The 53,122-nt window shown below is 66.7% G+C and carries 67 protein-coding genes, 4 pseudogenes and 1 other annotated feature (1 of these 72 cut by a window edge); of the genes and pseudogenes, 24 read left to right on the top strand and 47 right to left on the bottom strand.

The window, feature by feature from the left end; translation table 11 throughout:
• From MA875_RS16305 to istB, 3 genes and pseudogenes are all read left to right on the top strand, one after another.
• A protein-coding gene (locus tag MA875_RS16305; protein WP_248243308.1) for a DEAD/DEAH box helicase crosses the window boundary here: on the top strand, positions 1 to 829 show its 3' end. 1,754 nt of this gene lie to the left of the window's left edge; 829 of the gene's 2,583 nt are visible here — the last part of the coding sequence; its start codon lies beyond the left edge, outside the window; the stop codon is at positions 827 to 829.
• 170 nt (positions 830 to 999) lie between these two features.
• A pseudogene (gene istA / locus MA875_RS16300) lies at positions 1,000 to 2,206 on the top strand (IS21 family transposase).
• On the top strand, positions 2,206 to 2,997 hold the full coding sequence (gene istB, locus MA875_RS16295) for an IS21-like element helper ATPase IstB (RefSeq protein ID WP_248243306.1): 792 nt from the start codon (positions 2,206 to 2,208) through the stop codon (positions 2,995 to 2,997). The pseudogene istA and the gene istB overlap by 1 nt, the downstream one beginning before the upstream one ends.
• A gap of 83 nt (positions 2,998 to 3,080) precedes the next feature.
• On the opposite strand, the gene MA875_RS17950 is transcribed toward istB, so the two are convergent.
• The 4 genes from MA875_RS17950 to mobC all read right to left on the bottom strand — a co-directional run bounded on the left by MA875_RS17950 (position 3,081) and on the right by mobC (position 6,311).
• Positions 3,081 to 3,266 carry a DUF1016 N-terminal domain-containing protein gene (locus MA875_RS17950; protein WP_372492606.1) on the bottom strand — a complete coding sequence of 62 codons (186 nt, stop codon included), beginning with the start codon at positions 3,264 to 3,266 and terminating at the stop codon, positions 3,081 to 3,083.
• Positions 3,267 to 3,357: 91 nt separating this feature from the next.
• On the bottom strand, positions 3,358 to 4,200 hold the full coding sequence (locus MA875_RS16290) for a hypothetical protein (protein WP_248243305.1): 843 nt from the start codon (positions 4,198 to 4,200) through the stop codon (positions 3,358 to 3,360).
• Between the two features lie 15 nt (positions 4,201 to 4,215).
• On the bottom strand, positions 4,216 to 6,003 hold the full coding sequence (locus MA875_RS16285) for a relaxase/mobilization nuclease domain-containing protein (protein WP_248243304.1): 1,788 nt from the start codon (positions 6,001 to 6,003) through the stop codon (positions 4,216 to 4,218).
• Complete coding sequence (gene mobC / locus MA875_RS16280; protein ID WP_248243303.1) at positions 6,003 to 6,311, bottom strand: plasmid mobilization relaxosome protein MobC; 309 nt, start codon at positions 6,309 to 6,311, stop codon at positions 6,003 to 6,005. The genes MA875_RS16285 and mobC overlap by 1 nt, the downstream gene beginning before the upstream one ends.
• 344 nt (positions 6,312 to 6,655) lie before the next feature.
• On the opposite strand from mobC, the gene MA875_RS16275 reads away from it, so the two are divergent.
• Both MA875_RS16275 and MA875_RS16270 read left to right on the top strand, forming a co-directional pair.
• On the top strand, positions 6,656 to 7,027 hold the full coding sequence (locus tag MA875_RS16275; protein ID WP_248243302.1) for a hypothetical protein: 372 nt from the start codon (positions 6,656 to 6,658) through the stop codon (positions 7,025 to 7,027).
• A 477-nt stretch (positions 7,028 to 7,504) separates the two neighbouring features.
• A complete protein-coding gene (locus MA875_RS16270) occupies positions 7,505 to 7,753 on the top strand; it encodes a helix-turn-helix domain-containing protein (RefSeq protein ID WP_248243301.1) in 249 nt (82 codons plus the stop codon).
• Here MA875_RS16270 and MA875_RS16265 read toward each other — a convergent pair.
• The 6 genes and pseudogenes from MA875_RS16265 to MA875_RS16240 all read right to left on the bottom strand — a co-directional run bounded on the left by MA875_RS16265 (position 7,734) and on the right by MA875_RS16240 (position 12,162).
• Complete coding sequence (locus MA875_RS16265) at positions 7,734 to 8,321, bottom strand: recombinase family protein (RefSeq protein WP_248243300.1); 588 nt, start codon at positions 8,319 to 8,321, stop codon at positions 7,734 to 7,736. The two genes, MA875_RS16270 and MA875_RS16265, sit on opposite strands and share 20 nt — an antisense overlap.
• On the bottom strand, positions 8,318 to 8,455 hold the full coding sequence (locus MA875_RS16260) for a hypothetical protein (RefSeq protein WP_248243299.1): 138 nt from the start codon (positions 8,453 to 8,455) through the stop codon (positions 8,318 to 8,320). Before MA875_RS16260 ends, MA875_RS16265 begins: the two co-directional genes overlap by 4 nt.
• 2 nt (positions 8,456 to 8,457) lie before the next feature.
• On the bottom strand, positions 8,458 to 9,321 hold the full coding sequence (locus MA875_RS16255) for a Fic/DOC family protein (RefSeq protein ID WP_248243298.1): 864 nt from the start codon (positions 9,319 to 9,321) through the stop codon (positions 8,458 to 8,460).
• Entirely contained in the window at positions 9,269 to 9,511 is a 243-nt protein-coding gene (locus MA875_RS16250) for an antitoxin VbhA family protein (RefSeq protein ID WP_248243297.1), read from the bottom strand. Before MA875_RS16250 ends, MA875_RS16255 begins: the two co-directional genes overlap by 53 nt.
• A 406-nt stretch (positions 9,512 to 9,917) precedes the next feature.
• Positions 9,918 to 11,105, bottom strand: coding sequence for a GmrSD restriction endonuclease domain-containing protein (locus tag MA875_RS16245; RefSeq protein ID WP_248243296.1), 1,188 nt, complete (start codon positions 11,103 to 11,105; stop codon positions 9,918 to 9,920).
• Positions 11,102 to 12,162: pseudogene (locus MA875_RS16240) on the bottom strand (adenine-specific methyltransferase EcoRI family protein). The gene MA875_RS16245 and the pseudogene MA875_RS16240 overlap by 4 nt, the downstream one beginning before the upstream one ends.
• Positions 12,163 to 12,286: 124 nt before the next feature.
• Here MA875_RS16240 and MA875_RS16235 point away from each other — a divergent pair.
• Positions 12,287 to 12,586 (top strand): hypothetical protein, encoded by a 300-nt coding sequence (locus MA875_RS16235; protein WP_248243295.1) that lies wholly within the window; start codon positions 12,287 to 12,289, stop codon positions 12,584 to 12,586.
• Between the two features lie 481 nt (positions 12,587 to 13,067).
• Complete coding sequence (locus tag MA875_RS16230) at positions 13,068 to 13,463, top strand: YsnF/AvaK domain-containing protein (protein WP_248243294.1); 396 nt, start codon at positions 13,068 to 13,070, stop codon at positions 13,461 to 13,463.
• A 54-nt stretch (positions 13,464 to 13,517) separates the two neighbouring features.
• Here MA875_RS16230 and MA875_RS16225 read toward each other — a convergent pair whose 3' ends face one another.
• From MA875_RS16225 to MA875_RS16165, 13 genes are all read right to left on the bottom strand, one after another.
• Positions 13,518 to 14,459, bottom strand: a complete 942-nt coding sequence (locus MA875_RS16225; RefSeq protein WP_248243293.1) for a diacylglycerol/lipid kinase family protein — start codon at positions 14,457 to 14,459, stop codon at positions 13,518 to 13,520.
• Positions 14,460 to 14,536: 77 nt separating this feature from the next.
• Entirely contained in the window at positions 14,537 to 14,743 is a 207-nt protein-coding gene (locus MA875_RS16220; RefSeq protein ID WP_248243292.1) for a hypothetical protein, read from the bottom strand.
• 64 nt (positions 14,744 to 14,807) lie between these two features.
• Complete coding sequence (locus MA875_RS16215; protein ID WP_248243291.1) at positions 14,808 to 14,978, bottom strand: CsbD family protein; 171 nt, start codon at positions 14,976 to 14,978, stop codon at positions 14,808 to 14,810.
• Between the two features lie 53 nt (positions 14,979 to 15,031).
• The gene (locus tag MA875_RS16210; protein ID WP_248243290.1) at positions 15,032 to 15,193 is read right to left on the bottom strand and encodes a hypothetical protein; all 162 of its coding nucleotides are present in this window, start codon (positions 15,191 to 15,193) and stop codon (positions 15,032 to 15,034) included.
• A 51-nt stretch (positions 15,194 to 15,244) separates the two neighbouring features.
• A complete protein-coding gene (locus MA875_RS16205; RefSeq protein ID WP_248243289.1) occupies positions 15,245 to 15,790 on the bottom strand; it encodes a hypothetical protein in 546 nt (181 codons plus the stop codon).
• 42 nt (positions 15,791 to 15,832) lie between these two features.
• On the bottom strand, positions 15,833 to 16,099 hold the full coding sequence (locus tag MA875_RS16200) for a GlsB/YeaQ/YmgE family stress response membrane protein (RefSeq protein WP_248243288.1): 267 nt from the start codon (positions 16,097 to 16,099) through the stop codon (positions 15,833 to 15,835).
• A 24-nt stretch (positions 16,100 to 16,123) separates the two neighbouring features.
• Positions 16,124 to 16,294 (bottom strand): hypothetical protein, encoded by a 171-nt coding sequence (locus MA875_RS16195; RefSeq protein ID WP_248243287.1) that lies wholly within the window; start codon positions 16,292 to 16,294, stop codon positions 16,124 to 16,126.
• Positions 16,295 to 16,385: 91 nt separating this feature from the next.
• Positions 16,386 to 16,592 (bottom strand): hypothetical protein, encoded by a 207-nt coding sequence (locus tag MA875_RS16190; protein WP_248243286.1) that lies wholly within the window; start codon positions 16,590 to 16,592, stop codon positions 16,386 to 16,388.
• A gap of 25 nt (positions 16,593 to 16,617) precedes the next feature.
• Positions 16,618 to 17,232, bottom strand: coding sequence for a hypothetical protein (locus tag MA875_RS16185; protein WP_248243285.1), 615 nt, complete (start codon positions 17,230 to 17,232; stop codon positions 16,618 to 16,620).
• The gene (locus tag MA875_RS16180; RefSeq protein WP_248243284.1) at positions 17,229 to 17,813 is read right to left on the bottom strand and encodes a DUF2189 domain-containing protein; all 585 of its coding nucleotides are present in this window, start codon (positions 17,811 to 17,813) and stop codon (positions 17,229 to 17,231) included. Before MA875_RS16180 ends, MA875_RS16185 begins: the two co-directional genes overlap by 4 nt.
• Entirely contained in the window at positions 17,810 to 18,217 is a 408-nt protein-coding gene (locus MA875_RS16175; protein ID WP_248243283.1) for a hypothetical protein, read from the bottom strand. The genes MA875_RS16180 and MA875_RS16175 overlap by 4 nt, the downstream gene beginning before the upstream one ends.
• On the bottom strand, positions 18,217 to 18,405 hold the full coding sequence (locus MA875_RS16170; RefSeq protein ID WP_248243282.1) for a DUF2273 domain-containing protein: 189 nt from the start codon (positions 18,403 to 18,405) through the stop codon (positions 18,217 to 18,219). Before MA875_RS16170 ends, MA875_RS16175 begins: the two co-directional genes overlap by 1 nt.
• Entirely contained in the window at positions 18,402 to 18,890 is a 489-nt protein-coding gene (locus tag MA875_RS16165) for an Asp23/Gls24 family envelope stress response protein (protein ID WP_248243281.1), read from the bottom strand. The genes MA875_RS16170 and MA875_RS16165 overlap by 4 nt, the downstream gene beginning before the upstream one ends.
• 137 nt (positions 18,891 to 19,027) lie before the next feature.
• Between MA875_RS16165 and MA875_RS16160 the strand changes: the two genes are divergently transcribed.
• From MA875_RS16160 to MA875_RS16145, 4 genes are all read left to right on the top strand, one after another.
• Positions 19,028 to 19,600, top strand: coding sequence for an RNA polymerase sigma factor (locus MA875_RS16160; RefSeq protein ID WP_248243280.1), 573 nt, complete (start codon positions 19,028 to 19,030; stop codon positions 19,598 to 19,600).
• On the top strand, positions 19,591 to 20,193 hold the full coding sequence (locus MA875_RS16155) for an Asp23/Gls24 family envelope stress response protein (protein ID WP_248243279.1): 603 nt from the start codon (positions 19,591 to 19,593) through the stop codon (positions 20,191 to 20,193). The genes MA875_RS16160 and MA875_RS16155 overlap by 10 nt, the downstream gene beginning before the upstream one ends.
• Positions 20,190 to 20,540, top strand: coding sequence for a hypothetical protein (locus MA875_RS16150; protein ID WP_248243278.1), 351 nt, complete (start codon positions 20,190 to 20,192; stop codon positions 20,538 to 20,540). Before MA875_RS16155 ends, MA875_RS16150 begins: the two co-directional genes overlap by 4 nt.
• Before the next feature lie 256 nt (positions 20,541 to 20,796).
• Positions 20,797 to 21,243 (top strand): Rho termination factor N-terminal domain-containing protein, encoded by a 447-nt coding sequence (locus MA875_RS16145; RefSeq protein WP_248243277.1) that lies wholly within the window; start codon positions 20,797 to 20,799, stop codon positions 21,241 to 21,243.
• 33 nt (positions 21,244 to 21,276) lie between these two features.
• Here the strand turns inward: MA875_RS16145 and MA875_RS16140 are convergent, their stop codons facing one another.
• The gene (locus MA875_RS16140) at positions 21,277 to 22,446 is read right to left on the bottom strand and encodes an ATP-binding protein (RefSeq protein WP_248243335.1); all 1,170 of its coding nucleotides are present in this window, start codon (positions 22,444 to 22,446) and stop codon (positions 21,277 to 21,279) included.
• Positions 22,447 to 22,660: 214 nt separating this feature from the next.
• Between MA875_RS16140 and MA875_RS16135 the strand changes: the two are divergent.
• A pseudogene (locus MA875_RS16135) lies at positions 22,661 to 23,246 on the top strand (transketolase-like TK C-terminal-containing protein); the annotation flags it as partial.
• Positions 23,215 to 24,451: pseudogene (locus MA875_RS16130) on the top strand (IS3 family transposase). The pseudogenes MA875_RS16135 and MA875_RS16130, both read left to right, overlap by 32 nt.
• Positions 23,486 to 23,601: a sequence feature (AL1L pseudoknot), on the top strand. It overlaps the preceding pseudogene by 116 nt.
• Before the next feature lie 824 nt (positions 24,452 to 25,275).
• Here the strand turns inward: MA875_RS16130 and MA875_RS16125 are convergent.
• The 17 genes from MA875_RS16125 to MA875_RS16045 all read right to left on the bottom strand — a co-directional run bounded on the left by MA875_RS16125 (position 25,276) and on the right by MA875_RS16045 (position 36,489).
• On the bottom strand, positions 25,276 to 25,521 hold the full coding sequence (locus MA875_RS16125) for a hypothetical protein (protein ID WP_248243275.1): 246 nt from the start codon (positions 25,519 to 25,521) through the stop codon (positions 25,276 to 25,278).
• Positions 25,502 to 25,810, bottom strand: coding sequence for a hypothetical protein (locus MA875_RS16120; RefSeq protein WP_248243274.1), 309 nt, complete (start codon positions 25,808 to 25,810; stop codon positions 25,502 to 25,504). Before MA875_RS16120 ends, MA875_RS16125 begins: the two co-directional genes overlap by 20 nt.
• A gap of 2 nt (positions 25,811 to 25,812) precedes the next feature.
• Positions 25,813 to 26,211 (bottom strand): ParB family protein, encoded by a 399-nt coding sequence (locus MA875_RS16115; RefSeq protein WP_248243273.1) that lies wholly within the window; start codon positions 26,209 to 26,211, stop codon positions 25,813 to 25,815.
• Positions 26,208 to 27,005 carry a ParA family protein gene (locus tag MA875_RS16110; protein ID WP_248243272.1) on the bottom strand — a complete coding sequence of 266 codons (798 nt, stop codon included), beginning with the start codon at positions 27,003 to 27,005 and terminating at the stop codon, positions 26,208 to 26,210. The genes MA875_RS16115 and MA875_RS16110 overlap by 4 nt, the downstream gene beginning before the upstream one ends.
• 79 nt (positions 27,006 to 27,084) lie before the next feature.
• Complete coding sequence (locus MA875_RS16105; RefSeq protein WP_248243271.1) at positions 27,085 to 27,471, bottom strand: single stranded DNA-binding domain-containing protein; 387 nt, start codon at positions 27,469 to 27,471, stop codon at positions 27,085 to 27,087.
• Between the two features lie 72 nt (positions 27,472 to 27,543).
• Positions 27,544 to 27,777 carry a hypothetical protein gene (locus MA875_RS16100; RefSeq protein WP_248243270.1) on the bottom strand — a complete coding sequence of 78 codons (234 nt, stop codon included), beginning with the start codon at positions 27,775 to 27,777 and terminating at the stop codon, positions 27,544 to 27,546.
• Between the two features lie 69 nt (positions 27,778 to 27,846).
• Positions 27,847 to 28,263: a hypothetical protein gene (locus tag MA875_RS16095; RefSeq protein ID WP_248243269.1), complete on the bottom strand. Its 417-nt coding sequence runs from the start codon at positions 28,261 to 28,263 to the stop codon at positions 27,847 to 27,849.
• Positions 28,264 to 28,307: 44 nt separating this feature from the next.
• Positions 28,308 to 28,556, bottom strand: a complete 249-nt coding sequence (locus MA875_RS16090) for a glutaredoxin domain-containing protein (protein WP_248243268.1) — start codon at positions 28,554 to 28,556, stop codon at positions 28,308 to 28,310.
• Between the two features lie 348 nt (positions 28,557 to 28,904).
• The gene (locus MA875_RS16085; RefSeq protein ID WP_248243267.1) at positions 28,905 to 29,210 is read right to left on the bottom strand and encodes a hypothetical protein; all 306 of its coding nucleotides are present in this window, start codon (positions 29,208 to 29,210) and stop codon (positions 28,905 to 28,907) included.
• A gap of 33 nt (positions 29,211 to 29,243) precedes the next feature.
• Positions 29,244 to 29,873 (bottom strand): DUF6349 family protein, encoded by a 630-nt coding sequence (locus tag MA875_RS16080; protein WP_248243266.1) that lies wholly within the window; start codon positions 29,871 to 29,873, stop codon positions 29,244 to 29,246.
• A gap of 33 nt (positions 29,874 to 29,906) precedes the next feature.
• The gene (locus tag MA875_RS16075) at positions 29,907 to 30,794 is read right to left on the bottom strand and encodes an ArdC-like ssDNA-binding domain-containing protein (RefSeq protein ID WP_248243265.1); all 888 of its coding nucleotides are present in this window, start codon (positions 30,792 to 30,794) and stop codon (positions 29,907 to 29,909) included.
• 336 nt (positions 30,795 to 31,130) lie between these two features.
• Positions 31,131 to 32,957: a hypothetical protein gene (locus tag MA875_RS16070; RefSeq protein ID WP_248243264.1), complete on the bottom strand. Its 1,827-nt coding sequence runs from the start codon at positions 32,955 to 32,957 to the stop codon at positions 31,131 to 31,133.
• Positions 32,958 to 33,380: 423 nt separating this feature from the next.
• Positions 33,381 to 33,707: a hypothetical protein gene (locus MA875_RS16065; protein WP_248243263.1), complete on the bottom strand. Its 327-nt coding sequence runs from the start codon at positions 33,705 to 33,707 to the stop codon at positions 33,381 to 33,383.
• Positions 33,704 to 34,579, bottom strand: coding sequence for an FHA domain-containing protein (locus MA875_RS16060; protein WP_248243262.1), 876 nt, complete (start codon positions 34,577 to 34,579; stop codon positions 33,704 to 33,706). Before MA875_RS16060 ends, MA875_RS16065 begins: the two co-directional genes overlap by 4 nt.
• A 16-nt stretch (positions 34,580 to 34,595) precedes the next feature.
• A complete protein-coding gene (locus MA875_RS16055) occupies positions 34,596 to 35,678 on the bottom strand; it encodes a M23 family metallopeptidase (protein WP_248243261.1) in 1,083 nt (360 codons plus the stop codon).
• On the bottom strand, positions 35,679 to 35,963 hold the full coding sequence (locus tag MA875_RS16050) for a hypothetical protein (protein ID WP_248243260.1): 285 nt from the start codon (positions 35,961 to 35,963) through the stop codon (positions 35,679 to 35,681). It abuts the gene before it with no gap.
• Positions 35,964 to 36,237: 274 nt separating this feature from the next.
• Positions 36,238 to 36,489, bottom strand: a complete 252-nt coding sequence (locus MA875_RS16045) for a helix-turn-helix domain-containing protein (protein WP_248243259.1) — start codon at positions 36,487 to 36,489, stop codon at positions 36,238 to 36,240.
• A 152-nt stretch (positions 36,490 to 36,641) separates the two neighbouring features.
• On the opposite strand from MA875_RS16045, the gene MA875_RS17945 reads away from it, so the two are divergent.
• From MA875_RS17945 to MA875_RS17875, 8 genes are all read left to right on the top strand, one after another.
• Entirely contained in the window at positions 36,642 to 37,253 is a 612-nt protein-coding gene (locus tag MA875_RS17945; RefSeq protein WP_372492600.1) for a DUF6668 family protein, read from the top strand.
• Between the two features lie 11 nt (positions 37,254 to 37,264).
• The gene (locus tag MA875_RS16040; protein WP_248243258.1) at positions 37,265 to 37,567 is read left to right on the top strand and encodes a hypothetical protein; all 303 of its coding nucleotides are present in this window, start codon (positions 37,265 to 37,267) and stop codon (positions 37,565 to 37,567) included.
• A 13-nt stretch (positions 37,568 to 37,580) separates the two neighbouring features.
• Positions 37,581 to 38,333 (top strand): DUF8175 domain-containg protein, encoded by a 753-nt coding sequence (locus tag MA875_RS16035; RefSeq protein WP_248243257.1) that lies wholly within the window; start codon positions 37,581 to 37,583, stop codon positions 38,331 to 38,333.
• Between the two features lie 58 nt (positions 38,334 to 38,391).
• A complete protein-coding gene (locus MA875_RS16030) occupies positions 38,392 to 39,954 on the top strand; it encodes a TrbL/VirB6 family protein (RefSeq protein WP_248243256.1) in 1,563 nt (520 codons plus the stop codon).
• Positions 39,954 to 41,465: an SCO6880 family protein gene (locus MA875_RS16025; RefSeq protein WP_248243255.1), complete on the top strand. Its 1,512-nt coding sequence runs from the start codon at positions 39,954 to 39,956 to the stop codon at positions 41,463 to 41,465. Before MA875_RS16030 ends, MA875_RS16025 begins: the two co-directional genes overlap by 1 nt.
• A 142-nt stretch (positions 41,466 to 41,607) precedes the next feature.
• Positions 41,608 to 43,236, top strand: coding sequence for a putative type IV secretion/conjugal transfer ATPase (locus MA875_RS16020; protein ID WP_248243254.1), 1,629 nt, complete (start codon positions 41,608 to 41,610; stop codon positions 43,234 to 43,236).
• A complete protein-coding gene (locus tag MA875_RS16015) occupies positions 43,233 to 45,020 on the top strand; it encodes a type IV secretory system conjugative DNA transfer family protein (RefSeq protein ID WP_248243253.1) in 1,788 nt (595 codons plus the stop codon). The genes MA875_RS16020 and MA875_RS16015 overlap by 4 nt, the downstream gene beginning before the upstream one ends.
• Positions 45,020 to 45,709 carry a DUF4913 domain-containing protein gene (locus MA875_RS17875; RefSeq protein ID WP_308221545.1) on the top strand — a complete coding sequence of 230 codons (690 nt, stop codon included), beginning with the start codon at positions 45,020 to 45,022 and terminating at the stop codon, positions 45,707 to 45,709. Before MA875_RS16015 ends, MA875_RS17875 begins: the two co-directional genes overlap by 1 nt.
• A gap of 429 nt (positions 45,710 to 46,138) precedes the next feature.
• Here the strand turns inward: MA875_RS17875 and MA875_RS16005 are convergent, their stop codons facing one another.
• The 3 genes from MA875_RS16005 to MA875_RS15995 all read right to left on the bottom strand — a co-directional run bounded on the left by MA875_RS16005 (position 46,139) and on the right by MA875_RS15995 (position 48,491).
• The gene (locus MA875_RS16005) at positions 46,139 to 46,942 is read right to left on the bottom strand and encodes a DUF2382 domain-containing protein (RefSeq protein WP_248243252.1); all 804 of its coding nucleotides are present in this window, start codon (positions 46,940 to 46,942) and stop codon (positions 46,139 to 46,141) included.
• Positions 46,943 to 46,996: 54 nt separating this feature from the next.
• Positions 46,997 to 47,659 carry a hypothetical protein gene (locus MA875_RS16000; protein WP_248243251.1) on the bottom strand — a complete coding sequence of 221 codons (663 nt, stop codon included), beginning with the start codon at positions 47,657 to 47,659 and terminating at the stop codon, positions 46,997 to 46,999.
• 115 nt (positions 47,660 to 47,774) lie between these two features.
• On the bottom strand, positions 47,775 to 48,491 hold the full coding sequence (locus MA875_RS15995) for a TetR/AcrR family transcriptional regulator (protein ID WP_248243250.1): 717 nt from the start codon (positions 48,489 to 48,491) through the stop codon (positions 47,775 to 47,777).
• Between the two features lie 236 nt (positions 48,492 to 48,727).
• On the opposite strand from MA875_RS15995, the gene MA875_RS15990 reads away from it, so the two are divergent.
• Entirely contained in the window at positions 48,728 to 49,504 is a 777-nt protein-coding gene (locus MA875_RS15990; protein WP_248243249.1) for a mechanosensitive ion channel family protein, read from the top strand.
• A gap of 220 nt (positions 49,505 to 49,724) precedes the next feature.
• Complete coding sequence (locus MA875_RS15985) at positions 49,725 to 50,627, top strand: phosphotransferase (protein WP_248243248.1); 903 nt, start codon at positions 49,725 to 49,727, stop codon at positions 50,625 to 50,627.
• Between the two features lie 27 nt (positions 50,628 to 50,654).
• Here MA875_RS15985 and MA875_RS15980 read toward each other — a convergent pair whose 3' ends face one another.
• The 3 genes from MA875_RS15980 to MA875_RS15970 all read right to left on the bottom strand — a co-directional run bounded on the left by MA875_RS15980 (position 50,655) and on the right by MA875_RS15970 (position 52,415).
• A complete protein-coding gene (locus tag MA875_RS15980; protein WP_248243247.1) occupies positions 50,655 to 51,032 on the bottom strand; it encodes a DUF7882 family protein in 378 nt (125 codons plus the stop codon).
• 188 nt (positions 51,033 to 51,220) lie between these two features.
• Complete coding sequence (locus tag MA875_RS15975; RefSeq protein ID WP_248243246.1) at positions 51,221 to 51,757, bottom strand: hypothetical protein; 537 nt, start codon at positions 51,755 to 51,757, stop codon at positions 51,221 to 51,223.
• Positions 51,758 to 51,959: 202 nt separating this feature from the next.
• Complete coding sequence (locus tag MA875_RS15970; RefSeq protein WP_248243245.1) at positions 51,960 to 52,415, bottom strand: hypothetical protein; 456 nt, start codon at positions 52,413 to 52,415, stop codon at positions 51,960 to 51,962.
• Between the two features lie 277 nt (positions 52,416 to 52,692).
• On the opposite strand from MA875_RS15970, the gene MA875_RS15965 reads away from it, so the two are divergent.
• A partial coding sequence (locus MA875_RS15965; RefSeq protein ID WP_443677188.1) for a TerC family protein occupies positions 52,693 to 53,122 on the top strand: 430 nt, incomplete at its 3' end.

Raw genomic sequence — 53,122 nt, 5'->3', positions numbered from 1 at the left:
AGGAAACGTCACGGACGGCTACAGATCGTTCTGGACCTACCTGCAAGCCACCTGGACCGATCAGGCAGGGCAGGACGCGGGTGATGCGACTGCACGAGCGGCCGCGCAGGCGCTGATCCGCGAGGCGGAAGCCATCATGGGAATGGGGTCGTGGGTTCGCGAGATGGCGCCGTTGCCCGCCGTGCCGCGTCTCCCACTCACACCGGCTGACTCCGTCGCCGTCCAAGCTCTGACCGCTCGCCTCCTCTCAGGCGTCAGGGACGCGACCATTAATCGGCAGTTCGGCGAGATTCATGCAGGCCTCGCCCAGACCTCGGCCGGACCATACGAGGCGGCGTTGACTGAGCTTGGAAAGCTTCTTGGGGCAGACGCCTACAAGCCGACCGCACACGGCAACTGCGACTCGGCGTGGTGCTTCGATAACAACCAGTGGCTCGCGCTCGAAGCAAAGAGTGAGCATCAACCCCACGGCGTCGTCGGACTCGACGACGTTCGCCAAGCTAACGCGCAACTGGGGCTGCTCGCCGGAGACCGTTCGGTTCCTCAACCGGCAATCAGCGCCAGTGTCATCATCTCGCCACGTGACGACGTCCACGACGACGGCATCTCCATCGCACACGCAGACGTGCATCTTGCTCATCCGGACTTGCTGCGTCAGATCGCGCACGATGCTGCATCCGCATGGTCCACCATGCTGGCCCGACAAGCCGGACTCAACCGGGACCAGCTTCGAGAGCTCGTCGGAGACACGATGGCGGGATTCGACGTTCTCCCCAGTCGGCTCTTTGAACGCCTTACCGCCACCCCCATCGGCGAGATACCCGCCTGATTCAGATGCTTCGCACATGTCTTCCAGCCAACGGCGCACGGCCGCGGGCTTCGCGCCAGATCACTCTCAGCTATGACTTGCGCCGCGAAGCCTGCGCCAATGTCGGCGACGTTCGAGAACCCGGCCAAAACAACGCTTGAAAACTAGGCCACCCAGACCAGATTGGGTGGGTGATCTCCTTGGAAGATTGGGCGTTGATCAGGCGGCTGGTCGCGGACGGGGTTCCGCAGCGCCAGGTCGCGAGGGACCTCGGTATCGCGAGGGACACGGTGGCTGCGGCGGTGCGGTCGGATCGGCCGCCGAAGTACCAGCGAAGGCCGCAGGAGACGTCGTTCTCGCCGTATTGAGGCGCGGGTGCGGGCGCTGCTGGCCGAGCACCCGTCGATGCCGGCGACGGTGATCGCCGAGCGCGTGGAGTGGTCGGGGTCGATCACCTGGTTCCGGGAGAACGTGCGGCGGTTGCGGCCGGAGCATCGCCCGGTGGACCCGGCCGACCGGTTGACGTGGGCAGCGGGTGACGCAGCGCAGTGCGATCTGTGGTTCCCGCCGCGGAAGATCCCGCTCGAGGACGGCAACAGCGTGCTGCTGCCGGTGCTGGTGATCGTCGCGGCGCACTCCCGGTTCGTGACGGCGAGGATGATCCCGACTCGGAAGACCGAGGACCTGCTGCTGGGGTCGTGGGAGCTAATCCAGCAACTCCGGGCGGTGCCGCGGCGGCTGATCTGGGACAACGAACCGGGCATCGGTCAGAAGGGTCGGCTCGCGCAGGGCGTGTCCGCGTTCGCCGGGACCCTCGCGACGAAGGTGGTGCAGCTGCGGCCCTACGATCCGGAATCGAAGGGCATCGTGGAGCGTCGCAACGGGTGGATGGAGGCCTCCTTCATGCCCGGCCGCACCTTCACCTCACCCACTGACTTCAACATGCAGCTGGCGGACTGGCTGGAGCGAGCGAACGCCCGGGTGGTGCGGACGATCAAGGCCCGGACGATCGATCTGATCGAGCACGACCGGTCCCGGATGCTGCCGTTGCCACCGGTCCCGCTGCAGCTGGGCTGGCGGGAACGAGTGCGTCTCGGACGGGATTACTACGTGCGGCTCGACGCCAGCGACTACTCCGTCGACCCTCAAGCGATCGGCCGGATGGTCGACGTGACCGCGGACCTTGACCGGGTCCGGGTGCGACTGGATGGTCGGATCGTTGCCGACCATCGCCGCATCTGGGCGCGCGGCGCTGTCGTCACCGATCCTGCCCACCGCGAGACCGCGAAGCTCCTGCGGCAACAGTTCCAACAACCGCGACCAGCGGCCGTCGACACGGGCCTGACGAGGGATCTCGCCGACTACGACCGGGCATTCGGGATCGAAGGAGTCGCCTGATGGGCACCTTGAAGACGACCGAGTCGATCAAACAGATCACCTATCTCGCCGGCGCGCTCAAAGCGCCGCGGATCACCGAAGCCGCCGCCCGGATGGCCGACCAAGCCCGCGACGCCGGCTGGTCATTCGAGGACTACCTCGCCGCCGTGCTCGAACGCGAAGTCTCCGCGCGGAACGCCTCGGGCGCGGAGCTGCGGATCAAAGCCGCCGGGTTCCCCGCCCGCAAGACGCTCGAGGACTTCGACTGGGACGCGCAACCCACCGCCCGCCAACAGATCGCAGGCCTCGCCTCCGGCGGGTTCCTCCTCGAAGCGCAGAACGTCGTGCTGCTCGGCCCACCCGGAACCGGCAAAACGCATCTGGCCACCGCGCTCGGGATCGTCGCCGCGAGGCACGGGCACCGGGTGCTGTTCGCCACCGCCACGGACTGGGTCACTCGCCTCACCGACGCGCACCGGCAAGGCAACCTGCCTCGTGAGCTCGCACGGCTCCGCCGCTACGGACTGATCATCGTCGACGAGGTCGGCTACCTCCCGTTCGAGCAAGACGCCGCGAACCTCTTCTTCCAGCTCGTGTCGTCTCGCTACGAACACGCATCACTGATCCTCACCAGCAACCTGCCGTTCTCTGGCTGGGGCGGGGTCTTCGGGGACCAAGCCGTCGCTGCCGCGATGATCGACCGCATCGTCCACCACGCCGACGTGCTCACCCTCAAGGGCGCCAGCTATCGGCTCCGCGGACGCGGGATCGACAGCCTCCCGAGCATCAAGACGCAGGATCCGGCAGACTGAGCAAACGACAACCAGGTGGCCTAGTTTTCGCCCGTCGTTTTGGCCGGTTCTTCAACCGTCGTCGACAGCCAACCCGACTTGGTTCAAAAAAGCGAGAAGCCCTTCATGGTGGGGAACTCATCGCGCAAATCTCGCGCGAGCCGCGCAATCACACTGGTACCCCACGCTTCCTGGGTGCGTCGGATGCGGATGACCTGACCGATGCGCCACCACAGCTGTAACAGCTCATTGTTGCCTTTCGCTGCACACGCAGGCGCGCGCCGTGTCACTGCTTCTTGAGGTTTTCGAGCGTGGCGGCGTAATCGTCGGGCACGAGGTCTGTCGTCACGAGTTCAACCGTATGCGGGAAGCCTTCCTGGATCAGCGACCGAGCTCGGTGCGTTCCATCCGGGGCGATCGCGACCGGTTCGGCCGAGCCTTTACGCTCTGACGCTGCTGCGCCTGCACCGCCGCGGTGGCGGGCTTGCCCTGGCTGACATCGGCCGCCATCTTCGCGCTGATAGCGTCCTCCCCCACACCACGGCGCTGGAGGTCGCTGGCGTCCCTTTCTCGACGTTCCGCGGAGTCGTACAGCGGCTCGGCCTTCTCGCGGGTCGCGTCGGCGCGGTTCTGCTCCCGCTCGGCCTGCACCTGTGCCTGCTCCCGCTCACCTTCGCCGGGGGCGACGTCGGCGCTCGTGCGCGCCGCCTCGGCTGCGCGGTCGGCCGCGTCGGCCTGGCGCGAGAGGGCGACCGCCTCGGCCTGCTCGGTGGCGCTGCGCTGCCGCTCGGTGTCCGACTGCCGGCGCTGCTGCTCCGCCTCGACCGCGGCCTGCACGGCCGCCGGGTCGGCGCCGGTGTTGTTCACGTCGACGCCGTACCGGGTGCGGAGCTCGTCGCGGATGCGGCCTTCCGCGCGCACGGCTTCGGGGTCTTCCGATCCCCACGCACGCGCCGTGGTGAGCGCGCCGCCGATCTGCTCCGGTGTGGCTCGGTCCCACCAGTCGGAGCGGTAGACACCTCCCAGCTCAACGCGAGCTGCGCGCTTCTCTGCCTCGAACCGTGACGACAGCTCGCGGGCTTCCTGCTCGCTGTGCGCCTGTGCTCGTCGTGCTGCGTCCTCGCGGGCGCGTGCGAGAGCTTCACCGATCCGCCCCGCCGCGGTGACGGCGATGCGGAGCTGCCCGTCGAATGCCTCCTGGATGCCGTCGCTTTCCTCGGCCATGAACAGGGTCCTTCCTTATCGCTCCGGGCCGCGATCCGCGCCCGGCTTCGTCGTGGTGCGCGGCCGCGCGGGCTCCACCTGGGGCGGGACCGGCGAGCCGGTGGTCTTGCTGCGGTTCTCTTCCGCGCGCTGCATCCGCTCGAGCGCTTCCTGCACCGATGCGTCGACGATCGCGGCGCGGTCAACCTTCGGTGCGGTCGCCGTGGCGGTCGCCGTGGCGGTCGCCGTGGCGGTCGACGTGGTGGGCGACGTGGTGGGCGACGTGGTGGTCGACGTCGGCGCGGCCACGGGGGCCGCTTCGAGCTGGCGGCGGACGTTCATCACGCGCTCGCGCACGGCGGTGGCGACGTTCGCCGCCTGGCGCGCTTCTCCCGCTGCTTTGGCGGCGTCGTAGACGGCCTGGGAGAGGTTCATGAGCTGGCGCAGGAGTGCCAGCTGCGCCGCCGTCCCTTGGCCGCCTCGCGCGACGCTGGCGAGGAGCATCGTCGCGCCCGACATGGCGACCCGGCCGGCGCGTTGCGGCTTCACCGGTCGACGGTAGGTCTGCGCCGACTTCGCCAGTGCGTCGGATGCTTCGGCCAGGTCGCCCGGCGTCTCCTCGACGGCGTTCGACCATGCCGCGAACGCGCCTGCGGTCTGCCGTGCGACGGTCGACCAGGTGTCGCGGTCGTCGAGCGGGACGGCGCGCAATTGCTCGCGGAGCTCCGCGACTTCCTCGGTGTGCCGATGCCACAGCTCGGGGTCTGGTTCGCGCATCTCGCGACCCGGCGCAACGGGCCGGCGGCCGCGCTTCGCTGCCTGCCACTCGGCGGCCGCGTCGGTCGCTCCCGCCGCGGTGTCGGGCCATCCTTCGCGGAGCCTCGGCAGGGTGAGGTCGCGGCCCATCTGGCCGCCGCCGTACCAGATCGGACGTTCGCCGTTGGAGGGCCGGCTTGCCACCGAGTAGCCGGTGATGACGTCCGTGGTGCCTTCGGCAAACCGCGGCCGCACGAGGACGCCCGAGCGGCGTAACCGGCGCACAAACTCGGCTTCGTTCTCGCTCGCGCCGGCCGCTGCTCGCACGCTGCGCGCGAGGTCGTTGCGGGGTGCGTTCAGTCGCACCTCAGCCGTGATGCGCGCCTGTCGCTCTCTCGGGTCGAGACGGTGCCATTCGGGCTGCTCTCCCCCGATGCGCGCCGCGTGCTGTTCGTACTTGCGCTGCGCCATGAGCGCCGATCGCTCCTCGACGCGCGCCTGCTCCGCGGGGCTGTAGCCGCGCGTCGCGCGCTCACCCTTCGTCGACTCCAACTGCTCCAGGCCGTACTTCACTTCGAGGGCTCGTGCGGCGTTCTGCGCGCGCTGGTAGTCCAGGTGTGTCGATGCTTTGGTGCCGTCCTCGCGGACGAGGTTCACGGCGATGTGCACGTGGTCGTTCCCGGCCTGCGAGAGGCCGTGGCGGATCGCGACCCAACGGCACGGGGACTTGGTTCCGTCGTTGTCGTCGAACCCCATCGCGGACACAAAGTCCTGCGCGATCGCGGCCCACTCCTGATCGGTACGGATGCCCTCCTCGGCGCGCAGCGACAGCGAGGCGTGCCACACGTGCCCGCCCTTCACGTCGACGCCCATAGCGGTGCGCGGCCGGTCCAGGTGCCGCGCGATCGCCTTCGCATTCTCGCCGCTCAACTCGGCATCGTCGTACCACGCCATCAGCGCGTGATCGCCGGCCACCAGGTGCGGCTCCGTGTGCTCATTGTGGCGACCGCCACCGACGAGGTAGGACACCAGGCCGGCCATCCGATCCCCGCGTGTGACGTTCGGCATCATGACAGGCTCAGCTCGTCCACGGCCGCGTCGATGCGCTCCGCGACACGTCGCACCGCGGCGAGTGTGGCGTCCGTCTCTGCCTGCCGTTGACCGGTCGCATTCGTGGCCTTCGCGATCTGGTTGACGTTGTTCGACACGGCGGCCAACAGCCGGTGTAGCTCGAACAGCTTCCCGATCGCGTTGCGCCGCTCTGTGACCGTCTCCCCCGTCTCGGATGCGAGCGTCGTCTCGACCAGCAGACGCGGGATGGTCACCCGCTGAGCGAGCGCGAGGCGCAGCAGCCGGCCCTCCTCCTCGGCCGTCACCTTCACTTCGTGCTTGTGCTGCCGTCCTCCGGGGGCATTCGCACGCCGACGCCGCTCTGTTCGGGGCTCGGTTGCCGTCTCGTCTGACATGCGATCCCCTCCTCCCCGCCCAGCGCAGCGACCCCGCCCCGTGCGGGGACCACACGTCCAGTGTGCCGCACCCGTCGAAGACTGTCGAGAGGAAAGGCCCAGTTAGCCCAGCTAAATGTATAGCTTGCTCCGTCTCAGACTCCATTCGGCTTCGCTCACGTCGACAGACGGGAGTGGTCGGGGCTTCGCCTCGGCGTGCTTTTGATGTGTCGACAGGCGTCGACGTGCGGCGCTGCGCTTCGTACGATGAGTGCATGGCTACGCAACTGACACCAGAGGAAGCAATCGAGCGCGCACGGCGTCTACAGGATGACCGCCTGACAGCGGTTCGTACCGTCGCGGAGGCGCGGCAAGAGCTGACCGATGTGCGCGACGAGACGGCGCGCGAGCTGGCTGATCTACAGGCGCGGATCGCTGAGCGGATCGCGACCGCCGAGCGCGAGGACGTGCGCGCCTATTCGGCCGCTCTCAGTGCCGGATGGTCTGCGGACGAGCTGCGCAAGATCGGGTTCTCTGAGCCCGATAAGAAGGCGCGCACGCGGCGTCGGTCGACGCGCAAGCCGGCGGCTAGCTCGGCACCCGCGGCGGCTGACGAATCGCAGTCGGAGGCTTCTACGGAGGGGTGATCGCGCGCACGGTTCCGGCCCCACGTCCCGCTGTGCGGCGTGGGGGCTTTCGTGTGTCCCCGCGTTGCGGGGTTGCACTCCGCTCCCGAGCCCGTCAAGGGCGCTTCGCGTCCCTTCGGGAGAGCCCTGCGGGCTCCCCTTGACCGGCTCTCCGCTGCGTGCAAGGCGGCAAGTGTTCCGAGAAAGCCGGCAGCTCGGCGTACCGCCGAACTTCCAACTTTCACCGGACACACAACAAGGAGAACGGTATCGAGCGATGAGTGGACCCGTGAGTTTCGCAACGCTCACAACGACACTGCCGACGTCGGACGATGAGCGCGGCCGGCTCCTGCGGAACGTGAGCGAGCGTGACCAACAGCTCTACGATTGCGGGCGCTCCGGCTACCGGCTCGCGGCATCCGTGACGGTGCCAGGGAGCGACGTCGTGACGGTGATCGACACACTCACTCGCGAGGACGAGACGGGGGGCGACGGACGATGACGCGCTCTATCGCCGTGGAGGTCGCACAGCGCATCCGGCGCGCGCTCGACACTCGCGGCCTGACGGTCGAGTGGTTGTCGGACGCGACCGGGATCAAGCTGCGCACGCTCACCCGGCGGCTACACCTGACCAAGCCGGCGGGCCTCACCGTCGACGAGCTGAACGCGATAGCCGCCGCCCTCGACGTCGCCCCGGGCGTCCTGCTCCGCGATGACCAGAGCGACGCTACCGCTGCGTCTGAGTGAGTTCCTGATCCGCCCTGCTCAGCGCTCGGGCAACAGTCGACTTGCCGACGCTGAGCACCGCGGCGATGTGGTCGAGGCTGCGATTCTCGGCACGCATCCGCTGCGCCTGTGCGATCTTCTCCGGCGTCATCTTCGACGGCCGTCCACCGACCCGCCCCTGCGCCTTGGCGTGGGCGAGGCCGCGCATCGTGTTCTCCCGGATCGTGTCGACGCGCAGCTGCGCGAACACGGCGACCATCCCGAACAGCGCACGGCCCATCGGGGTCGTAGTGTCGATCATCGGCTCCGTCAGGCTCTTGATGTTCACTCCTCGTCGGTCGAGGTCGTGCAGCGTCTCGATGATGATCCGCTCCGTGCCTCCCAGCCGGTCGAGGCGGCGCACCAGAAGGGTGTCGCCCTTCCGGAGGTAGTCAAGGCACGCGCGCCACTGGGGACGGTCTGCGATGCGGCTGGACTCGCCTTGGTCGACGAACACACGAGAAGCGCCAGCCGCGCGCAACTCGGCCTCCTGGGCGGCGGGGTTCTGCTCCCGCTTAGACACACGGGCGTAGCCGACGACGTTCGTCATCCCTCAACCTCCTGCTGCTCTCGTGCCCGCCGCTCCTGCTCGGCGGCGAGCTGGTCATAGACCGGGGTGCCCTCCCCGCGCGTGCGCGATCGCTTCACGTCGGATGCTGTCTGCGCGCGCTCGGGCTCAGTCATCTTCACTCCCGACCGCTCCCCCGGTCGGAGCGATAGCCGGCGGTGCCCCGGCGGGCCTGGGTGCCCTGCTGCGGGGTCTGCCTCGTCGCGTCGGCCGCGGAACGCGGGTACGACGCGCTCAGCGCGGAACGCACCTGAGCGGCCCGATCGGAGCTTACCTGCGGTGCGCTGCGCTCGACGGTCACCGCGGCGAACACCGGCACGAGCGACGTCGGGTCGGGCGCGTACGCGTACAGGTCAGGGCGGCTCAGCGCCGATCCCGCGTTCCACCGCTCCGGGCTCACGCGGGCGAAGTCGAACCGGTACGGCGACTGCTCGGCCACGTGCGCCATGAACACCTTCGACGTGCGTCCGTTGCCCTCCCGGAACGGGTGAGCCTGGTTGACGTACGCGAACACGGTCGAGGCGGTCGCGATGAAATCGTTCCGGCTGAGCTTGCCCCAGTCCGCTGACGTGACGAGCTGCTGCACGTCCGACAGATACCGGTCGACCTCGCCCGTCTTGACGTCACCAAAGCCTCGCCCCGGACCCTTCGACATGTTCACGGTGCGGTACTCCCCCGCCCACTCGTAGACGTCTTGAAACAGGTGCCCGTGGATCGCGCGTAGGTGCGCCCCGTCGTACGTTCGCGGCACGTCGGCCTCGCCGTTGCCGAGCTGCACGGCCCGCACGGTCGTGTCGGTGTACTCCATCCGAGCCAGCACCTGAGCGTCGCGCTCGTCGTAGAGGTTGCGGAGCGTCCCGATCCCCGTCAGCGGGTCGATCGTGTCGGGGTAAAAGTACGACTCCCAGCTATCGAACCGGGACGCCACGTCAGCGGCCGGCGCCGACGACGCCGGCAGCGCGGCGAGCGGCAGCGTGGCCACGTCGACGGTACTCCGCGAGGTCGATCGCCCCGCGGGCGTAATCGGTCACGTTCTCGACGTCCTCACGGGTCGGAGTGAACCCCTCGTGCCATCCCGCGGCGAGGGCCTGGCGCACGCTGTCGCGCTGCGTCTCGTCGAGCTGCGCGAACAGCTCCGGCCACTGCTCCTCGACGGTGAACGTCTCAGCCACGATGGGCTCCCTTCGTCTCCCTACAGTCTACCGTTTATCCCGAAAACGGTCTATAGGAGGTTTCGGCACAAGAGGGTTTCGGCACAGGGTTTCGGCACGGCGTGTCGACGTCGCCGCGGTGCGCTCGGCGCTCGTGCCGGAATCGATCGTTATCGGCCCACACAAACCGAGCGCTCACACACCCACTCGCTGCCGTCAGTGGCGGGGATCATGGGGTGGAGGCACCCAGGACAGTTCGGCACGTCCAGCGAGAGGTGTTCCCTCTCAAATCGTCGACGACGAGCGTGGGACACATCATCGTTGCCGTCGAACATGCTCAGAGCTTAGGTCGCTCGATCTGTCGAAGGAGCGCGTTGGCCGGCGCCGGCAGTGATGGCGAAACCGCTGGATGCCTCAGCGTGCCGTTCTAGCGGTTGCCCTTCTGACGATTGTGCGTCGTGCACAGCATCGTCAGATTGCTGATGTCCGTCGCGCCGCCCTTCGACCAGGCCGTGACGTGGTCAGCGTCCATCTCCTTCAGCGACCAGATCTTCGTCGCGTTGGCGTCGCCCGCGAACACGCACGCCGGGCAGTTCGAGGTGCCGGCCGCCTCCGCCGCCGCCGTCTGCTGTGCGTACTTGACCTTCTTGTCCTTATCTTCGAACAGGCGGATGTTGAGCAAGCGCGGCTGCGTCTCGCCGCCGAGGACGTACTCGTACACCCCCTTTCGGTCATGCACGGCACCGCTGCTGAGCAGCTCGCCCACGCGCGCGCTCACGACGCGACCGTTGTAGGGGTTGTTGCCGAAGCGCTCGTACAAATCAGCCCACGCCAGCCCTCTCATCTCTGAGTCGGTGCGCCCCCCGAACGTCGTCTCGACCCACTCGATGACCGTTGTGAAGTAGGCCTGCAGCTCGTCGATCGTCGTGTCGTGCCGATGCAGCGACATATAGTCGTCGATCTCCTGGGCCTTGGATGCGGCGACCCACTTGAGCGCGACCTCGAGGACCTCCTGGCGGAGCGGGTCGCCCTTGACGAAGCTCGCCCACTTCTGCTGCAGCGCGTTCCGCGCGTTCGAGAACTCGGCCTTGGCGAGCGTAACGAACGGACCGGAGTATGCGGCGTTGCGCAGCTCCTGCCGGGTCAGCTCGACGCCTGCGGTGTTGATTGTCTGGAACCAGGCCTTTATCTCGGGCTCGGTGCCCTCGCACACGTAGACCAGCAGCTCGCGGTCCATGATCAGTTCCTTCTCGGTGTCCGACAGCGACGAGAAGTACCGCTCGCGGCCACCGACCTTTACCGCGAACTTGTTCGTCACGAAGCGACCGATCGAGGTGATGCGCTGCTGGCCGTCGAGCACCTCGAGATGCTGCTTGCCGTCGTTGAAGCCCGCGGTCACATCGGTGAAGTAGATCAGTCCGATCGGGTACTCCTTTAGCAGCGAGTCGATGACGGCGCCCTCGCGCGGGGTGTTCCCGTACACGAAGTGTCGCTGATACTCCGGCTGAATCGTCAGCGTGCCCGACAGGCCGTAGAGACCCTTCGCATCGAGCTCGCTGTACTGAAAACCTGTGACGAGGTCGCTGATCTTGATGAACTTCAGCTCGGTCTTCATGCTGTCTCTCTGATCTGGGGTGCGCGGTGGCGAACGAGAACGCGGAAGTAGGGGGACTTTCCCCCGGGCAGGCGTAGATCTTTGCCGTCTCTGCCATAACGGAAGCGCACGATCTCAAACTGCTCGGGGTTGTACTTGCCCAGAAAGGTGATCGGGACACCCATCAGCCCGGGGTAGTCGCTCGGGATGGCGTCCAGCCGCGGAACCTCAATCGCGTCTTCATTCTCGTAACGCTCGTAGCCGATGCCCTTGACGTGAGCGTGCTTGCTGTACCGGATGTTCTTCGCTTCGGACATCAGCTGCAGCGGCTGGTGACGTCGACCGTGGTCGATGTTGGTGAACCAGGCCGAGTTTCCGACCGTCTGATAGCGAACCCCGTCTTCGACCTTCTGGCCGGTGGCTTTGATCGGTGCGTCGTCGGGGATCCGGAACCACATCGAGCCGTTACCGTCGCGGGTCACACCCAGCCACAGATCGTTGTCCTGGATCAGTGGGTAGACCTCCTTGTACGTGATCGCGTTGCTGTTACCGATGACCGAAAACCGGACATCGCCGGCCATCAGCCACGCGACGAACTCACGGAACAGGCTGAACGGCGGGTTTGTGACGATGAGGTCAGCCTCGTCGCGCAGTCCCCCTCGAGGTATTCCCACGTCATGTCGTCGAGATCAACCCGCCCATCCCCATTCAGGTCTTTCGCTTCGAGCACGTACTTCTTCCCGTTCTCGCGAGTCTTCGTCTCGTCGAAACGGGGGTCCTCCATCTCGAACAGCGCCGGAGTGTACGAGGTAGCAAAGGGATTGCTGTTGGGGGCGTACGAGGTGGAGATGAGCTTCTTGAGCCCCAGGAACTCGAACTGCTCGGCGAAGTACTTAGTGAAGTTGCTCCACTCCGGGTCGTCACACGGCAGCAGTACTGTCTTGCCCCGGAACACATCAGGGTTGTACTCGAGGTACGCGTTCATCTCGCGTTCGATGTCCGCCCACAGCGTGTAAAACTCATCGTTGCGCGCGCCCTTCGCAGCTTGCAGGCTCGCACGCTTGCCATTGTCTGCCACCCGATACTCCCCTACGTCTCAGTCAGACACGTTACCGGGGACGGCAGGGAGCCCCCGGTTGCGGACGGGAGTCGCCCGACCTGTCTGGACGCCGAGTTGCTACCTATCCCATCCCGTCCCGCTGGTGTCGGGGGATGGCCTTACGGTCACCGTCGTGGTGCAGCACTGGTCGCCTATGTCGCAGTTGCAGCGCTCCCCCGAGCCGGGGGTCTGGTACGTGTACGACAAGAGCCGGCGCATCGCGATCATTCGCTACGTCGAGGTCCGCGGCCGCCGGCTGCTGCGCTCTGTGACGTTCGATCGTGACCCTGCCGAGCGGCAGCTCATCGGGTACTTCCCGGAGGATGCGATGCGCCTCGCGGTGGAGTTCACCTGGTGGGAGTACATCAAGCACACCGGGCCGCCGACGAGCAACCGGCGGTAGCTACTGCCCGCCTGCTGTCGGGAATGCGTTCTCGTTGCACTTGGGGTCGTTTCGTTGCATTAGTCCCGTTTGTCGTTGCACTGGATGCAGCGAAACGCCGATGCGGCTGCGCTCGCTGCGCTTCCCCAGCGGGAGCATCAGCACCAGGCAGGCAGGCAGGCAGGGTCGCGAGCCCGTAGGAGGCATCCAGGTGCGACCGGTCGACGTCGCGACCCAGATCACGACCAGGCGCCGAGCGCCACCCGGTCGCAGCAGTCGCCGCAGCGGCCCCCGCTGCCGCCGCGGGCCTGACAACTCTGCACGGTCACTGAGGCTGGCCCCACCAACTGGTGTGGGGCCAGCCTCACCCTCAACTGACAGGACTCACCCCAATGCGCTCGCTCTTCCGCTTCCTTCCGATCCTTCTTCCCCTCGCGATGAAGTTCGTCCGCTCGCGCCGCGGCGGACGCTCGTCCGGGGACCAGACCCGCCGCAGCCCACGATGAACGAGCGTGCTGCGGACGATCCGGGCGTCCTCCGGTTCGAAGAGCACCTGCACGTCCGGATCGAGACCTTCCCGAGGGAGACGGTGCGAATTGAGAAAGTGATCGTGACTGATCGGCGCACCATCACCATCGATGTGCGGCGTGAGGAGTTACGGATCACCCGCACGCCCATCCCTGCAGACGGCTCCCCCTCTCCCGCAGTGGCACCGCCCACGCCCCTGCCGATCGTGATGATCCTGAGGCAAGAGCAGCCGGTCATCGCTCTCGAGGTGGTTCCCGTAGAAAAGGTGACCGTGGACGTCCGCGTGGATAGCACCGATCATCATTTCAGCGAAGAGCTCCGCCACGACCGCATCGACGTGGTGAAGCTCCCCCCTCCTTATCTTCCGTGAGGAGGGACCGGGCGGACGCTGAGGGGTGGGGCCGTGACCGGCCTTGCGCGGTGGTCAGCGGATGTGCAGTGCGGCCGGTTGCACGGTCACGGTGAACGCGTGGGTGTCGCCGATCTGTTCGCCATCGACTTCGAACGGGTGGGGTTCGGGGAGGGTCACTTCTAGTTTGCGGGCGCGGGCGTGGGTGACCGCGTCGGTGCTGGTGGTCTCGTCGCTGTTTCCGATAAGGCGCTTCAGACCGTTGTCCCACAGCATCGTCTTCAGCGTTCCCGCCCACTGGCCGATACCCTCAGCGCTGAGCAGCAGATAGTCCAGTTCCCCGTCCGAGGGGTCCGCGTCAGGCAGAAGCGTGAACCCGCCCTGCAGGGTGCCGCAGTTGGCGATCAGCAGGGTGTGGCCTTCTTCGTCGCGGGCGGGCTGGTCATCGGCGGTGATATGGAACGGCACGATGTCGCTGGCGGACAAAGCCCGGCCGAGGGATTCGACGTAGGCGAGCCAGCCTGCTTTGTCTTTGAGATCGTCGTTGGTCTCGGCAATCATGTGCGCGTCGATCCCGAACCCGACCATCACCACGAAACCGTGGCGCTCATGGCCATCCGCAAGCTCGACGTCTACCCACCCCATGTCCACGGAACGCGGTTGCCCGGTGAGTGCGCGCGTGAACGCGGCCGGCAGGTCGTTGAGGGGAATGTCGAGGTTGCGGGCCAGAAGGTTCCCCGTGCCCAGGGGCACGATTGCCAGTTCCACAGACGAGTCGATTCCGGCGAGGTGTTCGGCGACGGCGCGCACGGTGCCATCCCCTCCGGCGACCACGACGAGATCAGGGTTCCACGCGATGGCTTGGGCGGTGGCGTCCCGTCCAGGGTCGTCCTCTGTGGTTTCCCACCAGGACACCTCGGGGGCCGCAGTGTCCGAGAGTGCGGCCCGGAGACCCTCGGCGAGGGCGTCACGGTCGGTTTTCGATGGGTTCCATACGATCGCCAGGCGCCGTGTCATCGCGTTCTCCTCTGTCCGGGATGCCGCGCGAGGGTCGGGCTCGAACGTTCGTCTCGACCCTCGCGTGCGTCGGGTGTCTATTCGGAGTGTTCGTCTTCTTCGGGCTCGAACGTTGACGCCGTGCCGGTGTGTCCTGCGGCGACTCCGCCGGGGTGGTTGGGGATGGTGCCATCCTCACCGAGGCCATCGGGCTTGGTGGTGCCCTCCGGGTCATGGGTGGGGACCTCGATATCCGGACCCTCGAGAGCGTTGTCCTCTGAGAGTGGCTTGTCGTGCTCGGTCATGACTGCTCCTTCATCGGTGAGCGGGTGGGAGGAAGGTAGGAATCTTTCCTCCCACCCGCAGGGATCACTTCAGTTCGTCCTTGACGTTCTCCACGCCCTTCTTCACCTTCGCGTCGGCCTGGTCTGCGACGCCTTCGGCAGCGAGCTTGTCGTTGTCGGTGGCGTTGCCGATCTTTTCCTTGGCCTTGCCAGTGAGGTCCTGTGCGGTGTTCTTGATCTTGTCGTCGAGTCCCATGAACGGGTCTCCCTTCCTCTAACAGGCTCACGCCGCGGGCGCGGCGTGAGTGGTCACTGGTGGTCGTCGTCGATGACGGCGTCTTCGGCGGCGTCCATCGCCGCAGCGCCCTCTTCCGGCGACTCAGAACCCGCGTGAGCAGCGCCGTCGTTCTCCCCGGCGTCGTGATCTTCGCGTGCCTTCGAGCTTTTCTTATCGTGCGGCTGTTCCTGCATGCTCTCTCCTGACTAATCGGTTGCGACCCGCGTCCACGTGCGGTGTCGCCGTTACCGGTGGGTGATGCGTCGCAGTAGCCCGGCGACGGGTCGCTGCTGCTCTCCCTGTTGAGCGCCGAGCACGATGAGCGCACCGGTGAGTGCGGGGAGCACCCACTGCACCACTTGCTGCTGGCGCTGCACCGCAGCAAGTTCGTCGGAGGCGTCAGGGGTCGGTTCGGTGACTCCGTTGCTGCCCTCGTCGGCGTGCTTGCTGATCTTCGCCCCGAGGATCCCGGCGTACAGGGTTGCCGCAGCTGCGGCAACAGCGAGAGCCAGCTTTACTTTGGTGTTGGTTCGCGCCTCGGGTTGGGTTGCCAGCCTGCTCTTGTTTCCCAGGATCAGCCCTGCCCCGCCGGTGCCGTGCACCAGGATCGCGGCCAGCTGGACGGGCGCCCATCGTGCCCACCCAAGCGAGGACAGGCGGAGCCGCTCGGCGGGGTCCTTCGCTTTTGCTGTCGCACCGTTCAGCCCCACCGCCCCCATCAGGGTTCCCCCGAACCAGGCAGCAAGTCCGAGGTCGTGCAGCGAGCGTACGAGCGTATTCCGTGCAGCCATGAGGGGTGTCCTATCTGAGGGAGATTGAGGGGCGGGTGGAGGTCACGCTTTGGACTTGCGTCCAACGATGAAGCCGTAGATGAGCAGGACAAGGATCGATCCGCCGATGGCCAGCAGCCAGGTCTGCAGGGAGAAGAAGTCCTGCAGTGGGGCGTTGAAGAGCAGCCCACCCAACCAGCCTCCGAGGAGGGCTCCGATCACGCCTAGTAGAAGGGTGATCAACCAGCCACCGCCCTGTTTCCCGGGGAGGATCAGTTTTGCGAGAGCGCCGGCGATGAGGCCGAGAAGCAAGAAGCCGAGAAATCCCATGAGATGTGTCCTTTTCGTGAGGGGTCAGTTGCGGCGAGTAAGGGTAGTGATCACAGCGAGAAGTCCAGCGAGGGACAGCAAGCCGAGGGTGACGGTGCGGGTGGGGTTGCGGGCGTATGCGTCCCGCAGCCGGTCGATCCCTGTATCTACAGCCGCCCGCGCCGCCGTGAGGGCTGCGGACATGGTGGCGGCCATGTCCACGGTCGAGGGCTCGTCCACGCCGGACGCCCGTTCCCCACTGTTGTAATCGGGGTCGTTTTCGTGGTGCGCACGCATGAGTTCCTGCCTACCTTGTGAGTGCGCGAGTCAGCTTCCGGCTGCCCCGTTTACTCGTCGCGCGGGCTGTGCGGCGCGCGGAGCGCACCCCAGGTGTGTTCCACGCCTTCTTCGCGTTCTTCTTGATGGTGCGGTAGCGACCCCGTCCGGCACGGGCGCCGAGGGTGTACGCGCCGAATGCGATTGCCGCGAGGAGCAGGATCCTCAGATAGGTCATGGTGTTCTCTTTCACGCCGGGCCGGTCAGGTCAGGCGTCGTTGATCGTGGGCGAGTTTCGCGCGCAGCCCGGAGTGCACCGAGATGTAGGTGGGGGTGTTCTTCCCGGTCAGGGTGGCGAGGTTGCTGACCAGTTGGTCGACGTCTTCCACGACCTGCCTTGGCGAGGTGTTCTGCCGGGGGGTGACGCTCACGTGCATGACCGGATGTTTGCGGATGTCGTTCGCCGTCACTGAGGAGAACAGGATCTCGTCCCGCTGCGCGAGGGAATGCTTGAGCGCGTCGGAGACGAACGCTTCCTGCACGGTGACTCGCCCCAGGGAGGACTGGGATCCGGTGGAGCGCAGCACGGTGTGGGTGCGGCCGCCGCCGATGCGGGTGAGCGCGACGATCAGCAGGATCACGAGGAGCGCGATCAGTGCCAGCGCGGCGATCGCGATCCAGCTGATCGCGGTCGCCCCGATCAGGGTCTGGTCGACCGCGGTCTCCAGCCAAGACTGTCCGGCTTCGGTGGCTCCGGTCCAGTAATCGGTCGCGGCCGGCCACACGATGATGGTGACCAGCACAGCACCGATAGCGAGGAAAAGGAGCCCGACGAGGAACAGGACGATCCTGTTCAAGGCACGGTTGGTGCGGTTCATTGCTCGTCCTCGTTCTGTTTCGGGCGCACGACCCGCACCCGTGACTTGATCGATGGGGTGAGCTCGTAGCTGTCCAGCTCGGTCTGCACGATGTTTTTCAGCGGTGCTTCATCCAGCGGGATACCCAGGCCCGGGCGGAGGGTGACGTCGGCGGTGCGGTGCGAAACGCCGACGGTGATGTCGTCGCGGGAGAGCCCGGTCTCCTCGCTGAGGTGCTGCGCGAGAGCGGAGGCAATCACCCCGTTATCTACGAGCACTGCCCGCTCTCCGAACCGCATACGGTGCTTAGGCAGCTTACCGGGGGCCAGAGCGAGGAACAGGAACACGAATCCGACGATCGCGAGGACCACACCGGCCAGCACGACAAGCCAGCCCGGGCGTTCGGTGGGAAGCCCGATCAAGAATCCGGCCTGCGCGGCCGGGCCGAGCAGCAATGCGGGCTGGGCGAGAAGGTACAGGACGATTTCGGTACCGAGGTAAGCGAGAACGACGATCATCAGTACGACGGCGACGATCATGGCGACGGTGCGGGGGGAATGGGATTCCCGGCGCAGGACGCGTTTGAAGGCGGGGGTGCTCATCTCACTCGTTTCTGGTCAGCGATCACAGCACCGGTGATGGTGATGTTCACCCGGGTCACCTCATGTCCGGTGATCTGCCCGATCCGGTCCCGCAGCAGCTCTTGGATGCGAGCAACCCTTTCCAGCACCGGGGCGCCGGCGGTGATCGCGGCAGTGTCGTCCAGATTGGGGATGGGAAGCGGGGTGCGGATGGTGACCGTCATCCCGCCGCGCGCTTCGGCAACGTCGACCTTCACCTCTCCGCGGTCCACCTTCAGGATGGTTGCAGTGGCCTCTTCGCTGATTTTGATTAGGACGCGGTCCTTGACTGTGATGCGGCCGGGGTGGGCGGGGATCGCGTTCGGCGCCCCGGCGGCGACCCGCTGGGGGTCGCCGCCGTCCCGGCCGGCTCCAGGTGCACCCATTACGAGGTGCGCCGGCCGGAGAACGCGTTGGCCAAGCCGCGCACGTCGAGCTTGCCCGATGCGACCCGGCCGAGCAGCGCCCCGATCCCCATGAACAGGGCGACCAGGAGGAATCCCCAGAACCCGAACAGGATGATCGAGACGGCCAGGATGGCGCCCAGGAGAGCGCCGGTGATGGTCGGGCTCATGAGACGCGCGACTCTTCCTCATTCTTGTCGTCCGAGGGCAGGTGCACGTCGTTGACCTCGACGTTGACCTCGACGACCTCGAGTCCGACCAGCGAGCTGATCGCACCGGCAACGGCGGCGCGGACGTTGGAGGCGACGTCCTGGACGGGCATCGGGTACTCGACGACGATGGTGATGTCGGCGGCAGCCTGCGTCTCGCCGACCTCGACCTTGACGCCCTGGGACTTGTCGTCCGCGTTGATGACGTTGCGGATCGCGCCGAGTGCGCGGGCGCCGCCGCCGCCGAGTGCGTACACGCCGGGAACCTCACGCGCGGCGATGCCAGCGACCTTGGCCACGACACCGTCGGCGATGGTGGTGGTGCCGGCTGCGGACTCGTCACCGGCGGGGCGCGGGGCGAAGGAGCGGTCCACGCGGGAGCCGGTGGCCGGCTTGGGCGTGGCGGGAGCGGTCGTGGGGGCGGTGGGGTTCAGGTCTTCAGCCATGGGATTCCTCTAACGGTTGTGACGGGGTACGCGCGGCCTGGTCGGTCGCTGCGTCGCGCGATATACTCGCGCTTACAATGTAAGAGTCGCCTGCGGGCACATTCGTCACAAATTCGTTGAAAGAATTTTCTTGCGACATGAGTTCACGGCGCGACACTCCCTCCCCCGACCTGGATGAGATCTCCGACGAGATCCTCGCCGAACGGGCTATCAGCGGCGACGCGGCCGCATTCGAAGCCCTCATTGCCCGGCATGGTGCGTTGATTCGCGCGTACGTCTCTCGCATCGTCGGATCTCTCACCGACGCAGACGATGTCACCCAAGAAGCCTTGTACACCGCGTGGCGACGGCTTCCCGAGCTGCGTGACCCGGCGGCGGTGAAACCCTGGCTGATGCGGGTCGCCAGCAGGCACGCGTTCGCGCACCTCCGCCACCCGCCCCCCACCGAGGCTCTCCCGATCCTGGACGCCGCCTACCCCTCCACCATGGAGCCGGAGAACGTCGCTGTTCGCAACGCGCAACTGACGGCCCTGGCCGATGCGCTCGAGGCCCTGCCCGAGCAAGAAAGGCGATGCTGGCTGTTGCGGGAGGTCGGAGAGCTCAGCTACGACGACATTGCAAAGGAACTTGGTATCCCTCGATCGACCGTTCGAGGCAAACTAGCCAGAGCCCGCGCAAGTATCTACGCGCAGATGGAGGGATGGCGGTGACCGACACCAGCACCACCCGCGCCCTGGACTGCGGCAAGACCATCCAAGAGCTCAGCGCCTACCTCGCCGCCGACCGGATCCCGTTCGACCCCACCATCGAGACCTGCCCCGAATGCCTCAACGCCCTCCACGCCCTCGCCCAAGTCTCGCAACTGTCCCGCGACCTCCTCGAGGATGACGCCGCCCACCTGCCCCCACCCCCGGCGGGATGGCTGGACACGATCATGACCAATATCCACAACGACGTACGTGCGGGTCGGGCTCTGCCGCTGCACCATCCCGACCCGCGGGTGAGGATGAGCGTCACCGAGGGCGCGGTCCGGGCGCTGCTCCGCTCCATCACGGATCAGATCCCGGGAACCGTGATCGGAAAGTGCCAGCTCGACGGGGACGCCGAACAGCTAGACGCGCCGGTCATCGTCAGCGTCACCCTCAGCATCGCCTGGGGTACACCGATGACCCCCACCGCACACGACGTCCGGCAACGCATTTACAACGCGCTCTCCGAACACACCCACCTCAACGTCACCGCCGTCAACGTCACGATCGAAGACATTCACGGGCACGACACCGCGCCGAAGGAACAGCAATGACCGCCGAATCCCCTGCCCCCGAGCACCCACCAGCGGCAGCGCTTGACCCGGATACCCTCACCGGGGCCATCCGCGACGTCAGCGGGGTGAAAGACCTCTTCGCGCCCGCACCGACCATCAACCAAGTCCCGCACCTTATCAGCGCGCTGGCCACCGGGCAGGACGAACGCTTCAACCGTGTTGACGTCTCCACCCGCAACGGCACCACGACAGTCACCGCGCGCATTGGTGTCAGCAACAACGTCCCCGCCACCGAGACCGCTCGCCGCGTCGCCGACACTCTCCTCGAAAGCGTGGGGGACCTATCCGACGCGATCATCACCGTCCAGATCTCCCGCATTGGCTGAGAGGCAACCGGGAAATGGTTCGCACCGACTCGGAGTTGTGCATGCGCTGCGGGCATGACCGAGAGGAGCATCAAGGCGCCTGCGGATCCGACCTGTTCGCTGGACGCACATGGACCAAGTGCCCCTGCTTTGGGTACGTCGAGTCCACTGAATAACTCAGAGATCACTCGAGAGGATCCGCCCGCCGCGCCATCTCGGTCGCGTCTATGGTGGGCTCAGGCCGGCCAGGCCAACTTCACACCTGGAGGTGCGCATCGTGGCGCAGACCAAGACAACCAAGAAAAAGACTGCCAAGAAAAAGGACACGAAGAAGAGTTCCGAGAAGGCCGCGAAGAAGGCCCTCTCCCGCGCGAAAAGGGCGGTACGCGAGGCGCGCAGCGCGGTCGCTCATTCATCCAAGAAACTGCGAAAGCGAGCTGACAAGCTCGCCAAAGAATCCGAAGAACTTTCCGCCGCACACGCCGCCGCCACCCGCCGCGCGGACGCATCCCCCTCTCTCCGCGCTCCCCAGACACCATCACCTGTGACCGTCGACGCGTCCCACGCGGACACATCGCCACGAAACGGGCGAACCGGACGCACGTCCGCGCACTCCTCACCCACACTCGTCGAACTACGAGCCCGCGCGAAAGAACAGAAGATCACCGGGTACTACCGGATGAACAAAGCCACCTTGATGGCCGCGATAACCCCGCCCTCCTGACAGGACAGATCCCCCTCGCACGCGAACCCCGCGCTACGGGGTGATCTGCCGGTCGATGAAGGATGCCATGCCGGGGACGGTGAACGCGACGACCCCGTATTCGGGGGCGTAGATGAGGCCTTTCGCGATCAGGTTCGCGCGGGTGGGTCCCAGGGTGGTGATGTTCTTCCCGAGCCGGGCGGCGACCTGCCCGGACCCGCTCCCATCGTCTCCGTCCGCAGCCATCGCACGCAGGTACTGCTGCTCCCCTGGGGTGGCGCGGTCCCACCGGGCACGGAAGAACCCGTTATCCAGCTGCGCCGTCCCCCGCGCGACACCGAGCTGCGCATCGGCCTCAGTGATTTGGGGGCCGGTCGCGGCGGCCCAGGTGTCTTGCCCGAACTGTTGCAGGAAGTACGGGTAGCGGCCTGATGCGGCCACCACCACGTCAACCGCGTCCTCATCCCAGGTGGCGTCCTCCGTCGCCGCGGCAATGGTGAGGGCAGCGCCGGCGGCGTCGAGGGTAAGTTGCTCGACCTTGGCGTACTGGAACCGCTCCGCGTAGGACTTCGCTTCCGCAAGGATCCTCGGCAGGCTCGGCAGCCCGGCGAACCCGAACAGCACCGGCCAACTGTCCTGTGCTGCGGCGTGTGCGATCATGCACAATGTCGTGAGCTCCTCAGCGGACAGATCCTGGGCTTCATCGATCAGGATCGCCACCCCGACGCCGTCGTCTTCGGCAGCGTCGGCGAGGTCATGGATCAGTTTCCGCAGATCCGTGTCGAGGATCCCTGTGTCGGCTCCTCCCCCACTGGCGCCAGACAGGTCCACCCCGAATGTCCACGTCCCGGCGGTGTCGTAGGACGCTTTGAAACTCAACGCGGTCTTCAACGCCTTCAAGATGCGCGTCCCTGCGGAGGGGCGGGCGAGATCGGTGAGCGGCTCGTACAAGGCCTCCCCCAGCAACTGCCGCAAGTTCTTGCCGGACCCGCCTTCGATCTGCGCGACCACCCACCCGCGCTTGGCCGCGTTCCGACGAAACTCCGACAGCAGCACGGTCTTTCCCACCCCGCGTAGCCCGTACAGCACGAACGGTTGATCCGTCCGGCCCGCCTCCGCACGCCGCAGCGACGTCCCCCACCCCTTCAAGGCGTCATCGCGGCCGACCAGCGCGGCAGGTTTCCGCCCGGCGCCGGGCGAGTAAGGGTTGCGGACTGCGTCCATGCTCACACTCCGAATGTAGGAACATCTACCAGGTTATAGCGGATCACTACAACCTGTCATAAGTTCCTTCAACCGTCGATGAGGTCGACGTGCAGCACAGGACACATGGGTGTCGTGTCCGGCAGCGGCGACAATTCTGACGGCAGCATTGCTTCACCGGTACCAGGCGCGCACGGGTGCGGGCCAGCAGGTCCGGGTCTTGCCCAATTGGCCGCGCCCAGCGCCCGCCGGGCTCGCGCTGAGCCGGCAGAACCTTCCGGTGTTTTCCCGCGGGATCGGGGACGCGTCCGGTGACACCCTTGCCTCCGCCGCCGGCGCAGTGCGCGGCGCGTACATCCTCGCCGACGCACCCTGCGAGCACCCAGACGTGATCCTGATCGCCACCGGCTCCGAAGTGCAACTCGCCCTCCAGGCCCGCGGCCGGCTCGCCGCGGAGGGCATCGGCGCCCGGGTGGTGTCCGCTCCGTGCCTGGAATGGTTCGTCGAACAAGACACCAGCTACCGCGAATCGGTGCTTCCCGCTTCGGTAGCCGCCCGGGTTTTGGGTGGAGGCAGGGCTCGCGTTGCCCTGGCGGGACATCATCGGCGACAACGGCCGCGCCGTGTCCATCGAACAGTTCGGGGCGTCCGCAGACTACGAGACCCTCTTTCGGGAGTTGGGGGTTACCCCCGACACCGTGGTAAGCGCCGCCCTTGACACGATTCGCGCAGCAACCCAATTGAATCGGCCTGACTTTCGTTCCGTTCTTCAAGCAAGGATGGAACACGATGAATCAGAAGTACTCGCCCGAGATGCGTGAGCGTGCGCTGCGGATGCTCGATGAGGCCAAGCCGGATCATCCGAACCTCATGACCGCCGTCCGACATGTCGCTGGACTGCTGGGCATGAGCGCGGAGACGTTGCGGGTGTGGCATCGCCGGCGCGAGGTCGATGCTGGCCAGCGGCCCGGAGTGTCGAGCGATGTCGCCGAGGAGAACGCGCGGCTGCGTCGCGAGGTCGCCGAGTTGCGGCGCGCAACGAGATCCTCAGGGCTGCGAGTGTGTTTTTCGCCAAGGAACTCGACCGCCCCACGATGAGATGATCCGCTTCATCGACGAGCATCGGGATCAGTTCGGGGTCGAGGCCATCTGCCGTGTGCTGCGCGCGGCAGTTCGTGGGTTCATTACCTCTCGCGGATATCGTGCCGCGAAACGACGTCTGCCATCGGCCAGACGCCTCCGGGACGAGTTGCTCGTCCCGGAGGTCGCCAGGCTGCATGCGGAGAACTACGGCGTCTACGGGCGACGGAAGATGCATGCGCTGATGCGTCGACAAGGCTGGGAGATCGGCCGTGATCAGACCGAACGGCTCATGCGTCTGGCCGGGGTCCGGGGTGTGAAGAAGTCGAAGCGGATGTTCACCACGCGGTCGGACAAGACGACGACGCTGCCTGCCGATCTGGTGAACAGGCGCTTCACCGCGCCGGCACCTCGCCGCCTCTGGATCTGCGACGTGACCTACGTGGCGACGTGGTCCGGGTTCGCTTACGTCGCGTTCGTCACCGACGTCTACTCCAGGCGCATCGTCGGGTGGAACGTCGCCTCCACGCTGCGGTCGGAGATCCTGCCGATGCAGGCACTCGACATGGCCGCCTGGCACGCCGGAGGCCGCCTCGACGGGCTGATCCATCATGCAGATCACGGGTCGAACTACACTGCGATGGTCTACACCGACCGGATCGCCGAACTCGGCGCCATCCCATCCACCGGGACCGTCGGCGACAGCTACGACAATGCCCTCGCAGAGGCGATCAACAACCTCTACAAGACCGAACTGATCCGTCAGCAAGGACCCTGGCGAACGGTCGAGCAGGTCGAGCTCGCAACCCTCGAATACGTGTGGTGGTGGAACAACTCCCGGCTCCACGGAGAACTCGACATGCGCACACCCTCAGAGGTCGAAGACGCGTACTACGCTGACCTCGAATCAGCCAATCCGGCACCTGTCAGACAAGGCTCCCGATAGGAACGAAAGTCAGGCCGATTCAAATCGACTCAGTAGTGCTCACCCAGCCGGCAAAGGAGTGAACGCGTTCGTCGGTCCACATCGACAGGGTAATCAGCTGGGAGCGTCAGCGGAGGAAAGTATCGCGTCCGCGACGCTCCAGGAGAAGATGTCCGAGGAGGAAGCTACCCAAAGACCCCTAAGCACCTACCGCTTGCGCGTCGGTAAAGCATTCATCGATCTGCGCGTCGAGGCCTGAAGACGAGCGCCGTGAATCGCCGGGGACACCCCATGGAACTACCCAATGGTGGCGTTACTCTTCGAGGTCTCCCGGAGATTCCTCTACACGTTGCGTTTCCGGGAGTTGGTCACGCAGTTGATCTGCCATCGCCGCGGCACCCTCACCCTCATGCGCGTCAGTAACCTCTTCGATGAGCCGACTCAGGTCTTCGCTAGCCGGAGCGCTCTGATCGGTGACTCCCTTACCATCAGGTACATTCTCCACCCGCAGCGTTCCCCCTCAGCATCGACGCCAGCGCCCCGTACTGGGCGCATTGAACATCAGACGCTCAGGATCGAGTCGCTCGGCCGCATCCATTAACCTTACGCTGTAAACCAGGAAACCCTGGGCGACCTATTAGTTCCGCAAATACTCGCCGGGCCTTGACCGCCGAAACGATACGGATCTGACCTTCAGCACTCAGGGCTGATCGCACTGGAATCCCCAGTGATCAACACCCGTTGAGGGCTTCCATCCCCGAGACCCCGCACTTGCGCCAGGAATATGTCATGACAAGACGGCCTTGGCCGTCCGGAAACCCGCCGGTTTCGCGTGACATCTAGTGTCATCCCGCCCCAATACCGACACCTGCAGTCGGCAGTGCGACGTTCAGCACTTCACCGATCCGGCCGCGCTCGGGAGCGTCGACTGTGGGGCCGTAGACGTCGAACTTCACGTGTTCGTAGACCTCGCGCACGAGGTCATAGACGAGCTGCGCACGCTGCTCCTCGTCGAGATTCGCGCGCTGTAGCGCGGGTCGAATCGAGCGAACGATCGCCTTGATTTCGGCATCAGTCATGGCCTTCTCCATCCTCGGTCTGTTCGTCCTTCACCCTGCGGCGAGCTACGCCGTTCGCGTCGAGCTGGCGCTCTATGTCGTCGATGATGCGCTGGGCTCGCTCGGATTGGGCGCGCCAGTGGTCGGCCTCGCTGGCGCTCTCGGGGAGATGGTTGTACGCGATCCGCTGATCCTCCGTCTCGGCGCGGTGCGCCATCTCGCCCGCGTACTCTTCCAGCGCGCCTACCAACAGGGCGTAGTCCTTCGGGTCAGTCAGGTCCAGCAAGACGGGCTCGAATGACGGTGACGGCTGCGTGTCCAACGTCACTCCCCCATCGGTCGGCCCTGGGGCAGTTCTCGAGCCCCGACCGGCGGGAACGGCTTGCCGTCGTTGTACTGGCGCTCTAGCCGCTCGACTTCCTTCATCGCGGCACCGCTGAGGAACTGCGAGAGGCTGCGCACGCCCTCGTAGGGGATCGTGTGCATGATCGCGCCGCGGATGCGGTCGGTGTCCTCCTGCTCCTGGTAGAACGACACCTTGGGCGGGTACTTGCTGCGCTTCTTCGGGGCGGCCGCCTGCGGCTCTGTGACGCTCTCTGCGGGCGGGGCCGGTGCAGCAGGCGTGGGAGCGGCTGCGGGAGGCTCCTGCGGCGTCTCAGCGGCCGGCGCGATGGGGTTCCGCCCGCTGAGGGTGGAGCGTTTGCGTTCGGGTCGGGCGCTCATGCGCGTACTCCTTCGAGGGTGGTCAGGTGGCCGCTGTAGAGGCCGCTGAGTGCGGTTGCTTCGGTACTCCCCCACTCGTCGAGGCCCTTGGACGCTTCGACGGCATCCGCGATCACGACGCGCTTGGGAACCGGCGGGGTAAGCACGCGCAGGCCGCGTGCCTCGGCCGCCTCGGTGAGGTCGTCGAGCCAGGCACGGCCGCTGACGGTGTTCTCCTCGTGCTGGTTGATGAGGATGCCGGCGACGTCGAGCTGCGCGTTGTAGTGCTCGCGCACGAGCGCGATCGTGTCGAGGAGCTGCGTCAGGCCGTTGGCGCTCCACAGCTTCGAGTGCGTCACGACCACTACCCCGTCGGCGGCCGTCAGGCCGTTGCTGGTGAGCTGGTCAAGGCTCGGCGCGCAGTCGATGAGGATCAGGTCATAGTCGTCTGCGACCTCGCGCAGCGCAGCGCGTAGGCGGCTCTCCCGGCCCGCTCCGGCGATCACGAGTTCATCCCGCACGCTGCCGAGCTCGACGCCCGACGTCGGCACGAGGTCGAGGCCGGGCCACAGCCCCGGCACGATGACGTCGCGCAGCGTCTCGTCGGCGTGCCTGCTCAGCGCATCGGCTAGGCCGGGCTGATCTTCCTCGACGGTTTCGGCTGCGATCGACGTCGTGAGGTTCCCCTGCGGGTCGAGGTCGACGGCGAGCACGCGACGGCCAGCCAGCACCGCGGCGCGGGCCAGGTGGAATGTCGTCGTGCTCTTGCCGACGCCGCCCTTCTGATTGCAGAGGGCGAGGATTCGAGCGGTCACGGTGTCACCTTTCATGTGTAACGGCAATAGTACTGTTAGGGGTGCGCCCCGCGGTGGAGGCGCACCCCTAAGTGCGGGATCAGAACGGGGTGTCGTCGCCCTGGTCGGCGGTCGAGGGCTTGCCGACCACGCGGACGCTCTGCCCGCGCAGGCTCACCGCGATCTCGTCGGCTCGGACCTCGTGCTGCAAGCGGCTCCCCTGGTCGCCCTTGTACTCGGTGACGCAGTAGCGGCCAGAGAACGTGACGCGGATGTTCCCCGACTCCTCCGCCGCCTCGACGAGGTTCTGCGCCTGGTTTCCGCTCACGGCGACGTCGTAGGCGACGGTGGGGCCGTCGGTGTAGCTGCCGTTCTCCTGGCGGATGCGATCGCTGACGAGGACGCGGGCGTAGGTGTACGGGCCGTTGTCCCCCTCGCGGAGGGTGGGCGTTGCGGCGAGGTTGCCGGTGCGGGTGATGTAGCTCATGGTGTGCTCCTTTGGTTTCGTCCCGGTAGTGGGAACAGTACTATTAGCGGGAATGGGGTTACAAGGGGATAGCTAAGGGCGCTCGACCTCCAATCGCCGGCCATCCATCTGCGACGGGTACAGCACGTGCTCGATGTCGCTGGTCGGGTGGGGGTTCACGAGGCGCACGCCCTGGACACTCCCCGCCCCGATGTAGCCGAGGCGCTGCGCGACGATCCGCGCCGGGCGGTAGGGCCGCCCGTCCCAGCTCAGGATGCGGTCGCCCGCGTGAAGGTCGGCCAGCTTGGTGATGATGAGGTTCTGCATGTCGTGTCCTGGTTCCGTATCGTCTCTAGTTCCGTGTAACTCTAATAGTACTATTAGGGTTACTGAGGGTCAAGCCTTCTTAGCTTCTTCGGCCAGCAGCTTTCCAACCGTTTCGGCCAGCAGCCACAGGCGATCGGCTGTCGCGCGTTCTTCGGCGGTGTAGTCGCCATAGGCGGCCTGGTGCTCGAAGTCCTCGCGGCCGCGCCGGGCCATGCTCAGCAGCATGTCGATTCCCTCGCACAGCTCGCGGTCGACCGGAACGACCCGCCCGCCGCCGTCGACGACGAGGCTCAGCGGTTCGGCCATCCCGTGCACGTGCATGGCGTAGCCGTCGCCCTCGCGCTCGACGTAGGCCGTCAGGATCGTTCGCGACTCCTCGTCGTCGAAGTCCACGCGCCCGTAGCTGTCGGGGTCGTCCCCGAGCGGCCAGAGCTGCGGCTCCAAGCGGGTGCCACGGTCATACGGGGTCAGGTTGCGGTCGGTCATGGTTCCTCCTTGTAACGGGATTAGTACTATTTGGGGTAGCGGGGTCAGGCAGCGAAGTGAGCGGCGACGCGCTCGATCTGATCGGGTCGGAGGTCGCACCAGTGATCGTCATCGTCGACCACGACGACAGGGGCCACGGTGTAGCCCAGTTCCTCGGTCACGTACTCGCGTGCTTCGGGGTGCTCGGTGATGTTGACCTCGACGTAGGGGATGCCCTTGCTGTCCAGCATCATCTTCGTCATCCGGCACTTCCCACACTGGGGACCGGTCGTGTAGACGGTTAGCACTTCCATTTCGTGATCCTCCCACCCCACTCGTTTTTTGCCGTGAAGGCGACTTGTCGCCGCTAGGGAGAGCCGGCCGTAGTGCCAGTGACCGTGGAATACCGGACTGAGCGAAGCGAGGGAGGATATGCCGCGAAAGCACTGGCGCGCAGGTTGGCCGACCGTATGCTGCCGAAGGCTTCACGGCAAAAGAACGGGCCGATAGGCCCTGACAGTCGGCCGGCTCCGTCCGGCCGTCCGTTAGCCGGCGCCGGCTCCGTCCGGTGTCGGCCGCCGCGGTCGTGAGCTGCGGCACGTGATCGGGGAACAGTACTGTTCCCGCCACACGTCGCGGCGACGGGAACAGTACTAATAGGGTCACTCGCATTGCTGAGTGGCGGCGATCCGGGCGGCGACGTTGCACACGTCGTAAGGGGTCACTTCGTTGAGGAGGATCGTTCGGGTTCCGCCGTTGAGGTCGATCCACCACACAGGGCGCACGGTGTCGGCGTCGATCCCGGCGCGGTGCTCGGGGAGGTCTGACGACGGGTCGACCGGGCCGAAGTAGAGCTGAGGAGTCCAGCTATCCGCGCCCATGTCGGTGTAGATCATCGTCGGGAAGGGGAGGAGCTGCGCGAGGTCGTCAAGCAGCGCGGCGACGTCGCTCGGGGTCAGGGTGTGCATGTGGTTCTCCTAACGGGATTAGTACTGTTCGGGTCAGTCGTTGGGGGCGGCGAGGTCGTAGCCGCCGAAGGGGGAGCGGCCGCCGACGTGGCGGCCGCCGTGGGGGTCGCGTCGAGTGATGACGGGTGCGCCGGGGCGCTGCCACTCGGCGGGGTAGTTCTCCGCGCACCACTTCGCCGCAACGGCGCGGGCCTTCTTTTCGTCGGCGGTGCTGAGCTTGGTCGGCAGGATCGGCAGGGCTCGCCATCCGGGCATCGCGTGGTCGTGCCAGGTTTCTACGGCCTCGTTCTCGTGCTCGGTGATGACGTGCCAGTGGCATGGCGGGCAGTTCGCCTGGTACATCAGCCCGCCGGGGAGCGGGTCGACGGTGTGGTCGTGCTCTGGGATGTCGCACCGAGTGTCGGCGTTGAGCATGTGCAGCTCGTGGGCCTCGTCGCTCGCGGCGACGTCCTGCCGACCGAAGTACGCGCGGTGCCACATGTGCGAGCGCATCAGGCATCCAAAACTGCCGTTCTCGCCCTTCCACCGCTCGAACGCGGCCACGAGGTCGTCGGGGTGGTGATATTCGGTGACGTACCGCAGCGGCACGCCCTCCCACGGCATGGCGGCGACGGCCTCGCGCTCGAACTCGGCCATATCGAACAGGGTCGGCTCTCCGTGCATGACGTTCTCCTAACGGGATTAGTACTATTCGGGTTACGCGGCGACCGGCTCGGGGGCGGGCTCGGTGATCGCGTCGGCCAGGGTGTGCGCGGTGCGCAGCACGTTCGCGGCGGTGGCCTTGATCGTTTCGGCCTCGCACTTGCTCCACCCGGCGACGTAGCCGACGCTGTAGGCGCTGGTGTCGAGTCCGAGGATCCCGGCGACGATGTAGGCGACGCTCTCGGCTTCGGTTTCCTTGATCCCGCGGTGCTCGACGTACTCGGCGTGATCTTCCTCGGCGTGCAGGATGACGTGGGCGGCCTCGTGAAGGGCGGTCTTGGCTGCCTGAGCGGGGGAGAGGTCCGCGTCGATCACGACGCGCTGCGTGCCGTCGGTGGTGGTGTACCCGTTCGCGCCTCCGGCGATCTGCTCGCGCTCGACGGTCCAGCCCTTGCCGGTGAGGTAGTCGGCCACGGCGTCGAAGATGCCCGCGGGGTCGTCTCCGGTGAGCGGGCGCGCGATGTCGGCCGGGTCGCCCGCTTCCTCGTCGATGAGGTCGGTTTGTCCCATGTCGAACACGGACACCGGGAAGAATCGCACCCGGCGCTGTTCCTCCTCCTCGCCGGTCTGCTCGTTCTCGACCGTCTCGCGCACGTCGCGGCCGCCGAAGATGCGGATTCCGCGCTCACCCTTGCGCACCTGGCGGTTGAGCTTCTGCCACGTCCGGTAACCGGCGACGTGGGACGCCTCGGGGCACTGGGAGAAGATCAGCAGCAGGTTCCCCAGGCTGTAGCGGTGGAACGACTGCGCGAAGGTCAGGAACCGCGCCCACGTCTCGGACTCGCGCAGCGCCTCGACCTGTTCCGCGATCGTCGCGTGCAGGGCCTCGGCCTCGGCGCGGCGCTCCTCGGGGCTCTTGGTGTTCTTGACTGTGCGTGCCATGTTCGGAACCTCCACCTAACGGGATTAGTACTATTTGTGTCTGTCTCACCCCCACGTCTTTTGCCGTGAAGGCGGTTTACCGCCGCTAGGGAGGACGGCCGGAGTGCAACCCGGAGGGCGGTGGGGGAGAGAGTTTCGGCGCGATGTGAGGGAGCGAAGCGACCGCGTGCCGAAAGTCTCGGAGGAGCCGGCGGCGCAGCCGCTTGAACGGAGGTTGGCCGACCGTATGCTGCCGAAGGCTTCACGGCAAAAGAACGGGCCGAAGGCCCTGACAGTGCCGGCAACGCCGGCTCGACCAGCGAGCCCTTGGGCTCGCCTCCGCGCAGCGGATCGTCGCTAGGCGACTCGCCGTCGTGGTGTCTCGATCGGCTTCGTTGCGGGGCCGTCGCAGTAGCGGCACCTGACGCCGATCGTCATGCCGTGTGCGCAGTAGCCCGGATCGATCCATTCCTCGTCGACGGCTTCGACGTCGGCGGCGTCGACGAGGGTTCTCGAGCGGAGATCTCCGTCGGCGTTGCGGTCGTACGGCCGCACGGCCGTTCCCTCGCGCTCCTCGACGATGATGCGACGAGCTGCGGCGTAGTCGAGCCGGCCATCGGGTCGGCGCGGGTGTGGGCCGTAGGCGTGGGTGCCGTCGTCGGGGACGAGGGAGAGCTGCCCCCGGCTCGGTCGACGTTTCGCGTCGGGTCGACGGGGTGCGTGCATCCACGCCTCCTCGGCCTTCCACCACGCCCACGCCTCGCGCTCGACGCGGTAGCGGGTAGCGCGGGCGTCGAGTCGCCCGGCGACTCCGGCGCGCTCGGCGGCCACGTCGAGGGGGAGCGCGTCGACGCGGTGCCAGCCGTCACGGGCGCGCTCGACGATGCCGGCGTAGGTGAGGCGGTGCAGCAGTCGACGGGTGCGTAGCGGGTCGGCGCCGATCAGGGGGGAGAGTTCGTCGAGGGGGCGAGCTGTGGTGTCGATTCGTGCGTAGAGGTTCCCGGCCAGGTGCCCGAGCGCGGGGCGGGTAGCGGTGAACAGGTCGTGTGCGGCATCCGTTGTTCGTGCGCGGAGCGTTGCGAGGATCGCGGTTCTCTCAGCGGCCCCGGCCCCAGGGGGGCGCGGGTCCGCTTGTGACCGGGCATGATCCGAGTTGCTGTGGAGAGCGCTCTGAGGGTCGATCGTCCAGTGAGCGGCGCGGGGTCCGTCCGCGGCCGCGGTCTGTGCGATCCATCCGTCCTCGGCCAGGCGCAGCAGCGCCGTCCTGGCCGTCTCGCGGCCGACGCCGGCCAGTAGGGCCAGGCGACGGGTATCGGCTTCCAGAGAGCCGCGGAGTGCGTGCAGGGCGAGTACGCACAGCACGTCGAGGATGCGGCGATCGGCGGGGCCTCCTCCGCGCGCCCAGCGGCCGGCTGCGGCGTCGGCGCGTCGCTGGACGCCGCGCACGTGCGCGGCGATCGCGTCGGCGCGCCGGTCGAACGTGGGATCGTCCCCGATCTGGCGATCACTGGCCGCGACGTACCGCACGGCCTTGTCCCACTGACGGGCGAGCACGCGGCGCTGCTCGACGCGGGAGCGGTTCACGCGACCGCGGGGGGTGACGCGGCTACGGACGTGCTCCAGGCCGGGCTCGGTATCGACGAGGGCGGCAACGTCAGCGTGCCGCCACCTAGCGGCCGCTGCGCCGACCAGGACGCGCCACAGCGTCGCTGAGGCGTCGGCGGGCGTCTCATGCAGCGCTGCGGCGCTGACGGCGGGGAGCTGGCGGCGGGGGCCCGCCAGGTGCAAACGGCCGTGGGCGTCCAGCGGCAGCGGCGCGTGCGGGTCGATGGTGCGAGCGGGCTCGGTGTCATCGACGAGGCCGGCGAGGACGCTCACAAGCGCGCGCACCTGGGCAGCGGTGGCCGTGGGCGTGCTGAGCACGTCCAGGTCGCCTCGGAGGACCGTGGAGTGCCCGCCGGCACGGTGCGGCGCTCCTGGGGGCCGCACACAGCCCGTCACGGGGTTCGTGAGGGGGGAGAGGTCGAGGGTGGGGCACAGGTGCCGCGCGAGACGCGCGAGGGTGGCGACAGTTTCGGCCTCGACGGACTCGGCCAGGCTGACCCATAGGTGGCGGCCGCCGGTCGGCCCGGACTCGCAAAGGACGTGCGACAGGCCGACGTCGGAGAGAAGGCCGGAGAGCACGTCGGCGTCGCGAGCTGCGGCTGCGGGGTCGCCGTGGGCGTCGAGGTCGAACGCGAGAAGCCGGAACCGCTGATCCGGTGCAGCAAGGTAGACCGCCCACGGTCGCTCAGGAGCAGCCGCGCCGATCGCGCGATCGCGGTACTCGTTCGCGATCGCACCGTACGCGTCGACGACGGCGACGCGTACGCGGGGGCGCGGGCTGATTGCGAGCGTTACTGTCCATGAATCTGCGCGCGAATACTGCGGATTGCTCGTAGTAGGGGTTATGATGACACCACCTTTCGACCCCGGTCGATGGGTACGACAAAGCCCCGGTTCCCTACCGGTTCTTGTCGGAACTGCCTCGATCTACCAGGTCGCCAAACTCAAGAAGATCAGGCACTTAGCTCTGGCCCCCGTCTCCTAGAGACGGGGGCTTGCTTGTTATGCGGCTCTCGTCGCGGCCTCCCCAGGGATATCGAGCTGGTTCGCGCGGTCTCGCGCGGGGGGGTCAACGAGCGGCATTCCGCCGTTCTCGTTGACGAGCTTCGTAATGAGCGCGTCAAGGTAGTAGGACATGGTGACGCCGGATGCCTCGGCTGCTTCGCGCACGTCGTCGCGTGCGGTGGGGGATACACGGCCCTGTAGCAGGACCGTCGGCGCGTCGTTGGGACGTCGCGCGCGTCGGCCGTAGTCGCTCATACAGGTCATCGTGCCGGGATTATGCATAAACATTGCGGCGACGCGCCGACGGGTGCGTGTGTAGTTCACGGCGCCTCTGTAACCGTGCAGTAGACATCGCCGAGAAGGATTGTTGCGCCGTCGGGTATCACGGTCGGTTCACCGGGGGTGAGTCGCTGCGGCGACACGGACTGCAGTTCGATGCCGTTTACGGAATGAAGGTCGGTCACGATGATGCGGCCGGCGTCATCGACGTCGATCGTTACGTGGGTGCGCGACAGCATCCGTCCAGGGGTGACGACGGCGAGCGGTTCGCGTCCATCCACGGGCTCCGGGTTGCGCCCGATGACGACGTGCGGGCCAGTGTCGACGCTGCGCTGGGTGCTGAACCTCAGGTGCAGCACGGCGGCGTGAGGTGTTGGGGATGCCGCTGTGCGGTGGCTGATGCGCGTGTGCTCGATGTTGTGTAGCTCCTCGAGCTCACCCAGCCGAGTTTGGGTGACCGGCACGGTGGCGGGGGGCGCGACGGTCTTTGGTTCGGCCGGGGGAGCGACCTCGGGGCGCAGCGGTTCGTCGATTTTGCATTGGACGCAGGTTGCGGAGGTCACCGGCTGTAGTCGGCGGCAGATGCGGCAGCGGCCCTCGTCGATGCTGAGGCCGTCGGGTGCGGGAATGGTGCCGTCGGTGCCGATGAGCTGTACGTAGCCTTCGGGGCGCACTGCGAGGGCGTGTGTGCGACCTTCCTCGGTCACATCGAGACGGATCGGGCGTCGCAGCTGGGTGCTGATCGCTACGGCGCGCGCGATGATGCCGGTGCGGAGCGCCGCGACGGATTCGGCCGCGCACGCGCGGCTGACGCCGTTGAGTGTGAGGGTGCCTGTGCCGTCACGGGCGACGGTGGCGGCAAGCCGGGGCCACTCCGGGATGCGGTGCAGCCCTGTGAGCGGCTCTGTGGCGTTCATGGGTACGTCTCCTGATCTACTGTCCGAGGGGGACGCCGACTGCTGCCATGAACGGCTGGGGGTCGACGTTTTCGCCGTTGATTTGCACCTCGAAGTGCAGGTGGCAGCCGGTTGACTCGCCGCTGCTGCCCACCCGGGCGATTTGTTGGCCGGCGGTCACTTGGTCGCCGGTTTGTACGAGCATTCCGGAGTCGTACATGTGCAGGTAGCGGGTGGCGATCCCGCCGCCGTGGTCGATGGTGATGTAACCGTTGCCGCTGCGATCGAAACCGCGGCCCGCGACGACCCCGTTTTGTGCCGCCCAGATCGGCGCATCGCACACGGGTGCGAGGTCTGTGCCGGCGTGGAGGCGAGCGGTGCCATAGATCGGGTGGATGCGGATCCCGTAGGGACTGCTGACTGGGGGAGAGGCAGGAGCAGCCCAGCCCTGTGCGCTGACGGTGCCGGGCACGAGGGTTTCGCAGGCGCCACCGCTGGGGCTGCCGTCCGCGGGGTTGAGGCCTGTGCGGATGCCTGTCAGGCCCTCAACGATCTGCACGGCGCCTTCCCAGTACCTGGTGTAGTGGTACGGGTCGGCGTTGACCTGCGTGCGGTGGGCGACGATCGTCGGTTCCAGTGATGCGCGGTCGGGAACTTTCGCTGTCATCGCCTGGAAGAACTTCGTCGACGAGATGTAGGGGTCCAGGCGTTCTTCCCGGCTACCCCAGCCGTCCTGCTGCTGAAAGAGACCGATGGAGGTCGTGCGGGTGCCGTCGGGGTTAGTGACCCCGCCGGTTTCCCAGTCGCCGTAGTCGATGTTGCGGAGGCTGGATTCGCCCATCGCGGTCATGACACCGATCGTTTGGTCCCGCGGAGTCAATCCGAGATCTTTCCCGGCTTGCATGACGTACGCGGCGTTGACGAGCTGCTCGTGTCCATACCCGGCGATTTCTGTGTGAGAAACCGACTCGGGGTCAATGGACACGCTCGAGCCGTCCGCCGCAACGGAGGCACCGCAGGAGTTGTCATCGCCTATGACGACGAGGCCCAGCATGGTTCCGATGATGAGCAGCGGTACCGCGGCGATGGCGTAGACGCCGCTGCCCTTGAGCGCGACCATCTAGTTCACACCCTCCGGGAGGATGAACCGGCTGGTAAGCCACGGGGATGTCGCGTCGGCGCGACTCATGACGACGCTGTACGTTCCAGCGGTAGTCGGCACGGCAACGGTGGCGACATATGCGCTGTCGTCGTTCGTGATCACGGCGGGACCGGTGACACCGGTTGCGGCGATCCGCGCTGGGTCGATGAAGGCGTAGTCCTGGGTCGCCTTCTGGTCAAGGAGCGGCTGCAATCCGGCCCACCACTGCTCGAAGGACAGATCGGGTCGCGCGTATGCGGCCATCACCGTCTCCGCAGCACTCACAGCGCTTTGACGCGATTCGCCGTCCCACGTGGGTACGGGTCGAGGATCATGCGTTTCGCCGCTGTCCTCGTCGATGAGGCCTTCGGGTGCGGGAGTGAACTGGTCAAGGTCAGGGAAGCTCGGGCCGGCGCTGCTACGGGTGGCGCTGGGTCCAGGGCCGAGAGTGCTCACGCCGCTGCAAGCGACAAGGGTTGCAGCGATTGCGGCAACCAGAAGCGCCGACCCGATCTTCCGCACGTTGGTCTCCTTGGGGCTACTCCTGTTGGATCACGACCACGGGGCCGGTGTCACGGCGAGTGTTCGCGCCCTTGCGGAGCGTGTCTTTCAACTCGTCGGTGATGACAAACCAGGTTGTGCCGATCTTGTATCCGGGGATCAGGCCGTCTCTCAGCCACCCGTAGACACTTTTCGCGGACACTCCAAGCCGTTCTGCTACCTCTGTGGTTCCCAGCGTCGGAGGGCACTGCTCGAATAAGCGGTCGACCGCATCCGGACGATCGCTCATCGTGGGCCCTCCAGCTGACTCCACGCCTCCAGAATACCCATTCCGGCTGATTTGTATAGATTTGGGGTCATTCGGGTTAACCCTTCTATGTTTTGGCAATAGGGGCTTAGGCTTGCCGTATTCGGTGAACCTCACAGTACATAGGGGGCAACATGAGCGACCCGCTCAATCCGTGGCTATCCCGTCCCGCGACGCCTGCTCCGGTGGACGTTCCACTCATCGCGGCCGTACCCGACACGTTTGGTCCGGTTGCCCCGCAGCGCGGCGTTCCGGCTCCGGATCGCGCCGACCAGCTTCCCATAAGCGAACACACGACCTCGGCGCCCCTGTGGATAATCGGCGCGCACGGTGGCGCGGGCGAATCGACGCTTGCATCTCTCGTACCCGGATGGCGATCAGCAGCTCACACCTGGCCACACACCGGAGTCACCCCCACCAGAACGGTCTTGGTTGCACGCTCAGACGCTCGTGGGCTGTGTGCTGCTCAGAACGCCGTCCGACAGTGGGCTGCGGGCCTCGTGCCGTGGGTGGACGTTCTCGGCTTGGTTGTCATGGCTGACACCCCGGGCCGCACACCTCGGCCCCTGCGCGACCTGTTGCAGGTTGTCAGCGGGGGAGTCCCGCGCACCTGGTCGGTGCCGTGGGTCGATGCCTGGCGTGTGGGGGAGCCGCCGGCTTACTCACACGCACCACGCGCAGTCCAGCGACTCGTCGACGAACTGCACGCCATCCTCCAAACCGGTGCCGCTGGTACCTCCAACTGAAAGGCAGCGACATGTCCGTTCTCGACGTGATCCAGACAGCGTCCGACACCGCCGTGAACCTCGCCGGCGTCATCCCCGACCCGGACCCTCAACAGCCCCCGGGCACCGAAGGCGTCACAACAATCCTCGCGTGGCTGAAGTGGATCGGCTACGTCGTCGTCGGCGGCGCCATCATCGTCGGCGGAATCCTCATCGCCGTGAGCTTCCGCCGAGGCGAGGGACACGACGCCCTACCCAAAATCCTTTGGCCGATGGCCGGCGCCATCGTGATCGGCGGTGGTGCCGCTCTGATCGGCATCCTCGCCGGAGTCTGAAAGGAAAGCCGTGATGGCTGAGAACGACGATGCCAAACAGAACCCACTCACCCGCCCCGGCTTCATCGTCGGGGCGGTGGTGGTCGCCGCGCTCATCGTGACGGCCATCGTCCTGACGGTGCTCAACCTGAATCGGGAGGACGATGCCGCGCCGCCAACTCCCGATCCGTCATCCAGCGCCACAAGCAGCGCCGCCCCTTCCCTGGAGCCTTCCGGGGCTGCGGGCGGCGCGAGCATTTGTGGCCTCGAAGGTGTCGACCTGTCGGGCAACGTCACAACGGCTCCCGCCGCCGAGTGGGCGTTCGTTCGCACGGTGGCGTACCCGACGTCTACTGAGTTCGGTCCCGCCGACACCGGCTCGGAAGGCTACCCAATATGCTTCCAGCACTCACCGCACGGGGCCCTCTTTGCGGCCGCGACGGCTCTTGCTGTCCCGGCTGACAGCGCCCTCGTTCAGCCATGGATCGACTACGCGCTGAGCGAGGGAACCTACCGGGACGCGCTCCTCTCTGAGGTAGGCGGCGGCGCGGACTCGTCAGGCGTTCGGCTGCAAGTGGTCGGCTTCCGCGTGCTCTCCTACGACGGAGAGACGGCCCGCGTCGATCTGGCGGTTCGCGGATCGTCGGAGGGAACGACCATCACTGCATCCACGGTCTACGAGCTGATATGGGAGGACGGCGACTGGAAGATCAACGCCAACGTCGCCAACCCGTTCGACTTCGCGACCATCCCCGACACGTCGGGATACATCCCCTGGGGGGCATGACATGGCTTGCGGTATCACCGACCCACTCGCCTGTGTAGGCGATGCCGTCAACAATGCCGTGGGTGACGCCATCGAGAACATGGCGAACGCAGTACTTGAAGCCTTCGGGAAGGCGGTCGCATCCCTCGGCACCCTGTGGGTCAACGTTGGCACGCCGAACCTCACTGGCACCGGGGGCGGTTCGTCGATCGCCGCTGGCACAACCGCTCCAAACTCTGACGGCATCATTCAGGTGCTCGGCTGGGTGACCTGGATTGCGATCGTGTTCGCGGCTATCTCGATCATCCTTCTCGGGGCTCTCATCGCTACGCGCATGCGTAACGGTGAGGGCTTCCAGGCCGCGGGCCGACTCGGGATCGTGCTCGGCGCGATCTTCCTCATCAGTGGCGCAACGGCGTTGGTGACAGGCTTGCTACCGAACGGGCCGCAGGGCGCGGGCGGCACGGTGCTGTTTCTGCAGTCGTCGCTGTGGTGGTACATGGGTGCCGCCGCGGTCGTGTCCGTCATCGTCGGCGGCGTTCGGATGGCGTGGGAACAGCGCGCGGAGCCGGGCAAGGAGACGGTCAAGAGTCTGCTGACTCTGATTGTCGTGGCGGGTGCCGGCGTGACCATCGTCGGGCTGCTCGTATCGGCGTTCGACTCGTTCTCCGTGTGGATTCTCAACGGCGCGCTGAACTGCGACGTGGGCACCGATACGGCGTGTTTCGGGAACAACATCGCGACCCTGCTCGCGCTGACGACGAATCCGGCGACGGGCGGGCTCGGCGCGTTGCTCATCATCATTCTGGGGCTGATCGCGATCCTTGCGACGGCCTTCCAAATCGTGCTGATGATCGCGCGCGGCGGGATGCTCGTCATCCTGACGGGCATCCTTCCGCTGTCCGCGGCGGCCACCAACACCGAAATGGGCAAGAACTGGTTTAAGAAGAACGTCGGGTGGCTGGTCGCGTTCATCCTCTATAAGCCGGCGGCGGCAATCGTCTACGCCGCGGCGTTCCAGCTCGCCGGCACGAACGTGTTCCAAGACGACGGGACAGGCTTCATCGCCGTGCTGACGGGGCTGATCCTGATGGTGCTCGCGCTGTTTGCGATGCCGGCTTTGATGCGGTTCGTGACCCCGCTTGTGGGGGCCATGTCGGCCGGTGCTGGCGGGGCTCTTGGCGTGGCTGCCCTCGCTGCGCTCCCCACGGGTGCTGCGTCGATGGGTCGCCTGGCGACCGGCTCCGGCGGTGGATCGTCGGGCGGTTCCGGCTCCGCGGGCTCCACCGGTTCGACGGGCTCCACCGGCCCGTCTGGCGCGAACGGCGGCGGTCAGTCCGCGCCGCAAGCTGCGCAGGCGTCTAGCGCTGCGGGTGGCGGCACGAAAGGCGCGGCGGCATCGTTCGGTGCGGCCGGTGGCGGCACGGGCGCTGCTGCGGCATCTGCTGGTGGAGGCGCGGCTGCGGGCGGCGCTGCGGCCGGTGGTGGAGCTGCCGCGGGAGCCGCGGCCGGCGCCGCTGGCGGGCCGATCGGTATGGCTGCGGGGGTCGCGCTTGGTGCGGCCAAGCAGGCAGGGCAGGCGGCCACGGGGGCCGCTCGGAACATCGGTGACCAAGCGACAGGTGAAGGGAGCGGGAGCTGATGGCGACCGTAGAGACAAGCCGTAGGGGCGTACGCACTTACGGGAACTGGCGCCAGCCGACCTCGCCCGGCCTTCTCGGGCTCGGGACGGTCGGCACGGGCCTGATGTTCGTTGCATTGCTAATCGTCATCGTCGTGCTGATGACGACAGGCATCATCGAGGCATCCGTGACTGCCGCGGTGTTCGGCGGTCTGATCCTCCTGCTGACCATTCGCGACGGCGACGGGCGCAGCGTGCTCTCACGCACCGCGAATCGGGTCGCGTGGATGTCAACGACGCGTCGACGCGCGAATGTTTACCGCTCCGGCCCGCTTGGTCGTTCCGACTGGGGAACGAACCAGCTTCCGGGCCTCGGTGCCCAGACCCGGCTTTCCGAGCACGAGGACTCGTACGCTCGCCTGTTTGCGATGATCTACTCACCGCACGCTAAGACGTACTCCATCGTCATCGGCACCGAGCCCGACGGCGCGGCGCTCGTCGACCAGGAGCAAGTCGACCTGTGGGTGGCCGACTGGGGCCACTGGCTGCGGAACCTCGGTGATGAGCCGAATATGGAAGCGGCCGCGGTCACGGTCGAGACGGCCCCTGACTCGGGTCGTCGGCTGCGCCGCGAGGTTGAGACGAACACCGACCCCGACGGCCCGGACTTCGCCAAGGCGATGCTGGGCGAGGTTGTGCTGAGTTACCCCGCCGGCTCGTCGACGGTGAAGGCGTATGTCGCACTTACGTTCGCGGCCGCGCCCCGGAAGGGTGCCAAACCGCGCAAGCCCGACGAAATGGCTCGCGAGCTCGCCGCTCGCCTGCCCGGTTTGACGGCGAGCTTGCAAGCGACAGGCGCCGGCGCAGCGCGTCCCCTGTCGGCGCAAGAGCTGTGCGAGACGATCCGGGTCGCCTACGACCCGGCCGCCGCGACGCTCATCGACGACGCGCACGCGAACGGGGAAGTGCCCGATCTGCGGTGGAGCGACGTCGGCCCGACGGCCGCGCAGGCCGGATGGGACGGCTACCGCCACGACTCGGCCACGTCGGTCACATGGGCGATGACTCAGGCTCCCCGCGGGCTCGTGCAGTCGGGCGTCCTCGCCCGGCTGCTGGCTCCGCACCGCGACATTGCCCGCAAGCGCGTCACGCTGCTCTACAAGCCGATTGACCCGGCGCGGGCGGCAACACTCGTGCAGTCGGACGTGCGCGCTGCCGAGTTCAAGGCCACGTCGACCCGCAAGCCCGCGGCACGCGACACCCTCGCGCTGCGGTCGGCTCAGGCAACGGAAGCGGAGGAGGCATCGGGCGCGGGCCTGGTGAACTTCGGCATCCTCGTCACCGCGACCGTGCTCGACCCGGCCAAGGAGGCTGACGCCCGCGCCGCGGTCGACAACCTCGGCGCGACCGCGCGGCTTCGCCTGCGGCCCGTCTACGGATCGCAGGACAGTGCTTTCGCCGCCGCGCTACCGCTGGGCCTCGTGCTGACCAAGCACGTTGCCGTCCCTGCGGCGCTGAGGGAGCGTGTGTGATGACCAATCCCATTCCCGCCGTACCGATGTTCGCGCTCGGTCGCCCTGGGCGCGGCCGCGGCGCGTCTGTCAAGCGACTCATGATTCAACCGCCGCCGACATTCGCCCGGCGGCCCGTCGACACCCGTCGGAAGTTTGCATCATGACCCCTGATCAGATTGCTCTCTCCGTCCTCGGCGGGCTCGTCGTGCTCGTGATCGTCGGTGCTCTGCTGTTCGTGCGCACTGGCCGGAAGGACACGGATGCGGGCTCGTCGACGTCGGCCGGGGCGCTGACCTCTCGCGGGTGGAGCGGCCCCGGCGGCGGCATGTCGAACTTCATCCAGCCGCCCGCCGAGTGGCGCGGCACGACCGTTCAGGTGTGCGGCCTGTGGCCGTACTCGATCGGTGCCGGCACTCCGATGGTCGGTGTCCCGCTGGGGCGGCACATTCACACTGGGGCGACGTTGTGCTGCGACCCGATTTCGTGGTTCCAGCGCGCGAAGCTCATCAGCAACCCGTCGCTGTTCGTGCTCGGCAAGCCGGGCCTCGGGAAGTCGACGGCCGTCGCCCGTATGGCGATCGGCCTCGCCGGTTATGGCGTGCAGCCTCTCGTGTTGGGTGATCTGCGCCCCGACTATGTGGAGGTCATTCGCGCGCTCGGCGGTCAGGTCATCACCCTCGGTCGCGGCCGCGGGTATCTGAACGTGCTCGACCCCGGCGAGGCGAAGGAGGCCGCTCAGCGGCTCGTCGAGGCCGGATTCGAGAAGGAGGCCGGCGAGGTCCTGGAGGACGCTCACGGCCGCCGGCTCGCGATGGTGTCGTCCCTGCTGACGATCCTCCGAAAGTCCGCTCCGACCGACGTCGAGGAATCGATCATCGACCAGGCGCTGCGCTACCTCGATCGTGAGTTCGACGGCATCCCCGTGCTGGCCGACCTCCTCGCCGTCGTGCAGAAGGGGCCGGAGGAGCTGCGCCAGGTGGCCGTCGACCGTGGCGACTGGGGCGAGTATCAGCGGACCACGCGCGGGCTGGAAGCGTCGCTCATCAGCCTCTCCCGCGGTGGGCGCTTGGGCGAAATGTTCTCCAAGCACACCACCAACCCCATGCGGCTCGATCGCCCGGTGGTGTACGACATTTCGGCCATCGGTGAGGCTGAGGGCGATCTGCGTGCGGCGACTCTGCTCGCCTGCTGGTCGAACGGCTTCGCCACGGTGAACATCGCGAACGTTCTCGCGGATGCCGGCCTGGAACCGCGCCGGCACTACTTCGTCATCATGGACGAGCTGTGGCGCGCGCTGCGCGCCGGGAACGGCATCGTCGATCGCGTCGACTTCCTCACTCGCCTGAACCGTCAGGTAGGCGTCGGCACGGCGATGATTTCGCACACGATGGCCGACCTGAGCGCCCTCCCGGAGGAGGACCGTTTGAAGGCGAAGGGCTTCGTGGAGCGCGCCGGCATGGTGATGTGCGGCGGTTTGCCGTACACCGAAATGCCGGAGCTGACGACGGTCATCCCGTTCTCGGAGGCCGAGCAAGAGCTACTGACGGGCTGGCAGGACCCGCCCGCGTGGGATGCCGCGTCGGGTCGCGAGGTCGACCCTCCGGGCCGCGGGAAGTTCCTCGTCAAAGTCGGCACTCGGCCGGGTATCCCGGTCGAGGTTCGCCTGACGGAGGCTGAGCGCTCGATCCGCGACACCAATCAGCGGTGGTACGAACAGTCCCGCACCGGACGCCGCGCGCTGCGTGCGGTGGAGGAGCTGGTCGAGGAGCACGAGGAGAGGGTGTCATGAGCACTCCGAACAACCGCCGCCGCGACCCCGGCGGCTTCGGCGCGGAGACGCTGATGCTCATCGTGGGGATCGGTGGCGTCGTGGCCGCGGTCGTCGTTCTGAACGTGGCGGTGCGCCTCGGGCACCAGCTCGACGGAACCGGCGCCCTGCTGCCCAGCGACCCGTTCGCGTTCACCCTCGGCGTGATCCTCGGTCGGGTGCCGTGGCCGGCATCCGCGACCTGGATCGTCGCGGTGCTCCTGGCGATCGTCCTCGCCCTCGTGGTGCTGGCGATCGTCGGCGTCGTGCGCTACCGGAAGGGCCGTACCCGCGTCGACCGCGCCAGCAGCTACATGGGCCGGGGGAAAGACGTCGAAGGCCTGAGCAAGCGCAACGCGCAGGCCCAAGCGACCCGGCTCGGCGTCACCGGCTCTCTCGGCGTGCCGATCGGCAAGACCCTCGGTCAGATGCCGCTCTACGGCACGTGGGAGGACATGCACATCGACATCTGGGGGCCCCGCACCGGTAAGACGACCTCTCGAGCCGTCCCGGCGATCCTGGACGCCCCCGGGGGTGTTCTCGTGACCTCAAACAAGCGCGACGTCGTCGACGCGACCCGCGACGTGCGCGCGGAGGCCGGCCCGGTCTGGGTGTTCGACCCGCAGGGAATCGCGCTCGAGAACCCTACGTGGTGGTGGAACCCGCTCAGCTACGTCACCGACGAGGTTCGCGCAGCCAAGCTGGCCGACCACTTCGCCTCCGGCTCCCGCGACCCCGGCGCTAAGACGGATGCCTACTTCGACCCCGCCGGGCAGGATCTCCTCGCAGGGCTCCTCCTCGCAGCCGCGCTCGACGCACGCCCGATCACCGACGTCTACACCTGGCTCACCCGCCCCACGGAGGAGGAACCGATCAGCATCCTCCGCCGGCACGGCCACACCCTCACCGCCGACCAGGTACGCGGTGTCATCACCGCCCCGGAAAAGCAGCGCGGCGGCATCTACGGCACCGCGCAGCAGATGGCGTCGTGCCTCACCAACCGCCAGGTGGCCGCCTGGGTGAACCCGCAAGGGCCGTCTGACCTTCGCCCCCAGTTCGACCCCGCCGCATTCGTCCGCGACGGCGGCACCCTGTACTCACTCTCCAAGGAGGGTCGCGGGACCGCCGGCCCGCTCGTCACGGCGCTCACGGTCGCCGTGGTGGAGGCCGCGGAGGAGCTGGCCGCCGGCTCCGCCGGTGGACGCCTGTCGGTGCCTCTCCTGGGCGTTCTTGACGAGGCCGCGAACGTGTGCCGGTGGCGTGAGCTGCCGAACCTCTACAGCCACTACGGTTCGCGCGGAATCGTGCTGATGACCATCCTGCAGTCATGGTCCCAAGGGGTCGACGTGTGGGGAGAGTCGGGGATGCGAAAGCTATGGAGCGCCTCGAACGTCAAGGTCTACGGCGGCGGCGTCTCCGAAGATGCGTTCCTGGAAAGCCTGTCGAAGCTGATCGGTGACTACGACCGTCAGGCGTCGTCAGTGTCCTCCGGCCGGGGTGGGCGCAGCGTGAATCAGCAGCTTCACCGTGAGCGCATCCTGGACGTGGCCGACCTCGCCGCGATGCCGAAGGGTCGCGCCGTGGTGCTCTCCTCCGGGAACCGGCCGACGCTGATCCGCACACAGCCGTGGATGACCGGCCCGCACGCCGAGAAGGTCAAGGCGTCGATCGCAGCTCACGACCCGCAGGCGTCTCGAACGATCATCCAGGCGCAAGAGTCGATGCATAAGGTTGCGATCGCAAACAGTGAGAAGGGCGCAGCCTGATGAGCAACGATTGGGGCGACGAGGAGCCCGGCATCGAGGCGCAGCCATACGAGCTCGACGAGCGCGACGAACCCGGTGGGGAGCTTCCCGAACGGGAGTCCGGCCGGCTGTTCGGCATCGACATCGCCGATGTCGCCAACGCTCTCGCCGGCCCGGCCATTCGCGCCGTAGTGCAGAAGGCCATCACGGGCGCGGTCAAGGACGCTGTGCAGGCCGAAGTCGACGAGGCCCTGGACCCCTCGGTGGTCGAGGAGCTGCACGCGCGGGCGGCCACGGCCGCGCGGCGCGCTGTCACCGCGGCGATGAACGCGCTCGACGAGGAGCCGGCTGACGAGGAGCCGACGCTGTACTACGGCTCCCTCGATGAGTTCGTGCGCGAGTACCTCGTAAAAAACTACCGCCGCCGCGTCGACGGGGAACGTGCCGTATGGGCCGCCGACTGGTGGAACTACCCCGAAGCCACCATCCGCCTCGACGCGCTCTGGCGCGCATGGGAACACCTACGCCTTGACCCCGCCACCGGAGCGAGCGTCTGGCTCCGCGACCACGCCGACCACCACATGAGCGTCCTCCTCGACCCACACGGCCCCTTCGCCGCAGCCGGACTGGGAAAGGACCGCATGAACACCAACGACGACGCAAAGGGTGCGGAGCTGCCGTACACCGCACCTCCGACCGGGCTTTTCTAGCCAACTGACGGGCCAAATCGCCAAGTCACGGGCCTGCGAATCGACCTTTTGGAAAATTTTTCCTGGACATTCGCTGAAAGGACTTCGGACGGCCGGGGTGGTCTGGGTGATTTTGACTCAGCGCGAGTTCGCTGACCCTGAGTGGGCCTGCCTTTACTCAGCATCCTGCGATCGTGACGTCGCAGGAGTCCTACAACGACAACCACCTCCTGCCGCGTGAGGGAGGTTACGCATTTGGAGGCGGCGCGCAATAAGGGGGGTTCCGGAGCGGGCTCACCCGGTGCCGAACCACCTCCTGCCGCGTGAGGGAGGTTACGCATTTGGAGGCGGCGCGCAATGAGGGGGGTTCCGGAGCGGGCTCACCCGGTGCCCGCTCCGGAAGGAGGGTGGTGGCCCGTCCGCCCCTGTCGCGGTCGGGCCACGAGTTGGTCAGCGGTCGGTGGTGCGGGTGTCGCTGTCGAGTTCGATCTGCTCTTTGCGGATGTCGACGTCGACCGTTTCCGTGTCGGTGACGGTTTCGGTGTCTAGCCGCACCCGCTCCACCGGGACGGTTTCTTTGGCGATCACGGGGCGTTCTTCGGTGAGGACGATTTCGTGTTCTTCCTCACTGATGTCCGGCCCGGACAGGGCGTCGGAGGCGTTGGCGTCGGTGATCGGTTCCCGCTCGAGCCGTACTTCTTCCCGGGTGACGGGGACGGTGACGGTCTCGTGCTCGGTGACGACGTATTTCCGGAGCCGGGCGCGACCAGTCTCGACACGTTCTGTACCGACCCGAAGCTGCTCCTCGGACCGGGTCATCGCGTCATCGGTGGTCGGCCCTGACGTGTCATACCCCTCCGCGACGTCGTCGACGTTGCCGGTTTCGGTCGCCGCGGCCGGGCCGGTGACTTCGGTCGGGGAGTGGTCGTGTGAGGAAGCGCCCATGAGACCGTAGTACTCGTACAGTCGGTCTTCTTCTGCGTCGCTGAGCTCGGCGTCGGAGTCGACGCGGGGGGCGTCTTTGACCTGGTCCTTGGAGTAGGGGACCTGCAGGTCCCCGTCCGGGGTTGTTTCGGCGTCGCGGAGGGGAACGAAGGACTCCGAGGTGCCGAACAGACCGGTGACGACGGTGGCCCAGTTGGGGCGTCCGGTGTCGGGGTCGACGTAGATCTGGCCGATCGTGCCGATCTTGTGTCCGTCGGTGTCGGTGACGTTTCCGCCGATGAGGCGGGAAATGTTCTGTTCGCTGATCATGCTGATGCGTGCCTTTCGTGAGGAGAAGGGTGGCGGGGGTAGGCGGGAGGTGGGTTAGCGGCCGAGTCCGACCCGGTCGACCTTGCGGTGGTAGCGCATCCCGGCAAGGCCACCGAGGACCGCGCCGACGAGGGTGATGATCGCGGCGCCGAGGGCGGTGAGGATCCCGGTGGTGGTGGCTGTTTCGGGGGTGACGGGGATGCGGGGGAATCCTTGCAGGGTGGAGAGGATGTCCCACTGGGCTCCAGCGATGGCGGTGATGATGGCCACGACGATGGCGATGATGATCGCCCACAACCACACCGCGATGCCCTGTTTGGCGCCGCTGAAGCGTGCCATCCGGCCGGCGACATACCCGCCGGCGAAGTAGCCGATCAACAGCACCAGCCCGATCACGATCGCGCTTACCACGGTCACGGTGCCGGTGTTCTGCGCTGCGGCGTCCGCGGCTTCGGTGGGGGTGGTCTCGGTGCTCAGGCCGATGGCTCCGCCGATCGCGGCGACGAGGGCGGTCAGGAGCACGGTGGTGCCCATCGCGGTGAGCCACCCGAAAAACGCCGACCCGAACTTGAAGCCGCCGAACTCGGCTTTTTCCCGCTCAAGAACGTCGCTGCGTGCGGTGTGGGTGGTGTCGACGGGGACGGCGGCGCTATCGGAGGTGGCGTCATAGACGGGTGTGCCGGGCGGGCGCCGGTCGGGGGTGTCGTTGCTGCTCATGCGTCGAGGAAAACAGCCCTTGACCGGAACGCGCAGGGCGGTTGCCAACCCCACCGCGACCGCGTACAGTTCCGTCCCGCTTACACCGTAAGCACTGCGATCACCGCAGGAGCGGTTACTGAGTGAGTTCGTGGTTGAGGCGGTCCAGCAGGGCCTCTAACGACACTTCGAATTCGTCGGCGGCGCGGTCCTCGCTGAGGAGTGGGCGAAGGCGCACTACCTCCGGCGCGTCGCTGAGGTCTGTCTGCCCGTCGCGTTCGGGCAGGTCAGCGTCGCCCTCGTCGAGAGGTTCTTCTACGGGCGCGGTCTCGGCGCCGCGGACGGCAGCTTCTAGGAGCAGGTGTCCGAGGAGGAAGCTGCTGAAGGACCGGTACGCGTCCACGGCCTGGGTGTCGGTGAAACCGTGACGCAGCAGCTCGGTGAGGAAGGTGTTAACTACGTCGACACTCCGAAGCGGCGGCCGCAGCCACGGCGCCGCGGGGTGTCGGGTGGCGACCAGGGGAAACGCGCGGGGGTGATCCACGGCGATCTGCCGGACGCGATGGGCGACCAATTGCAAGAACCCTTGCCAGTGCTCGGTGAGCTCGTCATCGAGGTCGGCGGTGAGATCTGCCATCAGCAGACCGACGACACCTTCGAGGAGATCTTCCCGGCCGTGGACGTGCCGGTACAGCGACATCGCCTCCACCCCAAGCTCCCGCGCGAGCGACCGCATCGAGAGCCCTTGCGCGCCAGACCGATCGATCTGCTCCAGCGCCGTGGTGACAATCAGCTCCCGACTCAAACCCTTTCCGGCCGTCTTCGGCGTTGCTGCTTTCCCTGACCGTGCCATACCTCCACTCTCTCCTATCCCGAAACAACGTGGCTCCCCTTGCGCGGGGCGCCCGGAACACCGAACGAGAGGGGACCGGTTGGCGCGTTTGCTAGCGGAGCATGCCTGCACGTGTCAATCCAGGGGGCCGATCCGACCCGGTCCGACATGCTTACGGTGTAAGCCGCACCCGGCGGTGACACCGCGAGAGGCCGCGAACGGCCCTCAGCGGTGGTGTGTGAAGAGAGAGTCTGACAATGAATGTTGTTGAGCCGTTGCAGGATGGACTGGCCGCGGTGGCCCGGTTCGTTCCGCAGTTGTTGTTGTTCCTGATCATCCTGATCGTGGGTCTGATTGTCGCCAAGCTCTTGTCAAAGGGGTTGGAGAAGCTACTGGAAAAGGTCGGGTTTGACCGGGCGGTGGAACGCGGCGGGATCAAGCGTGCGCTGGCGAAGTCGAAGCTGGACGCGTCGGACATCGTGGCGAAGATCGTCTACTACACCCTGGTGCTGTTCGTGCTGCAGTTCGCGTTCGGGGTGTTCGGCCCCAACCCGGTCAGCGACCTGCTGGAAGGGATCATCGCCTTCCTGCCCAAGATCATTGTCGCCATCGTCATCATCGTGATCGCCGCAGCGATCGCGGCCGGCGCGAAGACCCTGATTCAGAACACCCTCAGCGGGCTGTCCTACGGCAAGATCCTCGCCAACATCGTGGCGGTGTTCATCCTGTTCCTCGGTGTCACCGCAGCGTTGAACCAGATCGAGGTCGCCACCACTGTTACCACCCCGATCCTGATCGCCGTGCTCGCGATCATCGCCGGCGTCATCATCGTCGGCGCCGGCGGCGGACTGATCAAGCCCATGCAGCAGCGGTGGGAAGCAATGCTCACCAAAGCTGAGCAGGAAGCCCCCAAGATCAAGCAGGAAGCACAAAACGCCCCCACCGTAGGGGAGCAGGCACAGCAGCTCACCAACCGGGTGCAGTACGCCACCCGCGAGCAGCCGCAGCAGCCCCCGCGTTCCCCTCGCCCCTAGCCCATCCCCGTGGGTCAACCTGGGAGCGGCGCCCATCTGCGGCGCACCGCTCCCGGGTTGAGCGTTCCGGGTGCCGGCGCCCCAAAGAAGGGGTCAGGGCCGACACCTGCTGGAGCGGCGCGTCGAGGACCCGGGACCGCGAGCGGGCGACAGGAAAGGAGGCTTGACGGGATGATCGGTGTCTGGGACCGTCACCATCATTGTCGGAGGAGAGACGAGGATGCACGCTGATGAAGTGACCGTCGACCTTGCCACCGCGAAGGTTTTGATCACGGAACAGTTTCCCCGGTGGGCGCACCTGGAGGTCACCCCGGTGGGTGGTACCGGGACGGTGAATACGATTTACCGCATTGGGGACACCCTCACCGCCCGATTCCCGCGCCAACGCACTGACCTCGCCACAGCGCGGAGAGCAGTTCGGTTGGAGGCGGCGGCGCTGGTGGAGTTCGAAGGGGTGTGTCCGGTCGCGGCGCCCCGCCCCGTGGCGATCGGGCACCCTGCCGCGGGGTATCCGATGCCGTGGATGGTGCAGACCTGGGTGCCCGGCGATGTCGCCACGCCCACCAGTGTCGCGGACTCAGCCGGTATCGCCTTCGATCTCGCCGACCTCATCCAGACCCTGCGCCGAACCCCGGTGAAGGGCCGCACATTCCGTGGCCGGGGGAGGGGTGGAAACCTCGGCGACCACGACACCTGGGTTGCCCACTGCCTCACCCAAACCGACCCCCTGATGGACACCGGAGAAATGCGACAGCTGTGGGAGTACTTCCGTGACCTCCCGCCCAGCCGGCCGCACCTGATGACCCACAGCGACCTCACCCCCTTCAACCTCATCGTCGACCGCGACCGGTTGGCGGGTGTGCTCGATGCTGGCTGGTTCGGACCGGCCGACCCCGCCTTAGACCTCGTCTGCGGGTGGCATCTTTTTGATCACCCCGCCCGCACCGTGTTCCGGGGAGCGTTACAGTCCAGCCCGGTGGAATGGGCCCGCGGCGCCGCCTGGGCATTCATCCAGGCCATCGGGCTGGTCTGGTACTACCGCACCACCAACCCCGCCATGGCCGCCCTCGGTGAAACCACCCTCCACCGCCTCCTCACCGCCCCCGACATCCACCAGGGGTAAGGCGGATCAGATTACCCGGGCTTTGCGTCACATGCCGGGGGCAGATCGGAGGTGACGTCGGGTTGGCTGTTGAGGGGGTTCGGTTTTGCCGGGCTCGGGGAGCAGGCGGAGTCGACCCGTGCTGGCGACGGTCTCGCTGAGAAGTTTCAACCACGCCATGTTGAAGGCGTCGTCGGGGGCTTTGTCGTAGCTGAAATACAGTGATGTGGATTGGGAGATCCATATCGACCCGAACTCACCACCCTTGTTGATCGCGTCGTCGCCATCAACATCCGGCTCGGAGTGCCACTCGTAACTGAAGCTCTCATTGCGGCGCAGTTTGCTCATCACCACCGCCTGCAGATGCCGCAGCGCACGATCGTTGATGCGGATCGCTGGTGCGACCCCGTAAATGAGATGACCCACGTCCTACCCTCCGTCAAACCAAGCCAATGAACCAGCGGACGCAGGCTGACAAGCATGCGAGCTAAACCCTGCGTACGGCGTAAGTCTAGGGGTGGTCCGCGTCCGTGACATCGCCCACGAGAGCGGGGCTCGGGAAGGTCCACCACCCGAAACTCGGCGCCAGGGTCGCGGATCCGGTATTGCGGAGACTATTCGTCGATCGGCTCGTTGCTAAGAAGGATGGTGTCCAAGGAGAGGCTGGGGTAAAGGCGTGCCGCGGCTTGGATGTCACGGTCGATCGCTTCGGCGACCGCACGATCATGGGCGGCAAGCTTTGCGGGGTCAGCGGGGGAGGGCGCGGGAAGCAGCGGATTGTGTGACGGTAACTGGGGGGCGGCGCTGCGTTCGGCGATCCGCTCCAGCAGGACCCTGGCCACCCCGGTGCGGCCCAGGTCGTTGGCGTAGGCGAATGCGTGTTGGAGATGATGATCGATGCCTTGCCAGGGTCGTTCCACCCATCGCAGGTCCATGTCCTGATACACGGTCAGCACGGCGTATAGGACCAGTTGCTCTGTTGCCGCGAAAGCGAATCCCGGTTTGAGGCCGACGTTACTGATCAGGAAGTACCCGCCGGACGGTGAATCCTCCGCCGCGGCAAGGAGAAGATCCCGCCGGGCCACATCTCCGGTGGCAAGGTGACGCAGCCACGCTTGGACGTAGTCGTTGACGTCGAGGTCACCCAACACGTACCGCACTCTGACCCTCCCCGGAAGGGAAACCCCGTCTGACCACCGCGCGCGTCGCGACGTCACAAACCCGCGCCTTCGGGACGTCGTCCAATGGTGTCACGGGCAACACAAACCGTCGACGGGTCTGATGGGAACGATTCTGCTTTCGTTCTGGATTTGGATGAGACCGCGTTGAGAGCTCGAAACCTCCGAGGGTGCGTCAATGCACGAAGGCTTTAAGGGTGATCAGGGCAAGGCCGAGCGTGGCGGTGCCCGCGGCGGTGAGGATCTTGCCGGGGAGGCGGGCGTGGCGTTGCCGGGCGGCCCACCAGCCCAAAAGCGCAAGGGTCCCGACACACGCCCACAGCGCCATGTCGACAGCGGTGTTCTCGGTGGTGCGGAGGACCGCCGCCGTTGCGAGAGTGACAAGGGGGACGATCAGCGCCCACAACAACCCCGCCGATCGCTGCAGCGCTTCCCGCACCGCGAGGCGCCATCCACTGTCACGGTTGCCGACGATCTCGGCATACACGTGGGCGATCCAGAACACCAGCACGGTGCCGGAGGTGCGCAGGATGAGCGCAAGGATCCCTTCGTTGTACAACGAAAACGCCGAGATGACTCCTGCGGTGAGGACGGTTCCGTAGACTGCCTCGGCGTTGATGGCGCGGGACACCCACGGCCATCGACGCAGCGCTGCGTCGACACCATCTAGTTTTTGGGTCACGGTGCACCTCGCGGGTAGGTCTCTGATGGCGTGAGCGTACCCCGGGACCTCGCCTTCCAGGTGTCGGTGCCGGGTATCACATGACCTGAAGCGTGCTTCTGGTGTTTCATGTCGTGCGAGGGGGAGTAATCCTCGCGACGCATCGACAGTACGGTCACCCGACGTGACCCGGTGCGCGGGCAACGGACGCCGATGAGACCTTCACGACATTCGTGGAGGTTTTCTCATGTCCGTCCCGCTCTGGGCGTGGTTCGTCGTCCTCGGCGTGATCGTCGCGATGCTCGTGGTCGATCTCGTCGCCCACCGCAAAGCCCACGTGATCGGCGTCCGCGAGGCCGCGGCCTGGTCGGTCGTCTGGGTGCTGTCCGGCATCACCTTCGGCATCGTCGTCTGGAACTCGTGGGGTGCGGAGTTCGGTCAGCAGTACTTCGCCGGATATGTGATCGAGAAATCCCTCGCCGTCGACAACGTCTTCGTCTGGGCGATCATCTTCGCCGCCTTCGCCGTCCCGCGCGAGTACCAGCACCGGGTGCTCTTCCTCGGTGTCCTCGGCGCCCTCGTCTTCCGCGGGATCTTCATCGCCGCCGGCGCCGCGCTCATCGAGAACTTCTCGTGGATCCTCTACGTCTTCGCCGCGTTCCTCATCCTCACCGGCA

The sequence above is a fragment of the Microbacterium kunmingense genome, assembly GCF_023155745.1.
GTDB lineage: Bacteria > Actinomycetota > Actinomycetes > Actinomycetales > Microbacteriaceae > Microbacterium > Microbacterium kunmingense.
This window is presented reverse-complemented; position numbering and strand designations above follow the sequence as displayed.

Coding starts and splice junctions, on each gene's coding strand:
- MA875_RS16015 (WP_248243253.1), top strand. CDS start 43,233: ATGAGCACTCCGAACAACCGCCGCCGCGACCCCGGCGGCTTCGGCGCG.
- MA875_RS16080 (WP_248243266.1), bottom strand. CDS start 29,873: ATGCACGGAGAGCCGACCCTGTTCGATATGGCCGAGTTCGAGCGCGAG.
- MA875_RS16125 (WP_248243275.1), bottom strand. CDS start 25,521: ATGGAGAAGGCCATGACTGATGCCGAAATCAAGGCGATCGTTCGCTCG.
- MA875_RS16270 (WP_248243301.1), top strand. CDS start 7,505: ATGACGCGCTCTATCGCCGTGGAGGTCGCACAGCGCATCCGGCGCGCG.
- MA875_RS16075 (WP_248243265.1), bottom strand. CDS start 30,794: ATGGCACGCACAGTCAAGAACACCAAGAGCCCCGAGGAGCGCCGCGCC.
- MA875_RS16180 (WP_248243284.1), bottom strand. CDS start 17,813: ATGAGCACCCCCGCCTTCAAACGCGTCCTGCGCCGGGAATCCCATTCC.
- MA875_RS16050 (WP_248243260.1), bottom strand. CDS start 35,963: ATGGCCGCATACGCGCGACCCGATCTGTCCTTCGAGCAGTGGTGGGCC.
- MA875_RS15990 (WP_248243249.1), top strand. CDS start 48,728: ATGAATGTTGTTGAGCCGTTGCAGGATGGACTGGCCGCGGTGGCCCGG.
- MA875_RS16095 (WP_248243269.1), bottom strand. CDS start 28,263: ATGACCGACCGCAACCTGACCCCGTATGACCGTGGCACCCGCTTGGAG.
- MA875_RS16225 (WP_248243293.1), bottom strand. CDS start 14,459: ATGACACGGCGCCTGGCGATCGTATGGAACCCATCGAAAACCGACCGT.
- MA875_RS16200 (WP_248243288.1), bottom strand. CDS start 16,099: ATGGGATTTCTCGGCTTCTTGCTTCTCGGCCTCATCGCCGGCGCTCTC.
- MA875_RS16060 (WP_248243262.1), bottom strand. CDS start 34,579: ATGAACGCCACAGAGCCGCTCACAGGGCTGCACCGCATCCCGGAGTGG.
- MA875_RS16090 (WP_248243268.1), bottom strand. CDS start 28,556: ATGGAAGTGCTAACCGTCTACACGACCGGTCCCCAGTGTGGGAAGTGC.
- MA875_RS16230 (WP_248243294.1), top strand. CDS start 13,068: ATGAACGAGCGTGCTGCGGACGATCCGGGCGTCCTCCGGTTCGAAGAG.
- MA875_RS16285 (WP_248243304.1), bottom strand. CDS start 6,003: ATGCCGAACGTCACACGCGGGGATCGGATGGCCGGCCTGGTGTCCTAC.
- istB (WP_248243306.1), top strand. CDS start 2,206: ATGGGCACCTTGAAGACGACCGAGTCGATCAAACAGATCACCTATCTC.
- MA875_RS16165 (WP_248243281.1), bottom strand. CDS start 18,890: ATGGCTGAAGACCTGAACCCCACCGCCCCCACGACCGCTCCCGCCACG.
- MA875_RS16160 (WP_248243280.1), top strand. CDS start 19,028: ATGAGTTCACGGCGCGACACTCCCTCCCCCGACCTGGATGAGATCTCC.
- MA875_RS16275 (WP_248243302.1), top strand. CDS start 6,656: ATGGCTACGCAACTGACACCAGAGGAAGCAATCGAGCGCGCACGGCGT.
- MA875_RS16215 (WP_248243291.1), bottom strand. CDS start 14,978: ATGGGACTCGACGACAAGATCAAGAACACCGCACAGGACCTCACTGGC.
- MA875_RS17945 (WP_372492600.1), top strand. CDS start 36,642: ATGAGCGACCCGCTCAATCCGTGGCTATCCCGTCCCGCGACGCCTGCT.
- MA875_RS16140 (WP_248243335.1), bottom strand. CDS start 22,446: ATGGACGCAGTCCGCAACCCTTACTCGCCCGGCGCCGGGCGGAAACCT.
- MA875_RS16105 (WP_248243271.1), bottom strand. CDS start 27,471: ATGAGCTACATCACCCGCACCGGCAACCTCGCCGCAACGCCCACCCTC.
- MA875_RS16265 (WP_248243300.1), bottom strand. CDS start 8,321: ATGACGAACGTCGTCGGCTACGCCCGTGTGTCTAAGCGGGAGCAGAAC.
- MA875_RS16100 (WP_248243270.1), bottom strand. CDS start 27,777: ATGCAGAACCTCATCATCACCAAGCTGGCCGACCTTCACGCGGGCGAC.
- MA875_RS16045 (WP_248243259.1), bottom strand. CDS start 36,489: ATGAGCGATCGTCCGGATGCGGTCGACCGCTTATTCGAGCAGTGCCCT.
- MA875_RS16115 (WP_248243273.1), bottom strand. CDS start 26,211: ATGAGCGCCCGACCCGAACGCAAACGCTCCACCCTCAGCGGGCGGAAC.
- MA875_RS16190 (WP_248243286.1), bottom strand. CDS start 16,592: ATGACCTATCTGAGGATCCTGCTCCTCGCGGCAATCGCATTCGGCGCG.
- MA875_RS16210 (WP_248243290.1), bottom strand. CDS start 15,193: ATGCAGGAACAGCCGCACGATAAGAAAAGCTCGAAGGCACGCGAAGAT.
- MA875_RS16040 (WP_248243258.1), top strand. CDS start 37,265: ATGTCCGTTCTCGACGTGATCCAGACAGCGTCCGACACCGCCGTGAAC.
- MA875_RS15985 (WP_248243248.1), top strand. CDS start 49,725: ATGCACGCTGATGAAGTGACCGTCGACCTTGCCACCGCGAAGGTTTTG.
- MA875_RS16245 (WP_248243296.1), bottom strand. CDS start 11,105: ATGAAGACCGAGCTGAAGTTCATCAAGATCAGCGACCTCGTCACAGGT.
- MA875_RS16290 (WP_248243305.1), bottom strand. CDS start 4,200: ATGGCCGAGGAAAGCGACGGCATCCAGGAGGCATTCGACGGGCAGCTC.
- MA875_RS16185 (WP_248243285.1), bottom strand. CDS start 17,232: ATGAACCGCACCAACCGTGCCTTGAACAGGATCGTCCTGTTCCTCGTC.
- MA875_RS16000 (WP_248243251.1), bottom strand. CDS start 47,659: ATGAGCAGCAACGACACCCCCGACCGGCGCCCGCCCGGCACACCCGTC.
- MA875_RS16005 (WP_248243252.1), bottom strand. CDS start 46,942: ATGATCAGCGAACAGAACATTTCCCGCCTCATCGGCGGAAACGTCACC.
- MA875_RS16170 (WP_248243282.1), bottom strand. CDS start 18,405: ATGAGCCCGACCATCACCGGCGCTCTCCTGGGCGCCATCCTGGCCGTC.
- MA875_RS16035 (WP_248243257.1), top strand. CDS start 37,581: ATGGCTGAGAACGACGATGCCAAACAGAACCCACTCACCCGCCCCGGC.
- MA875_RS16155 (WP_248243279.1), top strand. CDS start 19,591: ATGGCGGTGACCGACACCAGCACCACCCGCGCCCTGGACTGCGGCAAG.
- MA875_RS16020 (WP_248243254.1), top strand. CDS start 41,608: ATGACCCCTGATCAGATTGCTCTCTCCGTCCTCGGCGGGCTCGTCGTG.
- MA875_RS17875 (WP_308221545.1), top strand. CDS start 45,020: ATGAGCAACGATTGGGGCGACGAGGAGCCCGGCATCGAGGCGCAGCCA.
- MA875_RS16205 (WP_248243289.1), bottom strand. CDS start 15,790: ATGGCTGCACGGAATACGCTCGTACGCTCGCTGCACGACCTCGGACTT.
- MA875_RS16150 (WP_248243278.1), top strand. CDS start 20,190: ATGACCGCCGAATCCCCTGCCCCCGAGCACCCACCAGCGGCAGCGCTT.
- MA875_RS16175 (WP_248243283.1), bottom strand. CDS start 18,217: ATGGGTGCACCTGGAGCCGGCCGGGACGGCGGCGACCCCCAGCGGGTC.
- MA875_RS16195 (WP_248243287.1), bottom strand. CDS start 16,294: ATGGCCGCCACCATGTCCGCAGCCCTCACGGCGGCGCGGGCGGCTGTA.
- MA875_RS16085 (WP_248243267.1), bottom strand. CDS start 29,210: ATGCACACCCTGACCCCGAGCGACGTCGCCGCGCTGCTTGACGACCTC.
- MA875_RS16260 (WP_248243299.1), bottom strand. CDS start 8,455: ATGACTGAGCCCGAGCGCGCGCAGACAGCATCCGACGTGAAGCGATCG.
- MA875_RS16025 (WP_248243255.1), top strand. CDS start 39,954: ATGGCGACCGTAGAGACAAGCCGTAGGGGCGTACGCACTTACGGGAAC.
- MA875_RS15995 (WP_248243250.1), bottom strand. CDS start 48,491: ATGGCACGGTCAGGGAAAGCAGCAACGCCGAAGACGGCCGGAAAGGGT.
- MA875_RS16220 (WP_248243292.1), bottom strand. CDS start 14,743: ATGACCGAGCACGACAAGCCACTCTCAGAGGACAACGCTCTCGAGGGT.
- MA875_RS16055 (WP_248243261.1), bottom strand. CDS start 35,678: ATGGTCGCGCTCAAGGGCAGCGGCGTCTACGCCATCGCCGCGGTACCG.